Origin of the sequence: Ureibacillus thermophilus (assembly GCF_004331915.1) — a bacterium.
GTDB lineage: Bacteria > Bacillota > Bacilli > Bacillales_A > Planococcaceae > Ureibacillus > Ureibacillus thermophilus.
On record NZ_CP036528.1, the window covers coordinates 131,839 to 189,509 of the forward strand.

At 38.6% G+C, this 57,671-nt stretch carries 45 protein-coding genes, 7 tRNA genes, 1 rRNA gene, 2 pseudogenes, 2 riboswitches and 1 other annotated feature (2 of these 58 only partly in view); of the genes and pseudogenes, 10 read left to right on the top strand and 45 right to left on the bottom strand.

Annotated features, from left to right (window positions below; all coding sequences use genetic code 11):
* The 9 genes from DKZ56_RS00580 to DKZ56_RS00620 all read right to left on the bottom strand — a co-directional run.
* Positions 1-557 (bottom strand): 16S ribosomal RNA (locus DKZ56_RS00580) (it extends 1,671 nt beyond the left edge of the window).
* A 439-nt stretch (positions 558-996) separates the two neighbouring features.
* A complete protein-coding gene (locus tag DKZ56_RS00585) occupies positions 997-2,301 on the bottom strand; it encodes an NCS2 family permease (RefSeq protein ID WP_208650814.1) in 1,305 nt (434 codons plus the stop codon).
* Between the two features lie 133 nt (positions 2,302-2,434).
* Positions 2,435-2,536, bottom strand: a riboswitch (purine riboswitch).
* Between the two features lie 310 nt (positions 2,537-2,846).
* Positions 2,847-4,391, bottom strand: a complete 1,545-nt coding sequence (guaA, locus tag DKZ56_RS00590; RefSeq protein WP_208650815.1) for a glutamine-hydrolyzing GMP synthase — start codon at positions 4,389-4,391, stop codon at positions 2,847-2,849.
* A gap of 67 nt (positions 4,392-4,458) precedes the next feature.
* Positions 4,459-6,627, bottom strand: a complete 2,169-nt coding sequence (locus tag DKZ56_RS00595; protein WP_208650816.1) for a DUF4129 domain-containing transglutaminase family protein — start codon at positions 6,625-6,627, stop codon at positions 4,459-4,461.
* Positions 6,624-7,802 (bottom strand): DUF58 domain-containing protein, encoded by a 1,179-nt coding sequence (locus DKZ56_RS00600; RefSeq protein ID WP_208650817.1) that lies wholly within the window; start codon positions 7,800-7,802, stop codon positions 6,624-6,626. The genes DKZ56_RS00595 and DKZ56_RS00600 overlap by 4 nt, the downstream gene beginning before the upstream one ends.
* Entirely contained in the window at positions 7,799-8,743 is a 945-nt protein-coding gene (locus DKZ56_RS00605; protein ID WP_208650818.1) for an AAA family ATPase, read from the bottom strand. Before DKZ56_RS00605 ends, DKZ56_RS00600 begins: the two co-directional genes overlap by 4 nt.
* 230 nt (positions 8,744-8,973) lie before the next feature.
* Entirely contained in the window at positions 8,974-9,309 is a 336-nt protein-coding gene (locus tag DKZ56_RS00610; protein ID WP_208650819.1) for a hypothetical protein, read from the bottom strand.
* Positions 9,310-9,639: 330 nt separating this feature from the next.
* The gene (nadE, locus tag DKZ56_RS00615; protein WP_208650820.1) at positions 9,640-10,467 is read right to left on the bottom strand and encodes an NAD(+) synthase; all 828 of its coding nucleotides are present in this window, start codon (positions 10,465-10,467) and stop codon (positions 9,640-9,642) included.
* Positions 10,468-10,485: 18 nt separating this feature from the next.
* Positions 10,486-11,946: a nicotinate phosphoribosyltransferase gene (locus DKZ56_RS00620; RefSeq protein ID WP_208650821.1), complete on the bottom strand. Its 1,461-nt coding sequence runs from the start codon at positions 11,944-11,946 to the stop codon at positions 10,486-10,488.
* 383 nt (positions 11,947-12,329) lie between these two features.
* Between DKZ56_RS00620 and DKZ56_RS00625 the strand changes: the two genes are divergently transcribed.
* Positions 12,330-13,307: a proline dehydrogenase family protein gene (locus DKZ56_RS00625; protein WP_208650822.1), complete on the top strand. Its 978-nt coding sequence runs from the start codon at positions 12,330-12,332 to the stop codon at positions 13,305-13,307.
* Positions 13,308-13,487: 180 nt separating this feature from the next.
* Here DKZ56_RS00625 and DKZ56_RS00630 read toward each other — a convergent pair whose 3' ends face one another.
* The 9 genes from DKZ56_RS00630 to DKZ56_RS00670 form a co-directional block, all read right to left on the bottom strand.
* Positions 13,488-14,096 (bottom strand): response regulator transcription factor, encoded by a 609-nt coding sequence (locus tag DKZ56_RS00630; protein ID WP_208650823.1) that lies wholly within the window; start codon positions 14,094-14,096, stop codon positions 13,488-13,490.
* Complete coding sequence (locus DKZ56_RS00635) at positions 14,093-15,223, bottom strand: sensor histidine kinase (protein WP_208650824.1); 1,131 nt, start codon at positions 15,221-15,223, stop codon at positions 14,093-14,095. The genes DKZ56_RS00630 and DKZ56_RS00635 overlap by 4 nt, the downstream gene beginning before the upstream one ends.
* Before the next feature lie 72 nt (positions 15,224-15,295).
* Positions 15,296-16,321: a Delta(5) desaturase DesA gene (desA, locus tag DKZ56_RS00640; protein ID WP_245989569.1), complete on the bottom strand. Its 1,026-nt coding sequence runs from the start codon at positions 16,319-16,321 to the stop codon at positions 15,296-15,298.
* Between the two features lie 100 nt (positions 16,322-16,421).
* The gene (locus tag DKZ56_RS00645; RefSeq protein WP_208650825.1) at positions 16,422-16,910 is read right to left on the bottom strand and encodes a GNAT family N-acetyltransferase; all 489 of its coding nucleotides are present in this window, start codon (positions 16,908-16,910) and stop codon (positions 16,422-16,424) included.
* Between the two features lie 237 nt (positions 16,911-17,147).
* Positions 17,148-20,579: a methionine synthase gene (metH, locus tag DKZ56_RS00650; protein WP_208650826.1), complete on the bottom strand. Its 3,432-nt coding sequence runs from the start codon at positions 20,577-20,579 to the stop codon at positions 17,148-17,150.
* A complete protein-coding gene (locus tag DKZ56_RS00655; RefSeq protein ID WP_208650827.1) occupies positions 20,572-22,419 on the bottom strand; it encodes a bifunctional homocysteine S-methyltransferase/methylenetetrahydrofolate reductase in 1,848 nt (615 codons plus the stop codon). Before DKZ56_RS00655 ends, metH begins: the two co-directional genes overlap by 8 nt.
* A gap of 98 nt (positions 22,420-22,517) precedes the next feature.
* Positions 22,518-22,622: riboswitch (SAM riboswitch) on the bottom strand.
* A gap of 79 nt (positions 22,623-22,701) precedes the next feature.
* Positions 22,702-24,093, bottom strand: a complete 1,392-nt coding sequence (gene hemG, locus DKZ56_RS00660) for a protoporphyrinogen oxidase (protein WP_208650828.1) — start codon at positions 24,091-24,093, stop codon at positions 22,702-22,704.
* Between the two features lie 135 nt (positions 24,094-24,228).
* Entirely contained in the window at positions 24,229-25,107 is an 879-nt protein-coding gene (locus DKZ56_RS00665; RefSeq protein WP_208650829.1) for a tetratricopeptide repeat protein, read from the bottom strand.
* A 16-nt stretch (positions 25,108-25,123) separates the two neighbouring features.
* Entirely contained in the window at positions 25,124-26,011 is an 888-nt protein-coding gene (locus DKZ56_RS00670) for a LysR family transcriptional regulator (RefSeq protein WP_208650830.1), read from the bottom strand.
* A gap of 223 nt (positions 26,012-26,234) precedes the next feature.
* Between DKZ56_RS00670 and DKZ56_RS00675 the strand changes: the two genes are divergently transcribed.
* Positions 26,235-26,981 carry an alpha/beta hydrolase gene (locus DKZ56_RS00675; RefSeq protein WP_208650831.1) on the top strand — a complete coding sequence of 249 codons (747 nt, stop codon included), beginning with the start codon at positions 26,235-26,237 and terminating at the stop codon, positions 26,979-26,981.
* Between the two features lie 176 nt (positions 26,982-27,157).
* Here the strand turns inward: DKZ56_RS00675 and DKZ56_RS00680 are convergent, their stop codons facing one another.
* The gene (locus DKZ56_RS00680) at positions 27,158-28,318 is read right to left on the bottom strand and encodes an endonuclease Q family protein (RefSeq protein ID WP_208650832.1); all 1,161 of its coding nucleotides are present in this window, start codon (positions 28,316-28,318) and stop codon (positions 27,158-27,160) included.
* Positions 28,319-28,588: 270 nt separating this feature from the next.
* On the opposite strand from DKZ56_RS00680, the gene DKZ56_RS00685 reads away from it, so the two are divergent.
* Complete coding sequence (locus DKZ56_RS00685; RefSeq protein ID WP_208650833.1) at positions 28,589-30,034, top strand: tryptophanase; 1,446 nt, start codon at positions 28,589-28,591, stop codon at positions 30,032-30,034.
* 61 nt (positions 30,035-30,095) lie between these two features.
* Here the strand turns inward: DKZ56_RS00685 and ku are convergent, their stop codons facing one another.
* Positions 30,096-30,920: a non-homologous end joining protein Ku gene (gene ku, locus DKZ56_RS00690; RefSeq protein WP_208650834.1), complete on the bottom strand. Its 825-nt coding sequence runs from the start codon at positions 30,918-30,920 to the stop codon at positions 30,096-30,098.
* A gap of 98 nt (positions 30,921-31,018) precedes the next feature.
* Here ku and DKZ56_RS00695 point away from each other — a divergent pair, with 98 nt between their 5' ends.
* Positions 31,019-32,857: a DNA ligase D gene (locus DKZ56_RS00695; RefSeq protein ID WP_208650835.1), complete on the top strand. Its 1,839-nt coding sequence runs from the start codon at positions 31,019-31,021 to the stop codon at positions 32,855-32,857.
* Between the two features lie 28 nt (positions 32,858-32,885).
* On the opposite strand, the gene DKZ56_RS00700 is transcribed toward DKZ56_RS00695, so the two are convergent.
* From DKZ56_RS00700 to groES, 7 genes are all read right to left on the bottom strand, one after another.
* Positions 32,886-33,839 carry a cation diffusion facilitator family transporter gene (locus DKZ56_RS00700; RefSeq protein WP_208650836.1) on the bottom strand — a complete coding sequence of 318 codons (954 nt, stop codon included), beginning with the start codon at positions 33,837-33,839 and terminating at the stop codon, positions 32,886-32,888.
* A gap of 51 nt (positions 33,840-33,890) precedes the next feature.
* The gene (locus DKZ56_RS00705; protein WP_208652108.1) at positions 33,891-34,214 is read right to left on the bottom strand and encodes an ArsR/SmtB family transcription factor; all 324 of its coding nucleotides are present in this window, start codon (positions 34,212-34,214) and stop codon (positions 33,891-33,893) included.
* A 274-nt stretch (positions 34,215-34,488) separates the two neighbouring features.
* The gene (locus tag DKZ56_RS00710) at positions 34,489-36,717 is read right to left on the bottom strand and encodes an S-layer homology domain-containing protein (protein WP_208650837.1); all 2,229 of its coding nucleotides are present in this window, start codon (positions 36,715-36,717) and stop codon (positions 34,489-34,491) included.
* Between the two features lie 185 nt (positions 36,718-36,902).
* Positions 36,903-38,192 (bottom strand): glycoside hydrolase family 18 protein, encoded by a 1,290-nt coding sequence (locus tag DKZ56_RS00715; RefSeq protein WP_208652109.1) that lies wholly within the window; start codon positions 38,190-38,192, stop codon positions 36,903-36,905.
* Between the two features lie 145 nt (positions 38,193-38,337).
* Entirely contained in the window at positions 38,338-39,543 is a 1,206-nt protein-coding gene (locus DKZ56_RS00720; RefSeq protein ID WP_208650838.1) for an EAL domain-containing protein, read from the bottom strand.
* Positions 39,544-40,614: 1,071 nt separating this feature from the next.
* Positions 40,615-42,234 carry a chaperonin GroEL gene (groL, locus tag DKZ56_RS00725; protein WP_208650839.1) on the bottom strand — a complete coding sequence of 540 codons (1,620 nt, stop codon included), beginning with the start codon at positions 42,232-42,234 and terminating at the stop codon, positions 40,615-40,617.
* Between the two features lie 99 nt (positions 42,235-42,333).
* Complete coding sequence (gene groES / locus DKZ56_RS00730; protein WP_208650840.1) at positions 42,334-42,615, bottom strand: co-chaperone GroES; 282 nt, start codon at positions 42,613-42,615, stop codon at positions 42,334-42,336.
* 233 nt (positions 42,616-42,848) lie between these two features.
* Here groES and DKZ56_RS00735 point away from each other — a divergent pair, with 233 nt between their 5' ends.
* Positions 42,849-43,577: a CPBP family intramembrane glutamic endopeptidase gene (locus tag DKZ56_RS00735; RefSeq protein WP_208650841.1), complete on the top strand. Its 729-nt coding sequence runs from the start codon at positions 42,849-42,851 to the stop codon at positions 43,575-43,577.
* Between the two features lie 41 nt (positions 43,578-43,618).
* On the opposite strand, the gene tatC is transcribed toward DKZ56_RS00735, so the two are convergent.
* The 3 genes from tatC to DKZ56_RS00750 all read right to left on the bottom strand — a co-directional run bounded on the left by tatC (position 43,619) and on the right by DKZ56_RS00750 (position 45,501).
* Positions 43,619-44,485, bottom strand: coding sequence for a twin-arginine translocase subunit TatC (gene tatC, locus DKZ56_RS00740; protein WP_208650842.1), 867 nt, complete (start codon positions 44,483-44,485; stop codon positions 43,619-43,621).
* Between the two features lie 23 nt (positions 44,486-44,508).
* Positions 44,509-44,778: a twin-arginine translocase TatA/TatE family subunit gene (locus DKZ56_RS00745; protein WP_208650843.1), complete on the bottom strand. Its 270-nt coding sequence runs from the start codon at positions 44,776-44,778 to the stop codon at positions 44,509-44,511.
* A gap of 90 nt (positions 44,779-44,868) precedes the next feature.
* Positions 44,869-45,501, bottom strand: coding sequence for a redox-sensing transcriptional repressor Rex (locus tag DKZ56_RS00750; protein ID WP_208652110.1), 633 nt, complete (start codon positions 45,499-45,501; stop codon positions 44,869-44,871).
* Positions 45,502-45,635: 134 nt separating this feature from the next.
* On the opposite strand from DKZ56_RS00750, the gene DKZ56_RS00755 reads away from it, so the two are divergent.
* On the top strand, positions 45,636-47,573 hold the full coding sequence (locus DKZ56_RS00755) for an ABC transporter ATP-binding protein (RefSeq protein WP_208650844.1): 1,938 nt from the start codon (positions 45,636-45,638) through the stop codon (positions 47,571-47,573).
* 588 nt (positions 47,574-48,161) lie between these two features.
* Here DKZ56_RS00755 and tsaD read toward each other — a convergent pair.
* The 5 genes and pseudogenes from tsaD to DKZ56_RS15430 all read right to left on the bottom strand — a co-directional run.
* On the bottom strand, positions 48,162-49,172 hold the full coding sequence (gene tsaD, locus DKZ56_RS00760; RefSeq protein ID WP_208650845.1) for a tRNA (adenosine(37)-N6)-threonylcarbamoyltransferase complex transferase subunit TsaD: 1,011 nt from the start codon (positions 49,170-49,172) through the stop codon (positions 48,162-48,164).
* The gene (gene rimI / locus DKZ56_RS00765) at positions 49,172-49,615 is read right to left on the bottom strand and encodes a ribosomal protein S18-alanine N-acetyltransferase (protein ID WP_208652111.1); all 444 of its coding nucleotides are present in this window, start codon (positions 49,613-49,615) and stop codon (positions 49,172-49,174) included. Before rimI ends, tsaD begins: the two co-directional genes overlap by 1 nt.
* A gap of 2 nt (positions 49,616-49,617) precedes the next feature.
* Positions 49,618-50,319, bottom strand: coding sequence for a tRNA (adenosine(37)-N6)-threonylcarbamoyltransferase complex dimerization subunit type 1 TsaB (tsaB, locus tag DKZ56_RS00770; RefSeq protein ID WP_208650846.1), 702 nt, complete (start codon positions 50,317-50,319; stop codon positions 49,618-49,620).
* Complete coding sequence (tsaE, locus tag DKZ56_RS00775) at positions 50,316-50,771, bottom strand: tRNA (adenosine(37)-N6)-threonylcarbamoyltransferase complex ATPase subunit type 1 TsaE (protein ID WP_425471031.1); 456 nt, start codon at positions 50,769-50,771, stop codon at positions 50,316-50,318. Before tsaE ends, tsaB begins: the two co-directional genes overlap by 4 nt.
* A gap of 638 nt (positions 50,772-51,409) precedes the next feature.
* Positions 51,410-51,577, bottom strand: a pseudogene (locus DKZ56_RS15430) (GNAT family N-acetyltransferase); the annotation flags it as partial.
* Positions 51,578-51,716: 139 nt separating this feature from the next.
* Between DKZ56_RS15430 and DKZ56_RS00780 the strand changes: the two are divergent.
* From DKZ56_RS00780 to DKZ56_RS00795, 4 genes and pseudogenes are all read left to right on the top strand, one after another.
* Positions 51,717-51,914 (top strand): hypothetical protein, encoded by a 198-nt coding sequence (locus DKZ56_RS00780; protein ID WP_208650847.1) that lies wholly within the window; start codon positions 51,717-51,719, stop codon positions 51,912-51,914.
* Positions 51,904-52,257 carry an IS66 family insertion sequence element accessory protein TnpB gene (gene tnpB, locus DKZ56_RS00785; RefSeq protein WP_281275669.1) on the top strand — a complete coding sequence of 118 codons (354 nt, stop codon included), beginning with the start codon at positions 51,904-51,906 and terminating at the stop codon, positions 52,255-52,257. Before DKZ56_RS00780 ends, tnpB begins: the two co-directional genes overlap by 11 nt.
* A 60-nt stretch (positions 52,258-52,317) precedes the next feature.
* Positions 52,318-52,977, top strand: coding sequence for a transposase family protein (locus DKZ56_RS15295; protein ID WP_222837128.1), 660 nt, complete (start codon positions 52,318-52,320; stop codon positions 52,975-52,977).
* A 255-nt stretch (positions 52,978-53,232) separates the two neighbouring features.
* Positions 53,233-53,364: pseudogene (locus DKZ56_RS00795) on the top strand (transposase); the annotation flags it as partial.
* 100 nt (positions 53,365-53,464) lie between these two features.
* Here DKZ56_RS00795 and DKZ56_RS00800 read toward each other — a convergent pair.
* The 10 genes from DKZ56_RS00800 to DKZ56_RS00845 all read right to left on the bottom strand — a co-directional run.
* Positions 53,465-53,809, bottom strand: a complete 345-nt coding sequence (locus tag DKZ56_RS00800) for a hypothetical protein (protein ID WP_208652113.1) — start codon at positions 53,807-53,809, stop codon at positions 53,465-53,467.
* 620 nt (positions 53,810-54,429) lie between these two features.
* Positions 54,430-54,735, bottom strand: a sequence feature (16S ribosomal RNA rRNA prediction is too short).
* 174 nt (positions 54,736-54,909) lie between these two features.
* A tRNA-Gly gene (locus DKZ56_RS00805) sits at positions 54,910-54,983 on the bottom strand.
* Between the two features lie 31 nt (positions 54,984-55,014).
* Positions 55,015-55,100, bottom strand: a tRNA-Leu gene (locus tag DKZ56_RS00810).
* 66 nt (positions 55,101-55,166) lie between these two features.
* Positions 55,167-55,238, bottom strand: a tRNA-Lys gene (locus DKZ56_RS00815).
* An 8-nt stretch (positions 55,239-55,246) separates the two neighbouring features.
* Positions 55,247-55,321, bottom strand: a tRNA-Gln gene (locus tag DKZ56_RS00820).
* Between the two features lie 7 nt (positions 55,322-55,328).
* Positions 55,329-55,404: transfer RNA gene (locus DKZ56_RS00825), tRNA-Asp, on the bottom strand.
* A gap of 10 nt (positions 55,405-55,414) precedes the next feature.
* Positions 55,415-55,486: transfer RNA gene (locus DKZ56_RS00830), tRNA-Glu, on the bottom strand.
* A gap of 1 nt (position 55,487) precedes the next feature.
* Positions 55,488-55,562: transfer RNA gene (locus tag DKZ56_RS00835), tRNA-Asn, on the bottom strand.
* Between the two features lie 165 nt (positions 55,563-55,727).
* On the bottom strand, positions 55,728-56,195 hold the full coding sequence (locus DKZ56_RS00840) for a SprT family protein (RefSeq protein WP_208650849.1): 468 nt from the start codon (positions 56,193-56,195) through the stop codon (positions 55,728-55,730).
* A 238-nt stretch (positions 56,196-56,433) separates the two neighbouring features.
* Positions 56,434-57,671: the 3' portion of a Tex family protein gene (locus DKZ56_RS00845; protein WP_208650850.1), read on the bottom strand. It continues 952 nt past the right edge of the window; the window shows 1,238 of its 2,190 coding nt (coding positions 953-2,190); its start codon lies beyond the right edge, outside the window; its stop codon occupies positions 56,434-56,436.

The window sequence follows — 57,671 nt, forward strand, 5'->3', positions numbered from 1 at the left end:
CTTGCCACCTACGTATTACCGCGGCTGCTGGCACGTAGTTAGCCGTGGCTTTCTAGTAAGGTACCGTCAGGGCGCAGCCAGTTACTGCTGCGCTTGTTCTTCCCTTACAACAGAGCTTTACGATCCGAAGACCTTCTTCGCTCACGCGGCGTTGCTCCATCAGGCTTTCGCCCATTGTGGAAGATTCCCTACTGCTGCCTCCCGTAGGAGTCTGGGCCGTGTCTCAGTCCCAGTGTGGCCGATCACCCTCTCAGGTCGGCTACGCATCGTCGCCTTGGTAGGCCGTTACCCCACCAACTAGCTAATGCGCCGCGGGCCCATCCTATAGTGATAGCAGAACCATCTTTCAACATCGAAGCATGCGCTTCGATGTGTTATCCGGTATTAGCTCGCGTTTCCGCGAGTTATCCCAGTCTATAGGGCAGGTTACCCACGTGTTACTCACCCGTCCGCCGCTAACCAATCAAAAAGCAAGCTTCTTAATTGGTCCGCTCGACTTGCATGTATTAGGCACGCCGCCAGCGTTCGTCCTGAGCCAGGATCAAACTCTCCATAAAAGAAAAGTTGATTAGCTCAAACTTTTGTCCGTATCCAATCCGTCGACGAGGGTCAACGAATTGGAAAATTTATAACATTAACGTTTCGGTGTTCAGTTTTCAAGGTTCATTTTCTTAATCGCTTCAACAGAGACGTTCAATATAATAACACGTTCCAAAAAGCGTGTCAAGAACTTTTTTGCTGTTTATTTATTATCAGCAGCAACGTTTATTAATATAACACCGTTGATTTAGTTTTTCAAGCATAAATTAATAAAAAATCAATTCCTATTTTTCGCTCTATTCTAAAATTGACTTCATAGAATATGTACCCTCTATTAAATAAGATAAACTTTAACAGAAAAAAACAGCCAAATGAAAAAGGAGAATTTGAGCAAACTCAAATTCTCCTTTTACTTAGGTTGGGGATTTCTGAATAATCGGTTTAAATTTGATTATATCAATGACCTGTTGTCGCCAAGAAAAGTAGGAAAATTACTGCAAAGACATACATGATCCAGTGTACTTCTTTTGCTCTTCCTTTAAGAAGCATTGTAATTGGATAGAATAAGAAACCTACAGCAATACCTGTTGCAATGGATCCGGTAAATGGCATCATTACCATTGTTAAGAAGGAAGGTACTGCAATTTCAAATTTGTTCCATTCAATTTCTCCTAAAGAACCTACCATTAAAACGCCTACGACAATTAATGCAGGAGCTGTAACAGCACTTGTTACAATATTCAATACTGGCGAGAAGAATAAAGCTAGCAAGAATAAAATACCTGTAACAAGTGAAGCAAAACCTGTTCTTGCACCAGCTGCTACACCTGAAGAAGATTCAATATAAGATGTAACAGTGGATGTACCAAAAATAGAACCAATAACAGAAGCAATTGAGTCAGAAATCAATGCTCTTCCTGCGCGAGGCAATTTATTGTCTTTAACAAAACCTGCTTGGTTCGCTACGGCCATTAATGTACCGGCGTTGTCGAAGAAGTCAACGAATAAGAAAGTTAAAATTGAAGTCAACATTGGAATTGTATAGAATTCTGGGTCGCTAAATGCTGAGAATAATTTACCGAATGTTGGTTCAACGCTTGGCGGTGTTGATAAAATTCCATCTGGTGTTTGAATTAGACCGAAAATCATCCCAACAATCGCTGTCAACACCATTCCAATAAATACTGCACCTTTTACATTTAAAACCATTAAAACAACAATTGTAAAAATACCAAAAATCGCTAATAACACTTGAGGATCTGTTAAATCCCCAATACTTAATAAACTATCTGGATCATCCACTACAATTCCGGATAATTTAAAACCGATAAACGCAATAAACAAACCGATTCCGGCACCTACAGCTAATTTTAATTCCATAGGTATTGCATTAATCAATTTTTCACGCAATCCAGTTAACGTTAAGATAAAGAAGAAAAGCGAAGAAATGAATACAGCTGCTAGCGCATATTCCCATGGGAAACCATGTCCTAAAACAACTTCAAAAGTAAAGAATGCATTTAAACCAAGTCCTGGAGCTAATGCAAGTGGGTATTTAGCAAATAACCCCATGATAAAACATCCAATAGCTGAAGAAACAGCTGTCGCAACAAATACTGCACCTTGATCCATTCCGCTTTGCGATAAAATAGCCGGGTTAACAGCTAGAATATACGCCATTGCTAGAAATGTTGTAATACCACCAATCGTCTCTTGGCGATATGAAGTTCCAAGTTCATTAAATTGGAAATAATTTTTCATAATTTCCTCCGTCTTCTCGTCGCTTCTGTCTCTCTAGCTCCAGTATGTCCTACCAATACTTAAAAATTCGGAAAAAAATAAAAAGTCATGTAATTTATACATGACCACAACTCTACAATAGAGTCCAAAAAGGTACTCTAATTCATAAAGTCGTAGTCAAGCTATTTACGGTAGCTTGGTAGAGACTATCGAGCCATATTCTCGACATTATACGACGTTTTTTTATTTAGTTTTTACTCTAGTAATATAGCATCTATTTTTTTGGATTTCAATACTATTCACGAACATTTTTCGGTTTTTTTATTATAAAGTTCGTAAATAGTGTTGGGGTATATCAAAAACATCTAAGAGAAAATTCATTTCGTTCAGTTTGTTGCAAATAAAATACTTTTCTCTAGGGAACGTAACAACTTCCCATTATGCATTACCATAAAAAAGACCTTCCATTTTCATGAATGACATGAATAATGGAAAGTCCTATTTTGAAAGGCAATGGTTGCAGGTGAACAAACAAATGCTCACTCAACACCTAGCATTGTACGAAATTACTCCCACTCAATCGTAGCAGGCGGCTTAGATGTAATATCAAGCAGCACGCGGTTGACATGCGGTACTTCGTTGACGATGCGAGTGGAGATTTTTTCAAGTACATCATAAGGAATGCGCGCCCAGTCGCAAGTCATTCCATCAATGGATGTAACTGCACGAATGCCGATTGCGTAATCATATGTGCGTTGGTCTCCCATGACACCAACAGATTTGATTTCAGGAAGCACAGTGAAGTATTGCCAAATTTCGCGGTCAAGACCTGCTTTTTTAATTTCCTCGCGTAAAATGGCATCAGATTCACGAACAATTTCCAATTTTTCTTCTGTTACTTCACCAAGAACGCGAATGGCAAGACCTGGTCCTGGGAATGGTTGACGCCAAACAATTTCATCTGGCAATCCTAATTGAGTACCTAATGCACGAACTTCATCTTTAAACAATGTTTTTAAAGGCTCGATTAATTCGAATTTCATATCTTCTGGCAAGCCGCCCACATTGTGGTGGGATTTGATTGTTTGAGCTGTCGCTGTACCAGACTCGATGATATCGGTATAAAGCGTACCTTGCGCTAAAAAATCCATATCTTTCAATTTGCTTGCTTCATCAGAGAAAACATAAATGAACTCGTTTCCGATAATTTTGCGTTTTTGTTCAGGATCTGAAACGCCTTTTAGTTTCTTCATGAAGCGCTCGCGGGCATCGATTTTAATCACTTTCATGCCGAATTTGCCTTCGAATGTTTCCATAACGCTTTCCGCTTCGCCTTTGCGGAGTAAGTTATGGTCTACAAACATACAAGTTAACTGATCGCCAATCGCTTTATGGATTAAAACCGCCACTACGGATGAATCGACTCCACCTGAAAGGGCGCAAAGAACTTTTTTGTCCCCTACTTGCTCGCGGATTTTTTGGATCTGCATTTCAATGAAGTTTTCCATTGTCCAGTCGCCTTTTGCACCGCAAATATCGAATACAAAGCGGCGCAAAATATCATTTCCATAAACAGAGTGGCGCACTTCTGGATGGAATTGAACGCCATAGTAATTGCGCTCTGTATTTTGCATAGCTGTAATTGGACAGCTTGGGCTTGTTGCAATTGTTTCAAAACCTTCTGGAAGTTTTGTTACTAAGTCGCCATGGCTCATCCAGACCACTTGCTGCTTTGGAAGGTCGCCAAACAATGGATTATCGTTGGTGATTTCAATTTCTGCTTTACCGTATTCACGAGTATCCGCACTTTCCACTTTTCCGCCGAGAGTATGAGCGATTAATTGCATACCATAGCAAATACCTAAAATCGGTAGTCCTAAATTAAAAATTTCTTCATCTACTTTAAAAGCATTTTCGTCATATACAGAGTTTGGACCGCCAGAGAAAATAATTCCTACAGCGTTCATTTCTTTAATTTCTTTTGCAGAAATGGTATGGGGTAGCAATTCGGAAAATACGCCAAATTCACGAATGCGGCGAGTGATTAATTGGTTATATTGGCTTCCGAAGTCAAGAACAACAATTTTTTCTTGCTCTTTTAATTGAGTCACGTTTTACACCTCTTCTAAATTTTCTGCATTATAATTTTTTAAATTTTACTCTTACTACCATCTAAAATCAACCATTAGCACGATTGATTAAATTTTCCCAACATTCTTTCATTTTTTCAAAATCGACTTCCGTTTTATTCCCATAAATATATTTTTCATACGCTTCTGTAATTTGCGACATATATGGAGAATCTAAAAGGTTGTCCACTTCTTTTGCAAAATTCTGCAGTGTTTGGCCATCCTTCCGTTTCAACCCTTTTAATTCTAACATTTTTAGCAGTCTCAAATAAATCTTTTCAAAATTTGTTTTATCAATCTGTTGATTTTTTAACCATCGGCTGTACCATTTTGGCAGCCATCTTTTGCGTGAAAGGAACAAAATAATTCCCGCAATAACTAAAGCAATCAATCCATATTTGAAGAAATGGAGCAAAGAATTGATGAAATTCATGAAACTTGCGAATTCGCCATTGTTTTTATTTGCGACTTCTTCTTGGTCATCTTTTTGTTGCTCTGGTTTTGTATCTTCATCCACTGTCAACATTTCATCTTGGTAGGCATCGGTTTCAAAATCATATTGAATATTGCGGTTTGTTGTAAATCCTATCGTTGGCTCAAAAGGAACCCAGCCGACTTTCGGTATATATGCTTCCACCCAAGAATGGGCATCATTATTTGTAATTTCATAAGTTTTTAACTCGCCATCGCTCGAAACGACTTCTCCCCCAGCGAATCCTTTCACCCACCGCGCAGGTATTCCCACCGCGCGCAGCATCACCACCATTGCCGTTGAAAAGTTATCGCAGTAGCCATATTTCGTTTCAAATAAAAACTGATCAACATAATCTTGTCCTTCTTCCGGAACAGGCACCCCTTCCGTTTCATAACGGAAACCATTTGTTGCAAAATAGCTTTCGATTGCCCGCGCTTTTGCATAATCATTTTCTTTGCCTTCCACAATTTCCTTTGCTAAATCGATTACTCTTCGGGGAAGAGCATCCGGCAGCTGCAAATATTTTTCTTTAATGCTTTCATCAATCGGCCGCTGAATTGTCGATGTTAAATCGCTGTACAAATACTCTGGGGTGCTGTATTCAAAATGATACATATAGTTCCCTGTATAATCAGTCGAAATTTTCTCCGTCTGCAAATTCATCGTCATATTGACTTGATTCGCGACTTTATCGCTGACTTGAACGGAAATCAATCCATATGGTTGAATAATGAAATCGTATGGATACTTCTGTTCAATGTGGGCAAATTGTTTTTTCTCCTCTGGTCCCACCGGCAATGAATGATGAATCGTCTCGCCATAAGAAATTTGCTGCTCTAAAACATAATCCTCCGATGTTTCCCATCCCTTTGATGTATACACATCTTTTGTTTCCACCCGCCAATATTGTTTTGATGTGGCATGGGCCAAAAAAACGACGGTATCATCGCCGATAAAAGATCCTCCGAGAGTCGAATCATCTTCGTCATATCCAACTTTTTTCGCCGTTTTTTCAAAAAGGCTTCCCTGTTTCGCAACGGATTTAATATACGGCACCGGATCCGGCCATTGAGGAGCGGCTTTCGGCAGCACAGTAGCTACAATACCGACGAGCCCAATCACTACAAGAATGGGCAGTACAAGTTGGAAATATTTGTGCCAATAAAAAGGGACGCCTGATTGCAACATCAGTTTTTTAACGACTAAAAACACAAGCATCAATAATCCAAGCAGCACCACTTTTACAATGGGCACTGTTCCGTCGTATTCTGTAAAGGTATCTAAAATTCCAATGAAAACAACCGTCATCACAAGGAAGTAAAAGATGTTCAGCCGAATCGTCAACCAATAATGGACGATGTAGATGAGCATCCACATGAGAAGGAAAAATAATACCGATTGAAAAACATTGGTAATATAAAAGAAGTTCCCTTGAATGATTAAATCAAGATTATAGAACATCTCATTCAACAGAAATTGGATGGCTTCTTTCGAAAAAAAAGAATAACCGCTGTATACATAAATAACAAACCATGAAATATAGGCAATTTTTACAAACCACGAAATATAAAAAGGAATGCGGAACAAACTAATCAAGAGACATAGCACAATAAATAAGAGGATTAAATCCACATACCCCATTCCGGTCAACATCATGATGGGCAAAAGCCATTCCCGCAATATGAAAAAAATAAGAATATAATAGAATGCAAGCTCTAGTTTATTGAATACTTCATATTTCACGGTCTTAACACCTCCGTGAAGACATCAGGGAACATTGCTTTAGTAATGGGAACTATTTTTACGTTGTAATAGTTTTCTTTAATCCGCTCCTTCATTTCCTGTTCAGATGAAAGAACAAAACAAACGATGCCTTTTGATTTTTTTCCATGATTTTTAAAAAAGTTTCTTAAAGAGTCGCTGAGTTCGCCTGTAAATAAAAGAATGGAAGAATCTAACGTCTTTCCTTCTTTCGTTAGCAAGAGTTCAATATTATTTGAATCATATGCTTGTACAATCGATAATTGCTGCATCACTTTTTCAAATTGCCCGCGTTTAATTTGAGGATAAAATGCCCGTTCCTTTCCTGCTATATAAAATGACACATCCCCGTTGTTTTCAACAATGGTCTGCAACACAGAAGCCGCCAAATCCACCGCATCTTCAAAATGCCTATTCACTGTAGCGTCTAATACTAACAATACTTCCTGGCTGTGCCGCACTTCAAAATCTTTTGTCCTTAATGTTTCATCCTTAGCAAAAGACTTCCAGTGAATCCAAGAAAAACGGTCCCCTGCTTGATAATCTCTGACACTTGTAACGAGGGAAGTATCTTTTACAAAATGAAAAGGAGAAAGCATGCCTCCTTGATCGAATTGACGTTCAACTTTTCCATATTTGATCTTTGTGATTTTTGGATAAACGATGACCGTTTGTTTTAAAGGAATGAATTTATGGCGCACTGTCCAACCAAAAAAATCGGTAACGGTAAACTGAAGGGCGGAAAATTCAATTATCCCCCGTTCCAATTCAGGAATTTCATAACTCCAAGAAAAGTTTCTTTTAAAACCTACAAAAAATATATTTGTACTTTTTCCAACAATATGATCGTTCAGTCCAATTTCCCCAACTGTAAGAAAAGCCAAAGGAAACCATGTTTTATTTTTAAAACGAATCATGACAGACGCTTTATCGCCTCTAGCCAGTTTAGCTGGTTGAACTTCCCTGGAAACTTCTTCGATATGAAGGGGAACAAAGTTTAGGAGGATGGAATAAAGCAAAAATGGTATTAATGAATAAAATAGAAACCAGCTGACAAAGCCCCCTTGAAACATGGCATAACTAAAGGTGGCAGCAATTAATATAAGATTGACGATAACGCGGCCGAACTTATTCAGCATTCCTTTCCACATGTTCATCTCTCTATAAACCTTTTGATTGGAACAACAGAATCGACAATGATATTGTTGATGATTACTTCCACTGTTACCCCTTCATATCGCGCTTCTGGTTTTAAAATCATGCGATGGCCAAAAACAAAAGGTGCTAAATATTGAACATCATCTGGTTTGACAAAATCTCGATCATGCATTTTGGCATAAGCTTGGGAAGCCCGCATTAATGCTACCGTTCCACGAGGGCTGACTCCCAAATATACATTTGCATTCGTTCTAGTTGCACGAGCTAATTGAACGATATATTCTTTGACTGCATCATCCACATAAACATTTCTTGCTTCTTCTTGCAAATTCAATAATTCCTCAATCGTAATAACTGATTCCAAAGTCTGAATTGGAGAAGTTTTTTCAACCCGTCTTAAAATTTCAATTTCCTCTGATACGGTCGGATACCCCATACGGATTTTCATTAAAAAGCGATCCCATTGAGCTTCCGGCAATGGAAATGTACCTTCATATTCGACTGGGTTTTGCGTTGCCATCACAAAAAATGGCTTTGGCAGCTGAATAACTTCTCCATCGACGCTTACAGATGATTCTTCCATACATTCAAGTAAAGCCGATTGAGTTTTTGGGGATGTTCGGTTAATTTCATCGGCTAAAATAATATTTCCGACAATCGGACCCGGTCTGAACTCAAACTGCAATGTTTTTGGATTATATATAGAAACGCCCAGTACATCTGAAGGCAATAAGTCTGGCGTAAATTGGATTCTTTTAAACTCCGCGCTCACGGATTTGGCAAGGGCGCGCACCATCATTGTTTTTCCGACCCCTGGCACGTCTTCAAGCAATACATGCCCACCGGCAAGCAGGGCAACAAGGCTCAGTTCAGCCACTTCCCGTTTCCCGATCATTACTTTTTCTATGTTTTGAATGATCTTTTCGATTGTTTTATGCATAAATTATCCTCCTGAAACCCGAGAAAAAGTCAGAATTTACGTGAAATTATTTATTTAAAGCATAAACGATAATTTGGATAAAAAACAACTATATTACCTTTACAGCCATTCATTTGTTATTTTACACTAACATATTTTCCACCTTTTTCCGAAAATATAAACAAAAAAGCGAAGTTCATTCACTTCGCCCTCCGAAAATATTTAAACCTATATTCCTTTCTCTATAAATCTTAAATAGAAGTGCGGTAAGTGCGAATGAGAACTTCCTTATTTCTCGCCCTCTGAATCTTCACTTGATGTTCCAATATCCTTCTTCTCATTTGTTCCATTGATTTGCCATCAAGGGGCTGCCCAATCAGCCACATTCTCTTTGGATTGCGGTTTAAAACAGCCGGCATATGGTTTTGTGCAGTTTTTTTCTTTTGATTTTTTTGCTGCTGGCGAGGGTTTCTCGAAAAAGAGTGGCCGCCTCCATCATTTATAATAAATGGCTGATCATGCTTGGATTGCAAAAAACGCCTTGCATAAGTGCCGTTTACAACCGATTGAATACGTGAAGTTCTCACTGACACTCACCTCCCCTTCCTTTTATCCTATAATTTTATTTTATTATCGGATAATTTTTTCTGAATTTTAAGGTTTTCTATGCAAATCGTACTATCCCTTTTCTTTGCTCTATTGCGTATTTCTGATAAAAAAGGGAGTATATCAAAGTCATTTTGAAACGCCCCCTTTGCGGCTTTCGCTAGAGTTTTTGCCGCAGATAAATTGCGACGAGGAGGCGCGTTTTGTGACCACCGCAGGGAAAGTTTTTAAGAGAATATTACTATTAAGAAGTAAGGCTGTTCAGAAAGTGTTTGGCTTTCTGGACAGCCCCTTTTGAGAACGCGATTTCTTTATTTCCAAAAATCATCAAAGATCGTAATTGGCATATGGCGTTTATGCTGCGAGCGCAAGTAATGCCCTTCAATGATTTTTCTTGCTTCCTCCGGTACAGGTTTTCCTTCCAAATAATCATCAATCATTTCATAAGATACCCCTAAAGCCGCTTCATCTGGCAGTTGTGGCCTATCATCTTCCAGGTCAGCAGTCGGCGTTTTTTTGTATAAATGTTCAGGGCAGCCTAAATATTGAAGAAGCTGCTTCCCTTGACGCTTATTTAATCGGAAAATCGGCACTAAATCGACGCCGCCATCTCCATATTTCGTGTAAAATCCCGTCACCGCTTCCGCCGCATGATCCGTTCCGACAACGACAGAGTTGGTCATCATGGCGATGGAATATTGCACTTTCATCCGTTCACGGGCTTTTTCATTGCCTTTTGCAAAATCACTCAACACGATTCCAGCTTCCCGCAGCGCCTCTACGCTGGCATCCACCGCTTTTTTAATATTGACTGTAATGACTTTTGTCGGCTGAATAAATTGAATGGCATCTTGCGCATCTTGTTCGTCCTTTTGCTCCCCGTAAGGAAGGCGAACTGCATAACAAGAATATTTTTGTTCACCTGCTTCTTCATTTAATTCATCGACGGCCATTTGCGTCAACTTCCCAACCAATGTGGAATCTTGTCCTCCACTGATGGCAATGACAAATCCTCTTATAAAGGAATGCTTCTTCGCATATTCTTTTAAAAACTCAACGGACTTCCGCACTTCTTCAGCAGGATTGATTTTCGGAAGAACGTGCAGCTCTTTAATGATTTGTTGTTGTAAGCTCTCCACTTGGCATTCCCCCTAAACCTATTCCATATTTTCGATGGCTTCCCAGATTTCTTGTATTTTTCTCATTTTGTTATCCCAGCATTTTTGGCTAAGGTCCACCGGATACTCTTCAGGATTCAATGAACGTTTATACTCATCCCACAATAATTCCAAACTTTCCTTCGCGTATTGCTGCATTTCCAATACAGAAGGGCTTTCGTACACGATTTTTCCTTCATCAATGATTTTTTTGTGCAATTCTTTTGCTTCAAAATTCGTCACAAATTTAGAGATGAAGGTATGCACAGGGTGGAACATTTTCAACCGTTTTTCTTCTTGCGGATTTTCATTCTCCAACGTAATGTAATCCCCTTCTGCTTTTCCGTTTTCCTTATTGATGATGCGGAACACTCTTTTTAGTCCAGGTGTTGTGACTTTTTCTGCATTGGATGTAATTTTTAATGTATCTTCCATTTCGCCGTTTTCATTTTCAAAAGCCACCATTTTATAAACAGCGCCTAATGCAGGCTGGTCATATGCCGTGATGAGTTTCGTTCCAACTCCCCAAGAATCCACTTTCGCCCCTTGCGCTTTCAAGTTTAAAATGGTGTATTCATCTAAATTATTAGAAGCGATAATTTTGGCTTGGGTAAAACCGGCTTCATCCAGCATGCGTCTTGCTTCTTTTGATAAAAAGGCGATATCTCCGCTGTCTAAGCGGATCCCGATAAAATTGATTTTGTCTCCCAATTCTTTTGCCACTCGGATGGCATTGGGCACGCCGGATTTTAATGTGTTATAAGTGTCCACTAAAAAAACGCAATCTTTGTGTCTTCTTGCATAGGCTTTAAAAGCTTCATACTCGTCTTTGTAGGCTTGTACAAAGGCGTGGGCATGCGTTCCGGATACAGGAATATTAAAGATTTTCCCCGCGCGGACGTTGGATGTTGAATCAAAACCTCCAATAATCGCTGCCCGTGCTCCCCAAATGGCTGCATCCATTTCTTGTGCACGGCGGGAACCGAATTCTGCAGAGGTTTCATCTTTGATAATTTGTTTGATGCGGCTTGCTTTTGTAGCAATTAAAGTTTGAAAATTGACAATATTCAATAGAGCTGTTTCGATTAATTGGGCTTCTGCCAGCGGAGCTTCAATGCGAAGAAGCGGTTCGTTAGCAAATACAACTTCCCCTTCAACAACAGAATACAAGGAACCGGTAAAACGCAATGATTTTAAGTATTCAAGAAATCCATCATCATAACCTAACTCTTTTAAATAAGCTAAATCCGTTTCGCTAAAACGGAAATTTTTTAAGTACTCAATAATCCGTTCCAGTCCCGCAAAAATGGCATATCCATTGCCAAAAGGAAGTTTTCTGAAAAATATTTCAAAAACTGCTTTTCGATTATGCATGCCATCAGCCCAATAACATTCCACCATATTAATTTGATATAAGTCCGTGTGTAATGTTAGTGAATCATCTTGATACATTTCTCTCATTTAGGATCCCTTCTTCCATTATTCGTTAATTTCTAGTATACACTATTCCTTTTTTGATTCGAACGCTTCAATAAATTATTATACAAATCTCGTAACACTATATGTTAAAATGTATCTTCCAAAGGCTATTCTAACCATTATAATGTTAGTAAATCCATTTCTCTGTAATGCTCATTATATTTTTTAAGATAAGAGAATGAAGACAAACACAATCACTGTTTCCATCAGGTTATTTTGAAAAAAAGGCAAAGCGCACTCTACATTGGGAAACGTATAACTTTGTCACAAAAAAACAATAATAAAGATGGTGATTTCTGAAGTTTAAAAATTTTCTATGCTATAATGTTTTTGTATATATCTTAACAGGAAAAGAGGAGATCGCTATGCCAATATTACGTGACTTTTTCATCGCATTATCGGAAAATCAATTGCTCAATAAAGCTGCTCAAAAATATGGTTTAAAACTTGGTGCCCAAAGCGTAGTTGCTGGTACAAATATTCCTGAAGTTGTCGAAAGCATTAAAGAGCTGAATAAACATGGCATTTCATGTACTGTTGACGTGCTAGGAGAGTTTGTAAACGAACGTTCAGAAGCAATTAAAGCAAAAGATTACATTATCGAAACAATTGAAGCGATCCATGAAAATGGTTTAGATGCCCATATCTCCATCAAACCTTCCCAACTTGGTTTAAAAATCGACTTTGATTTCTGTTACGATAATGTGATGGAAATTGTGGGAGCTGCCCATAAATACAATATGCACGTAAATTTCGACCAAGAGACATACGATTTGCTCCAACCAACTTTTGATTTAATGGAAAAAATTTCAGAAACATACGATAATGTCGGTACGGTTATTCAAGCCTATTTCTTTAAAGCAAAAGAATATGCGGAAAAATATAAAGACTATCGCCTCCGCATTGTAAAAGGAGCCTACAAAGAATCTCCAAGCGTTGCTTATCAAGATAAAAGCGACATCGATTTGCACTTTATCGAAATTATTGAATACAGCTTATTAAACGGGAAATTTACTTCCATTGCAACACACGACCATAATGTGATCAAACACGTAAAACAATTTGTAAAAGATCACAATATTCCAAAGGATAAATTTGAGTTCCAAATGCTTTACGGATTCCGAAAAGATATGCAGTTGGAGCTTGCAAAAGAAGGCTATAACTTCTGCGTTTACGTTCCTTTCGGCAACGACTGGTATGGTTACTTCATGAGAAGGCTTGCAGAACGCCCTCAAAACATTAACCTTGTTACAAAACAAATCTTTAATAAAAAGACAAACACAGTGATTGGTCTAATGGCCGCTGCCTTTGCATTGGGACGCCTCACAAAAAAGAATAAATAATATCAAAGGGGGCATTTTAAGACACCCCTTTGCGGCTGTCGCTAGAGTTTTTGCTGCAGATAAATTGCGACGAGGAGGCGCGTTTTGTAACCACCGCAGGGAAAGTTTTTAAGAGAATATTACTATTAAGAAGTAAGGCTGTTCAGAAAGTGTTCGACTTTCTGGACAGCCTCCTTTCTATTATTTATTCCATCCTTTTTCTTTAAATCGAGAAATGGCTTCGATGCGATTTCCGACGCCCAATTTATCCAAAATCGTGGAGATGTAGTTTCTTACCGTTCCTGTGGATAAATATAGTTCTGCTGCAATTTCTTTGGTTGTTTTCCCTTCTGCTACAAGTTCCAGCACTTGGCTTTCCCGTTCCGTCAACGGGTTTTCGCTTTCCTCGTCATAAACGATGTCCAAAAGCTCCGGTGCATAAATACGTCTTCCGTCCATAATCCTCCGAATGGCGTTCACCAGCTCTTCAATTGGGCTGTCTTTCAACAAATAGCCTCGCACCCCAGCTTTTCTTGCCCGGTCAAAATATCCCGGTCTTGCAAAAGTCGTTAAGATAATGATTTTGCAATCGATTTTGCCATTTAATTCTTCCGCCGCATCAAGCCCTGTCTTGACTGGCATTTCGATATCCATGATGCAAATATCCGGCTTCAATTCATGAACAAGCTTTACTGCTTCTTCGCCATTTTTGGCAAGCCCAACGACTTCCATATCCTCTTCCATGTTTAACAACGAACTTAATGCCCCTAACAGCATCCCTTGATCTTCAGCAATGACAATGCGTATCATATAACATTTCCTCCCTGGTGGGTAATGGTCAGCGGAATCGTAATCGTTAATTTCACTCCAGGATTTTTTTCAATCGTTAATGTTCCGTTAATGAATTCCAATCGTTCCCGCATTCCTTTTAATCCATTTCCTTCAATCCCCGAATTTTCATTGATTCCTTTTCCGTCATCTTGTATCATCAGCATCACTTCATTTTGATTTTGCTGAATTTCAATGATGCAATGTTTCGCGCCGCTATGTTTTACGATATTTGTAACGGCTTCCTTCAGACACATACTCAACACATTTTCCACTAATACAGGAATTTTTAACTGATGAATGTTCCCAATCAATTGATAGGAGATGCCAGCTGCTTTTAGTAGTTGCTCCACCCGTATGCATTCTTCGCTCAATTTCACCGCTTTCATATTTGAAACAAGTTCCCGCACTTCTTTTAAGGCGATTCGAGCTGTATGACGAATTTCTTGTATTTCCTGTATCGCTGCTTTCGGATTTTTTTCTACAAGACGGCTTGCCAAATCGCTTTTCAACCCAATCATAGAGAGCTTCTGCCCAAGGGTATCATGCAAATCTCTGGCAATCCGCTGGCGTTCTTCGTGGATGATGAGTTCTGCAATGCGTTCTTTTGCGCTTTCCAATTCGCCTTCCAAATTTTCCTGCTTATTTCGGCTGTAGATGGCAATAGGCAAAATCACGACTCCTACAACTGTAATGATAATAAATGGCGTCTGGTTCAAAAAGGACTCTAATTCGATGAAATACCCAACCGCAATAGAGACAATGGTAAAGCCAATATGCAAGCCGTACATGATGTAAAAGCCGACCGTGTTTTTTATATTTCCAATGAAAAAAGATGTAAAAATCGATAAATACACATACCCATAAAACAATGTCATCAAGATGTTCAATGCCATTCCAAAACTGACCCACATATAGACAAGCCCGTTTTTGGAATGGTAAGAAAAATAATAAGATAAAAAATAAAGCAAAATGAGAACAACCCCGACAAATATTTGAATGGGCGATAATGTCCGCACCAAAAAGTAAAAGGGAAGAATACAAAAGATAACCCATATATAAATGCTGATCCATTTACTTTTCGGAAAAATCATGTACCAGCTCTTCATCGTTTTCCACGCAACCTTTTTCTTTTCATTATACATTGTAAAATAAGAAAGTCCCAAAAGCAGGCTATACTTTCAGGACTCCACTACTTTTCCAACATAAAATTTTTCTACTTCTTTAAATGTGACAAACTTTTTCTTCTCCGGATCGTACAATTTGTAACGCACCGACTCAAGACTTGTTTTAATCGTAATCGTAGTTGCTTTTTGAAGCGGCGGCACAGAATTGTGAGCAGCTTCCAAATAATAGTTAGGAACTCTCGGCGCTAAATGATGCACATGATGGTATCCAATATTCCCTGTAATCCATTGCAACATCTTTGGCAGCTTGTAAAAAGAGCTTCCTTCCACCGCTGCTTTTACATAATCCCATTCCGGGTCATATTCGAAATAAGAATCTTCATACGTATGTTGGATATAAAACAACCAAATACCAAGGGCTCCTGCAATAAACATCGTCACCCCATGAACAAGGAGTACCGCTTTCCAGCCAAAAGCAATGATTAAAGCAGTAATAATTAAAGCAACCACTATATTTGTAAAATACGTGTTGAAACGTTCTTTTTTCTTCGCATCTTTTCGGTTAAAACGATTTAAAACGAGAACTAAATACAACGGCCCCAACCCGAACATTACGAAAGGATTGCGGTATAAACGATAGAAAAATCTTTTTGTTTTAGAAAGGGCTAAGTATTCATCCGTTGTTAACATATCGATGTCACCGATGCCGCGTTTATCCAAATTCCCGCTTGTGGCATGGTGAATTAAATGTTCCCTTCTCCATTTTGCATAAGGGAAGGATGTCAGAATCCCTGTAAGATTTCCTACCCAGTCGTTTGCCTTTTTGCTTTTGAAGAAGGATCCGTGGGTACAATCATGAAAAATAATAAATGTGCGCACGACAAAACCGGAAGCAATCACCGCGCAAAACACGCTGATCCATGGATTCGTACTTGCGAAAGTATATCCCATTCCCCAAAAAATAAGAAGCGGGATTATGGTGTTAATCATTTGAATCACACTTTTTTTCGTTTCCGATTTAGCAAAAGGTGCAACATCTTTTCGCAGCTTTTTCGTCTTTTCAGCATTTGTCATTGACATAGGCTTCACCTGTTCCTATAAAATGTTATTCTCATCGTACAACGGCAAGCCTTGCATCAGTAGAAGCAAATATCATGTTTTCCATATGACAAATGTCATCTCAATAAAAATGGAGCTGATAATATACAATGTCCAGCCATTTGCCAAATTTATAACCGACATTTTTTAAACGGCCAGCAAATTGAAAACCAAACTGTTCATGCAGCTTGATGCTCGCTGTATTCTCCGAATCAATGACTGCAATGAGCGTTCGCACTTCCCGCTTTTTTGCTTCTTCTATTAATGTTTGCAATAATTTTTTGCCAATGCCTTTTCCTTGATGTTTGGGCGCAACGTAGACCGAATGCTCCATGGAATATTTGTAGCCTTCATTCGGATAAAATCTATTAAAAGAGGCAAATCCCGCTACTTCTCCATCCTCTTCATAAACGAACATTGGCTCATTGTTTTTCTTGTGTTCGTGAAACCAATTCTCTCTTTCTTCCAAAGTTTGCGGATGGGTACGATAGAGAGCTGTGGTATGCAAAATGGCATCATTATAGATTTCCATAACACTTTGGAGATCTTCCAACATCATTGGGCGAATCATTAAATCTTCCTCCTTAGTATTGAAAAACAAGGGTTATTGTTACAAATCTTGGTGATAAAAAAATAAATCTGGCGTTATGTTCACGAAATCAGGCGATATTGTCACAAATTTAGGTGTTATGGACACAAAATTTGTCGATAAAATTTGGAATAAGCTTTATGGTCACAAAAACAAGGAATATTGTCACACAAAACCTATCAATAAAAAGCACCCCCTATAACCGGGGGATGCTTACAATTAAACATTAAAATATCTTGCGCTTGGGTGGGCAAATACGATGGCGGATACGCTTGCTTCCGGCTCCATCATATAGCCTTCTGTCAAATAAACGCCGATTTGCTCCGGCTTCAATAATTTAAACAGTTTTTCTTGGTCCTCCAAGTTTGGACAAGCCGGATAGCCAAAGGAGAAACGTTGGCCTTGATATTTTGCGGCAAAGCGTTCTTTCATCGTAAAGTCGGTTGGATCTGGGAATCCCCAATCATCTCGGATTTCCTGATGCAAACGTTCTGCAAATCCTTCCGCAAGCTCTAAAGCTGTTGATAGAAGAGCATGGCTTTCTAAAAATTTTCCTTCTTCTTTTAATTGATCAGCCTTTTCTTTTGCACCATGTCCAGCAGTGACCACCATCAGCGCCACATAATCCATCTTTCCGCTATCCACAGGTTTTAAGAAATCCGCAAGACATAGATACGGTTCATCTTGCTGGCGTGGGAAATGGAATCGTTCAATTTCTGTTTTATTATCCTCTGGACAATAGATTACCACATCGTCCCCATCGCTTTGAGCAGGGAAGAATTGATATATTCCTGAAGGTTTTAGCACGCCAGAATTCAATATTTCTAACACTAAATTGTATAATTCCATCGCTCGCTCGTCTTTCTCCGCTAGCAATTTCTCTACATTGCCTTTCAAACCTAAATGGTGGCCGAGCAATGTGCGCATATTGATGTAAGGCTGCAAATGTTGAACGGAATAATTTTTCTTTATGTGTACTTTTAAATCTTTCGGTATGAATACTGGCGCATCTTCCACTGTGCGGGCTTGTTTTTTCGGCACCTCTTTTTTCGGCTGATTTGCCCGTTTTGCATCTGCTTCCAAGCGTTTTTCGCGAGATTCCCGAATTTCTTGCAAGAAGGCTTCCCGTTCATTCGGATCCATTAAACGATTGGCGTGTTCTAACCCTTGCATTGCATCTTTTGCATAAATGACCGGTCCATCGTATTCAGCCGCAATTTTTGTTTCAGTAAAGCGTTTCGTCAGAGCGGCTCCCCCAACAAGAATCGGTACATCAATGCCTGCTGCTTTAAAGTCTTGCGCCGTCAATACCATTTGCTGCGCCGACTTCACCAATAGTCCAGATAAGCCGACAATGTCCGGTTTTTCTTTGCGGATGGCTTCAATCAATTCCGCCGGGGTTACTTTTATTCCTAAGTCAATCACTTGATAGCCGTTGTTGCTTAAAATAATATCCACTAAGTTTTTACCAATATCGTGAACGTCGCCTTTTACCGTTGCCAAAATGACTTTTCCTTTTCCAGCACTGTCCTCTACTTTTTCCATATATTGTTCTAGGTGGGCAACAGCCGCTTTCATCACGCCGGCGCTTTGCAACACTTCCGCCACAATTAACTGATTATCGTTGAATAAGCGCCCTACTTCCGCCATGCCGTCCATCAATGGACCATTAATGATATCTAGAGGCGTATCAAATATTTTTCTTGCTTCTTCCAAATCTTCAATTAAGCCTTCTTTTGTTCCTTCCACGATGTAGTATTTCAGGCGCTCTTCCACCGTCGCAGGAAGCTCAATCTTTTTCTCTTCTTTCTTTTTATCGCGGTAAAAGGCTGTAAATTTCGCCAATGTTTCATCGTTTGTATTGAAAATCAAATCATTCGCCAGCTGAATTTCTTCTTCTGGCAAGGATGCATAACGCTCTAATTTTTCCGTATTTACGATGGCATAATCTAGGCCCGCTTGCGTGCAGTGATATAAAAATACTGCATTCAATACTTCCCGTCCCACAGGTGGGAGACCAAAGGAAACATTGCTGATGCCAAGCACCGTTAAGGCTCTTGGGAATTTCTCCTTAATTAAACGGATTCCTTCAATTGTTTCCTCCGCCGCACCAATGTATTGCTCATCTCCCGTGCCTACAGGGAATACAAGCGGGTCAAAGATGATATCTTCCGGCGCAAGTCCCCATTTCTCAGTCAAGATTTTGTAAGAGCGTTCAGCAATGGCCAATTTTCTTTCGCGCGTAACGGCCATTCCTTCTTCGTCAATTGTGCCGACCACGACGGAAGCCCCGTATTTTTTTACAATCGGCAATACTTTATCGAACCGTTCTTCTCCATCTTCCAAGTTGATGGAGTTAATGATGGCCTTTCCTTGGGAATATTTCAACGCTTCTTCAATGACCCGTTCATCCGTTGAGTCAATGACTAAAGGAACTTTGACTTTCTTTACAACTTCTTTCATAAACTTGCGCATATCCTCAAGCTCGTCGCGGTCAGGATTAGCTAAACATATATCAATGACATGAGCGCCATTTTTCACTTGCGCCCGTGCAATTTCAGCAGCTTCCTCATATTTTCCTTCAATAATGAGCTGCTTAAATTTGCGGGAACCAATAACGTTTGTTCTTTCCCCGATAAATAATGGACGCATGGAGTCATCGTAAATAAGCGGTTCTATGCCGGACACAGCATGACCATGGGATTTTTCTTTTTTCGGACGCGGTTTGTAATCTTTTACCGCCTCCCGAATGGCCTTAATGTGGGCAGGAGTTGTTCCGCAGCATCCTCCCACAATATTTAACCAGCCTTTTTCAGCAAATCCTCGCAATTTCGTTGACAAGGATTCCGGCGTTTCATGATAGTGGCCTTCTTCATCCGGCAAACCGGCATTCGGATAACAGCTAATGTAGCTAGTAGCCAATTCTGACAGCGATCGGATATGGTCCGTCATAAATTCTGGGCCGGTTGCACAGTTTAACCCAATGGAAATCGGATGAATATGTTCAATAGAAATGTAGAAAGCTTCAATGGATTGGCCAGCCAGTGTTGTTCCCATCGGCTCGATTGTTGCAGAAACCATGACAGGAAGCTCTTTTCCTGTTTCTTCAAAAGCCCGTTTTATGCCAAGAGTTGCCGCTTTTACATTTAACATATCTTGGCTTGTTTCAAGCAACAGCAAATCGGCGCCTCCGTTAATTAAGGCTTTTGCTTGAATATAAAAGTTTTCTACAAGCTCATCAAATGTCACACCGCCTGTAACAGACAATGTTTTTGTTGTCGGCCCCATCGAACCTGCCACAAATCGAGGCCAATCGCTCGTTGAATATTTATCCGCTTCCGCCTTTGCCAGTTCTACAGCTTTTTTGTTGATTTCATAAGCTTTATGGCCCAATCCATATTCATCTAATACAAGGGGAGTTCCACCAAAGGTATCGGTCGAAATAATATCCGCGCCCGCTTCCAAATAGGCTCTGTGAATTTTGGAAATCACATCCGGTCTTGTTAAAACAAGATGTTCATTGCATCCCTCATATTCTTCCCCACCAAAATCTTCAGCTGTTAAATTTTCCTGCTGGAGCATTGTTCCCATTGCCCCGTCGATAATTAAAATTCGTTTTTGCAACTGTTCTTCGATTGGATGGTTAGCCATTTGCTTTAACTCCTTTGTTTTGCTCATCAAGTTGTTGGATATATTGCAATAGTTGTATTGTCAGTTCATATCGCATAAACGGTGTAATCAAGTAAATGCCGTTAAAGTATTGGGTTGCTGTATCTAACAACTCTTTTGCAATTTCAAGACCTACTTTTGTTTCTTCTTCTTTATTGCCGCTCACCTGTTTCATTCTCTCTAACACATCATCGGAGAGTTTAATTCCCGGTACTTCATGGTGCAAAAACTCCGCATTTTTAAAACTTGTGAGCGGCATAATGCCAATATAAATCGGCGTTTCTAAATGCTTTGTCACCTCATAGACTTCCACAATTTTTTCTTTCGAATAAATTGGCTGTGAAATGAAATAATCCGCACCATGTTCAATTTTTTTCTCCAGGCGGCTTACCGCGCGATCGATAACGCGTACATTCGGATTAAAAGCAGCCGCCACGGAGAAATTCGCTTTCTTTTTAAGAGATTTTCCGGAGAAAGAAATCCCTTCGTTTAATTGTTTAATGAGAGAGATTAATTCCATTGAAGAAACATCATAGACGCTCGTCGCCCCAGGAAAATCCCCCACTTTTGTAGGGTCGCCGGTAACCGCTAGAACATCATGTAATCCGAGGGCATTTAACCCCATCAAATGAGATTGAAGCCCAATCAAATTCCGGTCACGGCAAGTTATGTGAGGCATTGTGCGAATGCCGTATTGCAGTTTTAAAATGGCACCCATAGCCAAGTTGCTGACTCTTGGGGAGGCTAAAGAATTGTCCGCCATCATGATAAGGTCCGCCCCAGCTTCATACAAAGCCTTAGCACCTTCCACAAATTGCTCAATTTCTAAATGTTTTGGCGTATCTAATTCCACAATCACCGAGCGTTCTCTTTTAGCTTTTTCATGAAGAGGCTCGAAGCTATGCGGTTCCGCCTCTTGAATAATTGCTTCCCTTACAGGTTTTGCCACTTTCTTTTCAATCGGCCGGAAATGAGCTAATTTCTTTTTCACAGCTTCAATATGTTTTGGCGTTGTGCCGCAGCATCCTCCAATAAGTCTTACTCCCTCATTGCAAAGTTCCACTGCAGCACGGGCAAAATAATCCACTTCTGATTCGTAAACAACGCGGCCATCTTCAATATCCAATAACGAAGCGTTCGGATAGGCGGATAAATAAGCTTTCTCAGGAATTTCCACCTCTTCAAAGGCTTGAATCGTATGGTAAGGACCAAGGCGACAGTTCACACCGACTATATTTGCACCTAATTGTTCAAGCTGTTTTAACGCTTCATTTAATTTCAGGCCATTAAGCAAAACGCCCGGCTCTTGCATGGAAACTTGGGCAATAATCGGCATATCGGTCATTGCTCTTACCATTTTCAACGTTTCCGTAAGCTCTTCAAAATCATAGTAAGTTTCGAGCAATAACCCATCTAACCGGCCTGCAATCAACACTTCTGCCTGTTCCCTTACAGCTTCCAAAATTTCATCCAAAGTGTAATCCACTTTACGAACCCCGCGAATTCCGCCAATGGAGCCTAAAATAAAGACGTCTTTTCCTGCTGCTGCACGTCTTGCCACTTCAATGGCCCCTTTATTGATTTCCACCACTTTGGACTCTAGTCCGTATCGGGTAAGCTTAATTTTATTTGCGCCATATGTGTTCGTTTGGATGACATCTGCGCCGGCTTGTATGTATTCGCTATGAATTTTTTCGATAATTTCTGGCCTTTCTATATTCATTTCTTCATGGCAAGATTCCAGACCATACGAATATAAAAGCGTCCCCATTGCTCCATCCGCAACTAACACGCTATTTTTTAAAGCCTCTAATAGTCCCATTAAATTCCCTCACTTTTCTATACTGCATAAATTTTCAGTTAATTCATCTAATAGAAAAAGCCTTCTTGCGAAAGAAGGCTTGTCATTTCCTTATAGTCACCTTATCTTTCGGCAATTGCCGCTGGATTTAGCACCTTACTAAATAGATTAGTTGGTTGCTGAAGCTTCTTCGGGCCAGTTCCCTCCACTTCTCTTGATAAGTGTTATTCAATTTTAAAATATCAATATAATAGCTCTCATCATAAACGGTAATCTTCATTTTGTCAAGTTAACAAATCGGAATTACTGCGAAATAAGCTCAAAAATATTCTCTGCTGTTTCTTTTCCGTTGTCAATACAAGCACCAATGCCTACTCCAAAATAAGAGCAGCCGGCAATGAGCAAATTCGGATAACGTTCTTTTAATTTTGAGAGCACTTCCTGCAAGGCTTCGTGATGGGCTAAATCGTATTTTGGCATCGCATCGATCCATTTTGTAATTTTTACCATGTTCGGCTGTTCTTCAATATTTAAGCTGAGTTTAATATCGTTTAGGGCTACCTTTGTCAGTTCTTCATCGCTCATGACTTTTAATTCATGATAGCGGGGATTGTTTTCTTTATAAAACAAGCGTACTAATAAATTTCCATCTTTGGATGTATGTTTCCATTTGCGGCTTGTCCAAGTGGAGGCATTGCACACTAAATCGCTGTTATGGGAAACAATAAATCCCGTACCATCTTGCGGCAAAATGGAATCCGGCAAATCGAAGCCTAAATACATCGTAATAGCAGAAGCATTTTTAAATTGGTTGAAATAAGGGTCTAATTCTTCATCCTTTAATAAGTTCTTTACGACTTGGTTTGGTAATGCCAACACCACAACATCCGCTTCAAGCTTTTCGCCATTTGCTAATGTGATTTCATAAAGATCATTTTTCTTCTCAACCCGAATTGTTTCAGTATTTTTGCGAATTTCCACTGTATCAAGCAGTTCTTCCAAACGGTCAATCAACTGGGATAACCCGTTTTTAAAAGAAAGGAATTTTTTGTTGGCTTCCCGTTCAAACTTCTCGCGATTCGCTTGTAAACCTTTCATCAAGCTGCCGTATTCATTTTTATAATCCACTAAATATGGAAGAGTGGAGGCAATGGATAATTTGTAAATATCGCCGGAATACACGCCGGCAAGCACTGGGGCAATTTGTTTTTCCACGATTTCTTTCCCTAAAAAGTACTCTAAAAATTCCCCGATGGAGCTTTCTTTCGTAAATTTCGTATTTGGAATTTCTCCATCTTTCAACACTCGCTGCTTTCCTTCTTCAGAAATGAGGGTGCTTGCTTTTAACGATTCCACCGTCATAGGAATGCCAAAGACTGATTCTTTCGGGATGGCATGCAGTTCATGATTTGTATGAATATAAGAAATTCCCGTTTCGTTATAAACGACTTCCGATTCAAAATCAAGCTCTTGAATTAATTTTTGGACGCTTGGATAACGGGCGACAATGGAATCTGCCCCCGTTTCCATGATAAATCCATTTTCCCGCACAGTATGCATTTTTCCGCCAAGGTAAGGATTTTTTTCAAGCAGTACTAAATGGGCAGAAAGATTGCGCTCTTTCAGCTGTTTTTGCAAGTAAAACATCGTGCAAAGTCCTGTAATTCCTCCACCAATTACTGTTACCGTTTTCATTCGATACAACTCCCATACATTCATTTTCGCTATTTTAAGTATAATCGCTATTCTTTCTTCTTTTTGTGTCGGCTTTAGCAAAATTTTCTCTGAAGATTTGATGAACATGCTCTTTACTTTTCAAATGGTGGGGAACTATCGGTCATAATCATTTTCCATTTGTTGTCTTGCTAATTCTCTCCAGCGGGCTGCAGCTTTTTTATCGGCCTCAACATCAATGCCCTTTTCATAAATGTTGGCGATATTTAATTTTGCCTGATAATCTCCAAGCAATGAGGCTCTCTTGTAATAATAAAGAGCTTTTTTTCCATTTCTCTTGACGCCGATGCCATGTTCATATAAAAATCCTAAATTATAAATGGCATCGATATGGTGAAATTGTGCTGCTTTTTCAAACCATTCAATAGCGCGAGAGGTGTTTTTCTCCACTCCCAACAGCCCCTCTAAATAAATGGAGCCCATCCTATACTGGGCGTCAGGATAACCGCCTTCTGCCGACTGCAAATAATATTGGAGGGCCTTTTTTTCATCTTTTTTGATTTCGATGCCTTGTTCATGCATGATTCCCAGTGTAAACATCGCTTCAACAACATTTTGTTTTGCCGCTTCTTTAAACCACTTCAATGCTTCTTTATAATTAACAGAGGTTCCTTCGCCATTTAAATACATATCGGCTAAGTTGTTTTGAGCATCGGCATGGCCCTTTTTCGCTGCTTTCTTATATAATTGTAAAGCCGTTTTCACATCTTCTTCTACTCCAAGCCCTTCATAATAACAATTAGCAAGCTGGTAAAGAGCCTCGCTGTTCCCAGATTTACTTGCTTTTTGCAGCCAATAAACAGCCATGGAATATTCCTCCATGAACTTATACAGTGAAGCTAATTCAACCATCGCTTCCACATTCTTTTCATGGGCAAGACGGTAAATATTCCTTGCTTCCATGATTTGCTCAATTGAAAGTAAATGTTGAAATTGCAGTATTAATCTTTCGAATTTTTCTTGCTTATCTGCCACGCCATCTACACCTTTTCTATTTTCCTTTGAAATACTCCACTAAATAATTTATAAATTGGTTTGCTGCTGGGGACATATATCTTCCTTGAACCCAAGATACTCCTATTTTTCGTTCACAAACCGGTTCTTTTACAGATATCTTTTTGACATTATACTCGGATAATCCTTTAATTCCTGGAATAATTGATACCCCATGGCCTGCACTGACAAATCCCGCCACCGTATGCGGATCTTCCCCTTCAAAGGTAATGTTTGTTTTAGCAATCCCCACTTCTTTTAATAATTTATCAACCATATGGCGCAAAGCATTCCCTTTTTTAATCGAAACAAAAGGTTCATCTTTAATTTCACGCAATGCGATAAAATCTTTTTCTGCCAAAGGATGATTTTTAGGAACAATGACAAACAAATCTTCTTTCCATAATTCAACCCATTCGATACTTACCACTTTTGAGTCAATTTTTTGAGATAAACATAAATCAATATCGCCTTTTTCTAACAGTTCCAGCAAATTCAACGAGGAAGCCTGCGTCAAGTTAAATTTTATATTTGGATATTTTTCATGGACATGAGCCATCAATTCCGGCACAACTTCCATTCCCAATGTATGAATAAAGCCAAAGGACACTTCTCCAAATCCGGGCATGACAAGTCCGTTAATTTCCTGTTTCGCCCTGTTGAATTCTTCTAAAATTTTATTGACGCTTTCTAAAAAAAGTTTTCCGTAGCGATTCAATATAATTGAACGTCCTTGCCTGTCAAAAAGGGGCACGCCAATCTCCTGCTCGATATTAGAAATAGATTTGCTCAGGGCAGGCTGCGAAATGTTTAACATTTCCGCCGCATGGGTCATATGTTCAGTTTCAGCCACAACTTTAAAATACTCTAATTGTTGAATTTCCATAATTTATTCCCTTCTTAAAAATGATAACGTTTTCGAATCAATTTGATAGAAATAATAAATTGTATTTATTTAAGCCTATAACTATAATAAAGTTGAACGTTGAGTTTGAGTACCAAAAATACTTAAAAAAAACAAGTATTTATAAAAAAATTTCAAAGAATTTTCAAAATCTATTTTAAATATTCTGACACATTTATTACGGTTAAAGGAGTAGTTCTTCACAATGAAAATCATTTCGCCAAAACCATTTACGATTGAGGCGGGAAAACGTGCTGTCTTATTATTGCATGGCTTTACGGGCAACACAAATGATGTGAAGCGTTTAGGTCGCTATTTGGCAGATCGCAACTATACGGTTCACGCTCCTTTGTATAAAGGTCATGGTGGTGACCCTTTAACCCTCATCCAAACAGATCCAATTGAATGGTGGAACAGTGCTGTTGAGGGTTATGATGAACTTCGAAGACTTGGCTATAATGAAATTGCTGTTGCTGGTGTTTCACTTGGAGGCATCTTCTCATTGCGCCTCGGTGAAGAGCGGCCAATTAAAGCAATTGTGACTATGTCCGCACCAGCGTTAGAGAAAAGTGTTGATAGCTTGCAACAACGCATCATTAGCTATACAATTAATTACAAAAAGCTAACTGGCACATATAATGAAGAAGAAGATAAGCCAGAAATTATTGCAAAACGCTACCAAATGCCAACACTTCAATATTTGCAAAACATTATTAATGATACGAGCGCAAAATTAAATAAAATCGACAAACCTGTCCATATTTTGCGCGGTCTAAACGATGATGATTACTACTGCAAAAGCGCAGATTATATATATAATTCTGTTAATTCTCGCATTAAATCCATAAAAAGCTTCATTAATTCAGGTCACATTCTTACTATTGATAAAGAACGTGAACTTGTATATGAAGAAGTTTATCGATTCTTCGAAAGTTTAAAATGGGAAGAATAAAAATCTTTTCTTCTTTCCATAATAATAATGTATCCCCTAGCAAATTCCCCAATTTGCTATGATATATATATGTCCTTGAGACATACATCCCTTTAGCAAGCTACGAAAGCGATCCCCGTCAAATTTCGTAGCTTGTTTTTTTATGCCCATTTGTAGGAGAAAAAGGAGCGGCATTTTCATTCTATGATTTTTCCATACACGCCGCCCCCACCCATTTCAATGGTTAATTGCCCCTTTCTCGCCAAATCAATGGTTTTGGCAATTTTCGCAGAAACCACTTCTTCCAGTTGTTCCAATGATACTTCATGCAAAATCGCCATTTCCGTTCCAAAGGCTTCAATCAGCCGCTGAATCGTCTTTTTTCCGACACCTGGTATAAAATCTAATGGCACTTGATGAATATATGGCGGTCTTTTTCGCATAGGTTCCTTAAGATCCGTCAATTCCTGAATTCTTACAGAAACTCCTTTGACTACATGACGGCTGCCACATTTCGGGCATGTCCCTCCCGTCTTCACCCGTTCTCCGCAATCTTGACATACAGTCGAATAATATTTTCCTAAGAGGGGATTTAACCCATAGTTTGTTAAAATTTTTCGTTCCTCTTTTTCTTGAAGAGCTAATGCAAGTTCATGAAAAGTGGGTTGTTGCAGCTCTACTTTTTGATATTCCCGCGCCAATTTGCCAAGAGAGTGAGCATCCGAATTGGTAACGAACGTATATTTTTCAAGCTCGCTTATACCTTGTACCATATAGGTGTCAGAACTCAATCCCAATTCTATGGCATCAATTTTTTCCGGATCCAAAACTTCTGTTAAACTTTTTTCGACCCCTTTTCCATATAAGCTTTTAAAAGGGGTAAATACATGGGCAGGTATAAATAACCCTCCCAATTCTTTGACTTTTCCCTGCAATTGTCTTCCACTGCAGTAAATTCGTTGGGAACTTAAGTGAATATTTTTTATAACTGAACGCATCCATCCGGAAAATTCTTTCATCAATTCTAAAGTGGGGAAAAAAGCAAGCACATGGACGGGGCCTTTGCAAGATTCATCGTAAATTTCAATTTCCGATCCTGGAATAAGAGTCGTCTTTTCAAACCTCAATCCTCCTTCTGGCAGAAGTTCCATTCTTCCTTCATTCATCAGCTCCTCTATTTCCTCTATGACTTCCGGCGAGTGGCAATCAATAATGCCGATGATATCAAGACCTTTTTGGCTAGAAGCGGTATGTAAAATATTTTTCAGCGTTAAATTTCTGCTGCCCGTAATTTTAACTGCTCGTCCGCTTTCCGTCCTACCGATATGTATATGTAAATCGGCATAATAATTTTGCACCGTCATCACGTCCTTTCTTTTATTTTATCATGCCTTCTCCTGTTGTTTTCTATGTAGGGAAGCAAAATGCTTTTCCAAAAATAACTTGTATAACTAATTTTTCTACTAAACATAAAATTTTAAGTCCAAAGTAAATATTTCTTCTAATTATATTAATAGCATTTTAAATTTTTTCTGAAATCATGTATGATTAAAATAACAATGTTTCATTGAGTTGAAGCGTTGAAGTGTTAAAGTAATAAAGGGATGAAGAGGCAGGAGGAAGTTCAAATGACAGTTAAGTTTTATTCAGGAGAAAAAATACCTTTGGAAATGCATAAAGTCCGCATCATTCAAAAACTTAATTTACTGCCGGTGGAAGAACGTTTAAAGGCTATGAAAGAAGCAGGTTTTAATACGTTCCTTCTACAAAATAAAGATGTGTTTTTAGATATGTTGACAGACAGCGGCGTTAACGCCATGAGCGACCGACAACAAGCAGCCATGTTAGAGGCGGATGATAGTTATGCGGGAAGCGCTTCTTTCACAAGACTAGAAAAAACAATTCAGGAGATTTTCAGAAAAAAATATTTCCTTCCAGCTCACCAAGGCCGTGCTTGTGAAAATATTTTAAGCACTACATTTGTAAGACCAGGCACATATGTCCCAATGAACTATCACTTTACAACAACCCATGCGCATATAACAAAAAACGGCGGAAAAGTGGTTGAAGTTTTTACGGATGAAGCCTTGAAATTAAACAGCGACCATCCTTTCAAAGGAAACATCGATATCAAAAAACTTATTAACCTCATTCAAGAAGTAGGGGCTGAAAATATCCCATTTGTCCGCATGGAAGCCGGTACAAACTTGATTGGTGGACAACCATTCTCTTTAGAAAATTTGCGGGAAGTGCGCAAAGTTTGTGATGAATATGGAATAAAACTAGTGCTTGATGCAAGTTTGTTGCAAGACAACTTATACTTTATCAAACAAAGAGAAGACGAATGCCAAAATATGACGATTAGGGAAATTACATGGCAAATTTCCGACTTGTGCGATATTATTTACTTCTCTGCCCGTAAACTCGGATTTGCCCGCGGTGGAGGCATCATCACAGATAGTGAAGAAGATATGCGTGCAATGCGGGAGTATGTAACATTATATGAAGGATTCTTAACATATGGCGGAATGAGTGTCCGTGAAATTGAAGCCATTGCCATTGGTTTGGAAGAAACAATGGATGAAGAAATGATTAACCAAGGACCGCTCTTCATCGAATACATGACAAATGAATTGCTTAAAAAAGGTGTGCCAGTTGTTACACCTCCTGGAGGTCTCGGCTGCCATATCAATGCAATGGAATTCTTGCCTCATGTACCGCAACATGAGTATCCTGCGGGAGCATTGGCAGCAGCCATTTATATCGCAAGCGGAGTGCGGGGCATGGAGAGGGGAACAATGTCAGAAGCCCGGGATGAAAATGGCGTAGAAAACCTTGCCAATATGGAGTTGGTGCGCCTTGCCGTTCCTCGTCGAGTTTTCACATTGTCCCAAATTCAATATGTAATTGACCGGGTTAGTTGGCTATATGAAAATCGTCACATCATCGAAGGCTTAAAATATGTGGACGAGCCAAAAGTATTAAGATTCTTCGTTGGAAAATTGGATGCACTATCCGATTGGCCAGAACGCCTTGTAGAAAAATTCAGAGCAGATTTCGGCGACAGTTTATAATCCAAAAAATAAAGGACATTTCAAAGTTCTCTCCTTTGGAATGTCCTTTTTTAATAAAGCACTACGCTTCCTTTTTCTCTTTTGCCTTTTTCTTTTTGGCTGCAGGTTTCTTTTTCACTTTATTTAATGAAGCTTCGAGAGCGCTCATTAAATCTGTCATATCCGGAGGGATGGCTGGATTTTTCTCTGCGGCAGTCACCGTTTCTCCCGCTTTCTTCTTCTCAATTAATTCAAGAAGAGCTGTGCGGTATTCGTCATGATATTTCTCCGGTTCGAATTTTACCGTTAATTGATCTATTAACATTAATGCCGTTTCCAATTCCTTTTGCACTACTTTTTCTGAGCTAGGAATATTCGGAACATCACTGGATTTTCTCACTTCATCCGGAAAATAAATGGTTTCCATTACCAAAGTGTCTTCATATACTCTCACAACCGCCAACTGCTCTTTTGAACGAATCGTAATTTTCGCCACGCCTATTTTTCCTGATTCTATCAAAGCTTGCCGGAGCAATGCATAAGCTTTCATTCCCCCTGTATCCGGCGATAAAAAGTAGCTTTTTTGAAAATAAATGGGGTCAATTTCTTCCAATTTGACAAACTCCAGAATCTCAACCGCTTTTTCCTCATTTTCTTTTCTTAATACTTCCAAATCTTCTTCATCCAACACAACAAATTTATTCTTTGCATATTCCAAAGCTTTTACAATCTCCTCATTTTTCACTTCCCTTTCGCAAACAGGGCACACCTTTTTATAATTAATCGGCGTATGGCATTCTTTATGAAGCTGCCTTAATTTCACATCTTTATCTTCCGTTGCAGCATGAAGTTTGACTGGAATATTGACTAATCCAAAACTGATGCTGCCTTTCCACATCGTGTGCATAGCGTCACCTACTTTTTTCTTATTATGCTTAGACAGAAAAGAACTATGTATAGCCTCTGCATTCTGTTTAACAATAATGAAAAAAGAGGTTTTCAAACATGCAACCGATGCTTTTGACATCTGCGGACGAATGGCCAAGGGGAAACGAGTGGATTTATGAGGTGAAATATGACGGCTATCGCGCCATACTGCATTGGGAAAATGACTTACCCACCATTATAAGCCGAAATCAGCGGGATATCACATTCCTCTTTCCAGAAATAATTGATTTTTGTAAACGCACTTATCCATTGCTTGCTCCTTTTCTTCCGTTAACAATGGATGGAGAAATGGTCTTTTTAGAAAACAACTTTCGAAGCAATTTTTCCATCGTTCAATCCCGTGGAAAAACAAAATCCAAACAAAAAGTGGAGGAAGCAAGCAAAAAGTTTCCTTGCCAATTTATCGCTTTCGATTTGCTGAAAATACAGGGAACAGATTTGGTAACGCTGCCCCTTATTGAACGAAAAAAACATTTGTCCCAACTCTTCAAAGAGACACCACTTCCAAATAAAATCAAATTTTTCCAACGCGGACAAATTCAATGCATTGAAAGCTATGAAGATGGCGATAGTCTTTGGAAAATGATTAAAACACACAACGGCGAAGGAATGATTGCTAAAAGGAAAACAAGTCTTTATACAGCTGGAAAAAGGATAGATGACTGGCTGAAAATCAAAAATTGGCGAATGGTAACCGTCATCGTTCATACCTTCAATAAAGAAAACGATTATTTTACCGGCGCCGTTTATAAAGACAATCAGTTAACGGAAGTTACCGCTTTTAAACACGGCCTCACCGATGAACAGTTTCAAACGCTAGCCGCCTTTTTCCGAACAAAGGGAGAAAAACTTTCCAGCTCTGTTTGGATGTTACCTCCTTCCATTTGCGCCGATATTGCTTGCATTGATTTTGATGGAAAAAAGTTAAGGGAGCCAAGATTTCATTCTTTCCGTTTTGATTTATCGCCGGAAGAGTGCTATTGGAAAAACTTTCAAAAACAGCTGCATCCAATGCCAGAAGAGGTGCCAGTTACTCATCCTGAAAAACCGATTTGGCCGAAATTGAATTTATTGAAAGAGGATTATCTTCTATATTTAGAATATATTGCTCCTTATATGCTTCCTTTTTTGCAAAATCGCGCCCTTACGACTATTCGTTATCCCCATGGTGTTCCGGGAGAACATTTTTATCAAAAAAATGTTCCCGATTATGCTCCGAATTATGTGCAAACAAAACAAATAGAAGGCATCCATTATATTGTTTGCAATAATTTGTCTACGTTATTTTGGCTTGGCAATCAATTGGCTTTAGAATTTCATATCCCATTTCAAACAATTGATACTGCACATCCAACTGAAATTGTCTTTGATTTGGACCCGCCATCCCAAAAAGAATTTCCACTGGCCATAGAAGCGGCATTAAAAATGAAGGCCATTTTTGACCAATTGCAGCTGCAGTCCTTCGTTAAAACTTCTGGCAACAAAGGTTTGCAAGTATATATTCCATTACCGAAAAATCAGTTCACCTATGATGAAACCCGCATTTTTACTGAATTTATATGTCAATTTTTAGTCAACCAAGTTTCTCATAAATTTACGTTAGAGCGATTGAAAAAGAATCGGGGAAATAAATTGTATTTAGACTATGTGCAGCATGCGGAGGGAAAAACGATTATTGCTCCATACTCGCCAAGGGGAAATGAATGGGGAAGCATTGCAACACCCCTTTATTGGGAAGAAGTAAAGGAAGGTTTAAATCCGAATCACTTTACCCTTCCAACCATTATTGAACGAATCAAAACAATTGGAGATCCTTTTAATCATTTTTTTGAAGCGGGCGAAAATCAGCCATTAAAAGCGGTCTTGAAGGAGTTAAAAAACTTATTAAAAAAATAATAGCCTCCATCTTCCGGAGGCTATTATTTTAATGATGGTGTTCATGATGCTGATGGCCGTTAATTTTGCACAACACGGAATCTTCATGAACATGATCTCGATCTTCTACTTGGACGGTCATATGGGCTATTCCTAGATGAAGCAGTTCATGCTCAATATTCTTTAATATTTTTTGTATATCTTTTAATGAAAGATTGTCTTCCACTACTGCATGGCAAGACAGCGCATTTTGCCCGCTCGTAATGCTCCATACATGTAAATCATGGATTCCGATAATGCCCGGTGTATTATGAAATAATCGGATTACTTTATCTATGTTTACGTTTGTTGGCGTCCCTTCCATCAATACATGAATGGCATCTTTCGTCACATGATAGCCGCCTTTAATAATGATAAATGCCACAATAATACTCGCCAAAGGGTCCATCCAACTCCAATCAAAGACCATAATGAATACGGCGGCAAGAATTGCTGCAGCAGAACCTAACATATCTCCTATCACATGAAGGAAGGCTGCCCGCATATTTAAATTATCATGGGTATCGCCACCGCGCATTAAAATCCATGCAACAAGTATATTCACTGCCAATCCGAGAATCGCAATCCCTAACATGCCATGGGATGAAATCTCCGAGGGGCGCACAAACCGCTCAATGGCTTCAATAAAAATAAAAATGGAAACAATCATTAATGTAACACCGTTAAAAACGGCGGCTAATATTTCAAAACGCCGGTATCCGTATGTTCTGCTATAATCCGCTACCTTCTCGCCAAATTTGAAGGCAAGAACGCCGACTCCCAAGGAAATCGCATCACTCAGCATATGGCCAGCATCCGAAAGCAGCGCAAGACTATTTGTCAATACACCGCCGATTGCTTCCACAAACATAAAAACAGCGATGATAAAAAATGCAATTGTTAATGTCTTTTTGTTGGCACCATGAGTATGGTGGTGATGTGCATGATGATGTTCATGCCCCATCATCACACCTCCTTAAATTAATATTAGTATATGTTCATATATGATTTATACTCAATTATGTTGAGAATGCTCGATTGTTTGGTACAACATATGCACAATATGGTCATCATCAATGGAATAATATAAAGTCGTACCTTCACGGCGATATTTGACAAGCCTCAAGTTTTTCAAAAAACGTAATTGGTGGGAAACATTCGGCTGACTTAGATTTAATTTTTTGGCTATTTCGTTTACCGAATACTCCTTTTGCGAAAGCAAATACAATATTCGAATTCTAGTTGGATCGCTCAACGCTTTAAAGGTTTGGGATACTAAAAACAACGTCTCTTCATCTAATTCAAATAATTCCGCATCGTTATTATTTCCTTTATCCATTTCCACTTTACGAACCACCCATTCGTATATAAATATCTATTCATATATGAATATTATATCCGATAGTTTAATTTTTCGGAAGTCGATAAAGAGAAAAAAGGGCGTCTGAAAAGTCATTTCAAGACGCTCCCTTTGCTGCTTTCGCACACGCATAGCCACAGATAACAAGTTTAATGTGACCACCGCAGGAGCAAAGATTTTTCAAAGAATTTCCCTATTAGAAACGGGACTGTCCGGAAAGTTTTACACTTTCTGGACAGTCCCTTTACACTACTTAAAATTCTACATTCATTTCTTTTGCTTTATGGGCAAGTTTCACAGCGGATTTGACAAATTCAGCATATGTGACTGAGCGAGTTGGATCAAACAATTCATTTTCTGCTGTCACAAGTCCAAGCGTATTTGCTAATGTCACATATCCTAAATAATTTTTATTGACTGCCTCTGCATCTTTCAAATTCAATTTATAAATATCCGCGTGTTTTGCAGCTTCATTTAAACCTAACGCTCTTACATACCATACAGCCAATTCTTCTCTTGTCACATTTCCGTTTAAATTCAGCGTTTTTTGGCTTCCATCAAGAATGCCTAAAGAAACTGCTTTTTCTACAACATTATAATACGGATGATCCGGACCGATATTGTCGAATGTTTGCTCGCTTACTTCTTCATCCCCATAAGCGTAGCCGTCATAGAAATATGTTAAAGATTTGACTAGCGCATTGATTGCTTCGCCTTTTTTAATTGGAGCATCAGCATTAAAGCTATTAATATCAGCAATTTCTAAATAACCGTTCTCAATGAAGAAATTCAATTCTTTTTCTGCTGTTGGATGAGAAACATGAGGCACTTCTTCCAATTCAGGATCTTTTATATAGCTAGGCGTTTTCCATTTGCCGCTAATAGCATCTAAATAGCTCAATGTATTGCCGTTGTAAATCGGCGTATATACTAATGAGTAATGTTTATCTTCCCCTGTTCTTACATAGTTTAGATTCACATTTAAGCTGTTTGCGATGATATTTTTTGCCTCATCCGCTGAAATAGCTTTGTCTACTTTCGGCCAATTCGCATTTTCGAAGTAGTTGATAAATAGACGAGTCAATTCTCCTGTTTCACTTACAGAAATATAGATTTCATCGCCTGATACAGGAATGCCGTTAACGATTCTCGGGAACGTAAAATGATACTCGCCATAATAATTGTCTGCACCTTTGATTGGTTTAGAATATTGATGCAATTTTGATGGCGCATATTGTTTTAAATATTCAACGGCTTTTTCAAGAGCTTGTTGCTCCGTAATTTTTTCCTTACTTTCTTGTTTTTCGCCATTTTCTCTTAATACTTCATGTTTAATGCCGAAGTAATCAACTAAGTCCCCTGTTTTTTTATCAAAGGATAGGCTTGTCCCATATCCGCCTCGGTCATATTCATACCCATAGGAAACGTTGATGACTTCTTTTCCTAGATAATCTTGATATTCTTCTATGCCGTTAATCACTAGCTTCACTTTATCGGAATCAACTTTTAATAAATCTTCAGCGTTTTTTCTTGCTTGTTCAACAGTCATCCCTTGATACTTCGGTGCCAACGCTTGGCTTGTAATGAATTCCGGCTTTTTGTTTGTTGGCAAATTCGATTGGAACTTATCCCCGGATAACCATTGTCCTGTAAGCGCATGAACACCATCTAAAATATTTGGCACGTAAGCTAAATCTACACTTCTCTCTCCTGTGAGATAGTCATATTCAACTCTGTATTGCAATTGTACCGATAAGTTATTTTTGATTTGGTTTAAAATCTCTTCTTTGCTTTTAGCATTTTTTACATCATCATAAGTTGCGGATAAAAATTCGCCGCGATATAAATTATTAATTTCTCCATTTCCTAAAACCGTTACATAAATATTTTGCTCCGGAATCGGAATGCCGTTTTCCGTACGCACAAAATTAAAAGAATATCTGACAGGTTCTGTTAATAGCTGTATATCTCCTGGATAATAATAAGGGTCATCCGATTCAGATAGTTCATAATTTTTTCCAGATGTGAACTGTTGAATGAATTTTAAAGCGATATTTTTGGCCTCTTCTTTTGATATTTTAGCAGGGAACAAGGCATCTTCCGTATTCAATGGTTCTATATCTAAATATTCAACTTCCAAGTTTTCCCCTGCAAAAACGATATTCCCATAAATATATCGATTGCCGCTTAATCTTTTATTGAAACTTAAATGATAACGAATTTTGTCATCTTCTGAATAAAATCCACTGTATAAATCAAAATCTGATTCCTTTAAGAAGTCGTATTTATTCGGAAAAATCGCTTTAAATTTTTTGATGAGTTCACTTTTGGATACTTTCGTTTCAGTAGATGCTACGATGATGTCTAATTGCTGCGGAGTTTCTTGAAAGTTCACAGGTGTTTGGGCAAAAGCCGGAGTTGCGAGCAGTCCAACCGACAATGTGGCAGCTGTTGCAATCGTTCCAATTTTCTTTATTTTCACTACAAAAATCCTCCTAGTATAAAAATATTTATTACTTCTATTTTAAAATATATATTTAATGGATTAAATAGGTATTTATACCTGTATTATGAAATGCAGATAATATTTGTTTGTATTTGCAATGTAATGTTCATTATAAAAGCCCGGCTCAATTTTTCGAGACTCGGGCTTCCATGTAATGCTTTTCACCTTTTTACCACATTAAAATTATCTTGTATCAATAACCAATTTTGAGGAAATGAAAAGCTCAACTTCCAATAGCTAATTCCTCGCAAATTCAAGCGTTTCATCAAATCGAACTTCGCCTGAATCGATCTGGCATCTTCAAACCACACTTCATGACGGTTTCCTTCATCATCTACATAATAAAAATAAGGAGCTTGGGCAATGTAATCATATTGTATTTCCGCCTGATGATCTCTTGCAATGGCGATGGCTTGCTGAGGACTGATGGCTCTTGCATATTTTCCTCCTTCCACATACGGAAGGGTCCAGTCGTAGCCATATAAATTTTGTCCCATCATAATCTTTTCTTTCGGAATTTCCGTCAATGCATAATTCAATACTTTCTCAACTTCTGTAATGGGTGAAACAGGCATTGGTGGTCCTCCAGAATAGCCCCATTCATATGTCATTAACACAACAAAATCCACAATTTCTCCATGGGCCCGATAATCATGGGCTTCATACCATTGTCCTGCTTGTTCTCGGGAAAGCTTCGGCGCCAGTGCACTGGATATTAGCAATCCTTCTGCATGGAGACGTTCCGCCGCTTTTCTCAAAAAATTATTATAGGCTTCTCTTTGATCCGGCGGCAAAAATTCAAAGTCAAAATGAATATCCGATACTCCACCAATGCGTTTGGCTTCATCAATGATGTTATCAAGAAGCACCTCTTGTACAGCTGAGCTTTGCAATATATCTCTCCCTAGCTCACCGCTAAACTGTCCATTTTCCAAATTCGTTACAACTAGCATCAAGGAAGCGCCGCTAGTTTGAGCCACTTCCGGTATTCCTTGAATTGGCATTGGCACAAGGCTGCCGTCTCTGCGTGCTTGATAACTAAAAGTAGCTAAATAAGTAAGATGTCTTCCCACTTCCCGAGCGCTGTCTAACAGTTGTTGGCTGACGGTATCTCCCGTTGGTTCAATGTAAATATTTACTTCGGTATTTGTCTTCTGTCTTGGAGGAATATATAACCTGAATCCTGGCAGCAATGGTTGGTTTGGGTTAATTCCGTTGATTTGTGCAAGGACCACATAATTTAATCCGAAGCGCTGTGCGATGGTGAAGAGAGTGTCTCCTGGCTGAACCCAATAAAAACTGCCTACAATCGGAATAACAACGGCCTGCCCTACCACTAATTCATTAGGCGTTTCAATTTGATTGGTTTGAATAATGGTTTGAGCATTTACGTTGTAGGCTTGCGCGATGCCCCAAATCGTATCTCCTGGACGAACAACATGGATTTGAATCTTACATCCTCCTTTTCGCGCTTATAGCAATCAATAGATTTTATGATGCCTGTTCAAAGAAAATAACAATTTCATCACTCTTGAAAAAAATGAAAACTATCTAGAAAGCCTCCCCACTCTCTAGATAGCCTGATTAGTAATCTGTCTATATTAATAAATTATGTTCATATAAATAATCATGGGAAATATCAATAAATAAATATTCATCCTCATCTAATTTCATGGAGAATGTGCGGGTTAATTCCCCTGTTTTAATGTCGCTGTAAATATTGGATAATTCAGCTTTTGCATCGTCTTTTAATTTAATAATATTCAGCAAGAAATATGGACGCCAACTCCAGTTTTTCCCGAGCGCCTCTTGTTCTACTTCCCACTCACCATCTTTAAAGACAATGTTTGGTGAAATTTGAAAACCCTCTTCATTGCAAATATAAAATCGAAAAGCATACGGGGTTAATTTATTTGCTAATGCCAAGAGTGACTCCACTTCATCACTTTGTATTTTGGATTGCTCCACAATCGTCAAAATGTTTCTTTTTAATTTTTTCATTTCTTCGTATTTTAACTCTAACTGTTTTCTTTCCGTTGCAATAAATTGTTTACAATCGTTGCGGAATCGCTCTTTAGACGCATCTATCGGCGTTAATTGTGTAGAAGGTTTCTGTAAATATTCTCCTTTAAAATAGCGGGCTCCATGTTTCCAAGCATGATGTAATTGATAATCTGTTTTAATGTCTGTAAACATTAAAGCAGCACCCATTTTGATGGCCAAATTTTGAATCGTTAAAAACACCGGATTTTGTGATCCCCACGCATCATAATTCAATTGGCTGATATTAATCATTAATACAGCGGGCTCCATCATTAAAATTTGGTCCAAATTGCTGTCCTTTCCAATCTCGTCTAAAGCAATTTTGACCCCATAAGTTTTCATGTAGCGAATTGGATGATGTAAATCCTCAGAATCTCCTTCATATTTATGGGCTGGAATGATTAAATAGATTTTTGATAACAGCGATTCGTCAATATTTTGTTTAATCGTTTGAAAATATGCTTCACCCACATCCGTCATAAATAAGTTTGGATTGCATGGAAGATAGAAATAAAAGTCTTTTAGAGAATCTTTAATTTCTTTTATCGCCTTATCAATTAAATAAAGTTCAGCTTCTTTCCGCAAGTCTTCTGGCATCGCTTTATCGTATGTAAACTCAACAATATCAATTGTATTGCCATCTATTGTAAGCTTCCCAAAGACTTCATAGGCAACGATTGAATGCGAATCCGCACTAAAAACCGGTTCATAATACACGGTCATTTCATTTAAACTATCTAGAATATCTAACACTTCCATAAGAAACCTCCACACACAATGATGTTTCATTACAAAAAACTAGCTATTTTTATTATACATGAAAAGAAAAGTATCAAAAAGTAAGATATATGAAACTTTGGTATCCAATGATATCATAATTTTTAGAAAAGTGAAATAACTTTTCTATGATGCTTTTCAAAGATTCCAAAAATACAGTAAAGGCCCATTTAACATGATCATGAAAAATTGGTCCTCTATAAGATTACAATAATCAATCACGTATTATTCATTATTATAAAATAATTTATCGCCTTTTAAAACATACTAATTATATAAAATTTATTATAAATATATAAAAAATTATAATTTTACAAAGCAATCAATACAATCGAGTAGGAGGGAGCGATGAATTCCCATCCTCTCACACCACCGTACGTACGGTTTCGTATACGGCGGTTCAATTAAGTTGATTGACGCAAGTTTTTATAACTTCCGTGAATAGCTGTTCCCTTTATGCCAGTGGTCACTCCACCCACAAGAGGTCTCCCACGTGATTCACCGCTTCCTTCCTCAAGTGAGGTACTACGTTTTCTGTGTTCATCATGACCCACTGAATGCCAAGGGCTATTCTCTCTTCATTGTTCGGTCCTTCTTAGTAGTTCTAAACCAACTAATACGATGACCTCTGCTGACTTCTGACGGTTCAGCTACTTATCACTAAGTAGGTTATGAAGCATACTTCACCTATCCTCCAGACCTCCCCTGGTAAGTACATGCACTTTCACACCATCTATCCGCCTCATTTACTCGATATGACCTTCGGCAGAAAGAACTTTGTTTTGTTTTGCAAACTCACTCAATCATCCCTAGCCTTATATGAGGTTCGTGTTCCTCGGACCGGAAGTTTGCCTCCAGCTACCTTCAGATTCCGCGTCACCACGGACACCCTTGCGTTGAGCTAACCTCTACTTCTGTCTTCGGGGTTCGGGACTTACACCCTATCGTTCATGTACATGCCGGGCGCACATAAAAAAGGGCTCTTTCCATGAATTTGGAAAGAACCCTTTTTTTATTATTTCGTTCCCAAAAGATGGTGTTATATATGTTTTATTACATCATGCCCATATCTGGCATTCCTGAATTTTGTGCTGGTGGCTCTGGAATATCTGCTACTACTGCTTCAGTTGTTAAGAATAATGCAGCGACAGATGCAGCATTTTGTAATGCAGAGCGAGTTACTTTTGCTGGGTCAACAATACCAGCTTCAATCATGTTCACCCATTCACCTGTAGCAGCATTGAAGCCGATGCCTACTTCTTCGCGTTTTAAGCGGTCTACGATGATTGAACCTTCTAAGCCAGCATTTTCTGCGATTTGACGAACTGGTTCTTCAAGAGCGCGAAGCACGATTTTTACACCAGTTGCTACATCACCATCAACTTCATCTAATACTTTTTCTACTGCCTTATAAACATTTACTAATGCAGTACCACCACCTGCAACGATACCTTCTTCAACCGCTGCACGAGTAGCGTTCAATGCGTCTTCAATGCGAAGTTTGCGTTCTTTTAGTTCTGTTTCAGTAGCAGCACCAACTTTGATTACTGCAACACCGCCAGCAAGTTTTGCCAAGCGTTCTTGTAATTTTTCTTTATCAAATTCTGAAGTTGTTTCTTCAATTTGCGCACGGATTTGATTTACGCGTGATTCGATTGCAGCTTGGTCGCCAGCTCCTTCTACGATTGTTGTGTTGTCTTTGTTTACAACAACTTTGCCAGCGCGGCCTAAGTGTGATAAGTTCGCTGTTTTTAAGTCTAAGCCAAGATCTGAAGTGATAACTTGTCCGCCAGTTAAGATAGCGATATCTTCAAGCATTGCTTTGCGGCGGTCGCCAAAGCCAGGAGCTTTTACAGCCACTACTTGGAATGTTCCGCGCAATTTGTTCAATACTAATGTTGCAAGAGCTTCGCCTTCAACATCTTCAGCAATGATTAATAATGGTTTGCTTTGTTGTACTACTTGTTCTAATAATGGAAGGATGTCTTGAATGTTGGAGATTTTTTTATCTGTAATTAAGATGTAAGGATTTTCAAGAACTGCTTCCATTTTGTCTGCATCAGTTACCATGTAGTGAGATACGTAACCGCGGTCAAATTGCATACCTTCTACTACATCTAATTCAGTAGCGAAACCTTTTGACTCTTCGATTGTAATTACACCGTCAGTACCAACGCGGTCCATCGCTTCAGAGATGAATTTACCAACTTCTTCATCAGCAGCTGAGATGGAAGCAACTTGTGCAATTTCTTCTTTATTTTGAACTGGACGAGAAATCTTTTTCAATTCTTCAATAGCAGCTGCCACTGCTTTATCGATACCTTTGCGAATACCTACAGGGTTAGCGCCGCTTGTTACATTTTTCAAACCTTCGCGAATCATTGCTTGCGCTAAAACTGTAGCAGTTGTTGTACCGTCACCAGCTACTTCGTTTGTTTTAGAAGCAACTTCTGCTACTAATTTAGCTCCCATGTTTTCATATGGGTTTTCAAGTTCAATTTCTTTTGCGATTGTTACACCGTCATTTGTAATTAAAGGAGAACCGAATTTTTTTTCAAGCACAACATTGCGGCCTTTTGGACCTAATGTAACTTTTACAGCGTTTGCTAATTTATCAACACCTTTTAACATTAACGCGCGAGCTTCTTCTGAAAACTTAATATCCTTTGCCATTTTGCCTTACCTCCGTATTTTTTTCTATGGTAATCAAAATTGGGATAAAGATGCCTGTCTACTCATAAATTGAAATCGGCACAATTTTGATTCAATCTATTATAAAACAGCTAAAATGTCGCTTTCTCTTAAAATTAAATATTCTTTGCCTTCGTATTTCACTTCTGTACCCGCATATTTAGAGAAGATGATAACGTCTCCTTCTTTCACTTCAGGCTCAACGCGAGTTCCATTATCTAATACACGACCAGGACCTACAGCTACTACTTTACCTTCTTGTGGTTTTTCTTTTGCTGAATCTGGTAGCACTAGTCCAGAAGCAGTTTTTTCTTCTACCTCAATTAACTCGATAATCACGCGATCTCCTAATGGTCTTAGCAAGTGAAACAACCTCCTAATTTTATATTTTAACTACCTTTATTAGCACTCAACCATACTGAGTGCTAACACATTTATAATAATAATGAATTACTCTTCTTTTTGCAAGTAAGAAGCATTAAAAAATTTCTTTTCTTTCTAACTTCCTCTACAATAGAATAAGATTGTAAAAAGAAGGTCCGTTTATTCCTAACATTATCATTTTAAACATTTTTTAGAAAGAGGGAAAAATACGATTGGCTCATTCAAAAAATTTTCAATCCCAAAAAACAGCATTGTATGTATTACTCACTTATATTGGCTTTCAACTTTCTTCCTTTTTGCTCTGGATACCGCCGCTGAAAAATTTCCTTTTAAGTTTGATTGACTTGGAAGGACGTGAAGCGCAAATTGCACTGATTGGCTGGTGGTCATCTGTAACTGCGGGCATTGCATTCATCATTTCCTTCATATTCATTTCAAAAAACAAAAACTTTTGGAATTGCTTAAAAGGAGAAAAGATGCCTCTTCTTTTTTCCATAGTATGGGGCGTAATCGGCTTTTTTATGATTTATTTAGGCCAAATTATCGGGGTGCAAATTGAATCTGCATTAGGGATTAGCCCTGGTTCCGAAAATACGGAAGCAATTATAAACGTGACTAAGATTGCACCGATTATGATTTTTGCAACAGTGGTATTTGGGCCGGTATTGGAAGAACTGGTATTCCGCCGCGTCATTTTCGGTTCTATTATGCAAGCGCAAAATAATTTTTGGGTGGCTGCTTTAGTCAGTGCCATTTTCTTTGCCATCATCCATTTAGATTTTAGCCATATCATTCTCTATACCATCACGGGTTTTATTTTATCTTTCTTATATTATAAAACGAAGCGTTTAATTACTCCGATTATTGCTCATATGATGTTAAATGGCTTTGTCACTTTCTTGCAATTGAATATTGATAAAATTCAACAATACATCAATTAAACAAAAAACCTATTTTCAATGAATGCTCATTGAAAATAGGTTTAATTTTGTCCATTAATTTGTTCCATTTGACGCCGTTGTTCCGCTAGTGCTGCTTCCACTTGTTGTCTTTGTTCTTCTTCTTTTTCTGCTTTTAGCCGCTGTTCTTCAGATTTTTCATATTTCCTATAGCCGATTTTTGCAATCACAATGCTGATTTCATATAAAACGAACAGCGGTATCGACATAAGGATATATGATATTAAATCAGGCGGCGAAATCAATACAGCGATGACAAATAAAACAAAATACGAATACTTTCTAAATTTCACCATCCATATTGGATTCAACACGCCAAGTCGCGATAAAAAGAGAGTTATCACCGGGAGTTGGAACAATAGCCCAAAAGGAATGACCAATTTGAATAAAAAGCCAAAGTATTCGTTAATGCCAATCGTTGGTTGAATACCTAGACGTTCATTTAAACTCATCATAAAATCCATGACGTTCGGAAAAAGGATAAAATAACCAAATAATATCCCCGCTATAAATAGGATAAAGGCGTAAGGAATATATTTTAAAGTTGCCTTTCTTTCCTTTTCATACAATCCCGGTGCAATAAATGCCCACAGTTGATACAAAATCACAGGCGACGTTAAAATCAACGCGACAAAAAATGTCACTTCCAAATAAACGGTAAGTGGATCCGTCACTTTAAATGCATTTAAAGTGACTCCTTCATTTGATTGCTCATAATCCGGCTGAAAGTATTCGATAAATGGCTCTGCATCATATTGAATGTATTTGATAATTGGCTCTGCAAAATAGAATCCTGCAAATAGCGCAATCATGAAAAAAATAGCACATATAATTAAGCGCTTTCTTAATTCCTCTATATGTTCAATAACCGGAAGTTCTTTTGGATCCATTTGCGCGACATCCTCAAAATGACTTATTGTTTTTCTTTCTCTTTCGTTTCAACCGTTTCAGTGGTGTTTTTTTGTTGATCAATTTGAAGAGTAGTTTGTTCAATTACATTTTTTTTAGATTCTGCAACATCGGTCTCATCAATTAACCCTTGAGTGCCTTTTTTGAACTCGCGCAAAGTCGTTCCCATAGCTCGTCCAAATTCAGGCAATTTTTTCGGTCCAAAAATAATTAACGCAACGACGCAAATAATTACTACGGCTGTTGGTGAAATTGCACTTAAGTGCACAACCATTGCTGCCACCTCCTCATAATATGTAACTATTTTACCCCAATTCGACACATTTTGCATTATCTATCCCTGGTTGATTGTGAAAACTTTTTATCAATCACTATTGCGAATTAAATAGATTAAAGCTTCCAACTCTACAGCCAAATCGATATTCATGACTTTCATCGTATCCGGCACATTGAGACGGACCGGTGTAAAATTCAATATTCCTTTTGCATTGATGGCAGCTAGGCGATTTGCAATCATTTGCGCTGAACGTGAAGATACCGTTAATATTGCCAATTCTACATTATATTTTTGATACATTTCTTCTAACCGGTCGGGATGATAAACAGGAATGCCGTTGATTTCATGCCCTTCCATCGGTGCCTTCGTATCGAACGCAACGACAATCCGCGTATTATGATTTTTTTGAAAATTATATTTTAAAAGAGCATTTCCTAAATTCCCCACGCCAATTAAAGCAACGTTTGCTCCCTCGTCTTGATCAAGGATTTGTCTAAAAAAATCCAGCAAATAATTTACATCGTATCCATATCCTTTTTTCCCTAGAGCACCAAAATAAGAAAAGTCCCTACGAATCGTAGCGGAATCAATCTTCATGGCCTCGCTTAATTCTTGAGATGATACTCTTTGTTTTCCAGCATTTGCGAAATTTTGCAAAAAGCGATAATAAAGAGGAAGTCTTTTCGTCGTCGCTTGTGGAATTTTTATATCTTTCTTCACCACGATAATCCCCCTGTTACTTTCAAATCGAAATTGATTTTATATTACTAAACATACCACAAGAAGTAAAGCATCCACATTGCTTGAATTCCCTACTTCTATTACACTAAAGAAGAGTGAATTGAGGTGTAAACATGATCATACTTCAAGTGAATCAGTTATCAAAATCCTTCTTATCTGATGAAATATTAAGCGATGTAAAACTGGAAATTCAACATCGGGACCGTGTGGCATTAGTCGGCCGTAATGGCGCTGGAAAATCCACCCTACTCAAAATCATTGCTGGCCAAATGTCTTACGATTCCGGGGAAATCATCATTCCTAAAGATATAACAATTGGCTACTTAGAGCAACACACAGGACTTGATTCAAATCTTACCATCTGGGAAGAAATGATGACGGTATTTGAGCCGTTAAAAAAGCAGGAAATTCGGCTTCGAGAATTGGAACAGCAAATGGCGGATCCTTCCGTCTATGAAAATCCGACCGTTTACGCTCGAATAGTGGCTGAATATGACCACTTGCAGCATGCGTTTAAAGAAGCAGGCGGCTATCAATACGAAGCGGATGCCCGCTCTGTTCTTCATGGCATGAAATTTTATCCGGAAACTTACGACCAGCGTGTTTCAGCTTTATCCGGCGGCCAGCGCACCCGGTTAGCCCTTGCCAAATTGTTGTTGAGCAAGCCGGATTTATTAATTTTAGACGAGCCTACAAACCATTTAGATATCGAGACTTTAAGCTGGCTTGAAAGTTATTTAAAATCTTATTCCGGCGCCATTTTAATGGTGTCCCATGACCGCTATTTCTTGGATCAGATTGTCAATATCGTGTATGAAGTCTCCAGAGGCAAAGTTACAAGATTTGTAGGAAATTATAGCGATTATTTGGACGAAAAGGCAAAACAATATGAACGGGATTTAAAAATGTATGAACAACAGCAAGACGAAAAAGCAAAGCTGGAAGCCTTTATTCAAAAAAACATCGCCCGCGCCTCTACATCAAAACTTGCGAAAAGCCGAAGAAAAATGCTGGAGCGCATTCAATGGATGGATGCTCCCTCAGGCGATGAAAAAACCGCTAAATTTGGATTTGATATTGAACGCCAAAGCGGAAATGATGTTCTATCTATTGATCATTTATCCATTGGGTATAGCAAAAATCATATCATCTCTCAAAACATCAACTTGCGCATATTTCGGCAAGACCGTGTCGCCATCGTTGGCCCAAATGGTGTGGGAAAATCCACTTTTTTAAAAACCATCGTCAAAGACTTGCCGGCTCTTGCTGGAGAACTCCGCTATGGGACAAACGTCAAAATTGGATACTATGATCAAGATCAAGCAAAACTCCACAGCAATAAAACGGTATTAAATGAATTGTGGGATGAATGGCCATTATTGCCAGAAAAAGAAATACGCACTGTTTTGGGGCAATTTTTATTCAGCGGCGATGATGTATTAAAACCAGTCAACGCACTCTCGGGTGGAGAAAAAGCCCGCCTTGCCCTTGCAAAGCTGATGATGCAAAAAGCCAATTTCCTTGTCTTGGACGAACCAACCAACCATCTTGATTTGGATAGCAAGGAAGTTTTGGAAAATGCGCTGATGGACTATCCTGGAACCATCCTGTTTGTTTCCCATGACCGTTATTTTATTAATAAAATTGCTACAAAGGTTGTCGAGCTGTCTGAAACGGGTGTTTTTGAGTACTTAGGAGATTATGATTATTATGTGGAGAAAAAACAAGAATTGATCGAATTGGCAGAAATGAGTGCTTCCAAACAGGAAGAAAAACAAGAAGCCAAAAAAGAACGGCCATCCACCATCAATAAAGAAATCAAGAAAAGAGAAAGACAGATTGTACGGAAGTTGGAAGAGTTGGAAAAAAACTTAGCCCAATACGAAGAGGAAATAAAACAAATTGAACTGAAACTATGCGAACCAGAGATTTTCAGCGATTACGAAAAAGCATTGGATTTGCAAAATCAACTGGACGCATTAAAACAATCCCATGGTGAACTGGAACTCGAGTGGCTGGAACTGCAGGAAGAATTGGAAAATCTGAAATAATACGAGCTGCCTGATGATTCAGGTGGCTTTTTGTTTGTGAAAATACCATTTTCATATACATATATCTTGGTCAATAGACAATTTTCGATAAATTTTTCCCACAATTTTATTCACAGGAAAAACTCAAGCATATCAACATATCAACAAACTTTTCCACATTATTCACATCAAAAATTTTAATTATTCACATTCAACATTGAACAAATACACACAATATATTGATTTCCCACAACTTTATCACATCTTATCCACAAGTTATCCACAAAATGTGCATAAGTACGAACGTTCCTCTTGACAAATGTCGAAAGTTATTAACATACTTGTGGATAAGTTTTCAGAAAAGTATTAACTATGCATAACTTAAACTATTTCTAAAATAAAAAAAGGCCTGTCCTGAAAGTCGAACACTTTCTGAACAGCCTTACTTCTTAATAGTAATATGCTCTTAAAAACTTTCCCTGCGGTGTCACAACAAACACGCCTCCTCATCGCAATTTATCTGCGGCAAAAACTCCAGCTACAGCCGCAAAGGGGGCGTCTTGAAATGACTTTTCAGACGCACCCTTTAATATTGCCAGAGGGTACCTCTTATACCCAACTTTTTAGTTCCTTTCCAGGCATCCCGTTCATTGCTAAATCTCCTCTGACCCCGGCTTCATACATATAAGCTGCACATGCGCCAATCATCGCTGCATTATCAGTGCATAAATGTAATGGAGGAGCCGTAAATGGAATCCCCTCTTGAGCGAGTGCTTTTGATAAACTTTCTCTTAATCCGCGGTTAGCAGAAACCCCGCCGGCCACAATCACCTGTTTAACACCGTATTCTTTAGCTGCTTTCACAGTTTTCGTCGTTAATACTTCAACTACGCTGTCCTGGAAGCCTTTTGCAATTTCTTCCGGAAAAATTTCTTGTCCTCGCTGTTCCATATTATGTTTGTAGTTAATCACAGCCGATTTTAAACCGCTGAAGCTAAAATCGTAGGAATCCTCTAACCAAGCCCGCGGAAAATCAACGCCTTTTTCCGCTTCATGAGCCATTCTGTCAATATGGGGACCTCCCGGATAAGGCAAGTTTAATACCCTTGCTACTTTGTCATACGCTTCCCCTGCTGCATCATCGCGAGTTTCTCCAATAACTTCAAAAGAGCCATGTTCTTTCATATAAACTAATTCCGTATGCCCTCCAGACACGACAAGGGCAAGAAGCGGAAATTGCATTGGTTCCACAAGCGCACTTGCATAAATATGTCCAGCAATATGATGTACGCCGATGATTGGCAATCCATGGGCAAAGGCAAAAGCTTTTGCAGCGTTTATGCCAATAAGCAATGCGCCAACAAGCCCAGGTCCTTCCGTTACGGCAACCGCATCTAATTCAGATGGCGCAATATTTGCTTTTTCCAAGGCTTCCTCAATCACTATTGTAATTTGTTCCACATGATGGCGGGATGCAATTTCCGGCACGACACCGCCAAATCTTTTTTGACTTTCTATTTGTGAAGCGACTACATTGGAGAGAATTTCATTACCGTTTCGTATAACGCTTGCAGCGGTTTCATCACAGCTTGTTTCTATTGCTAAAATCAAGTTTTCCATTATAATTTCACCCACATTACTAAAGCATCTTCATGGTTATCTGTATAATATCCTTTTCGAATTCCACCTTCTTGGAACCCAAGTTTTCGATACAAATTTTGTGCTACTGTATTGGAAACACGCACTTCCAAACTCATCATTTCCGCTTTCTGTTCTTTTGCAACGCGCATCGCTTCTCTCATTAGCCCTTCGCCAATGCCTTGCCCTCTTGCCTTTTTTGTCACTGCCACATTGGTGATTTGAGCCGAATCAATCACGATCCACATGCCGCAATAGCCAACGATAGCGCCGGTTTCATCTTCTGCCACAATGTAGTTGGCATAAGGATTTACTCTCATTTCATAATGAAAGGAATCCAGCGACCAAGGGGTTGGAAAAGATTCCACTTCTATAGCATGCACTGCCTCCACATCTTCTACAGTCATTTTCCGATAGCGAATCATCATCATTGCTCCTTTTGATGTTCCTCTAACCATTTTGCTTCCGCTTCAGCTAAACGGTGATACTTCGGAACAAAGAAATGAATAGTTTCTATTGCTGGCAAAGGTTCTTTTTCCGCAAGTTCAATTAACTTTGAAGCCCTCGGCAAACGGAGGGAAGGCGGTGCAAATTTCGCTTGTTCTCTTAAAGCCTGTTGAATTTCTTCCTTAAATTTTTCAACATCCACACCGACAAATAGAATCGGTTCATTGTATTGTTTCAGCTGCAGCAATAGTTCTTCTAAAGAACTATGTTGCTCCGGAATGAGTGTCTTTAACTCATGACCGTTGTAAGCTGCTGCATATACATTGTTTCTTCTTGCATCAAACAGCGGACAAACGATACCATTAAACAAGTAGGCATTGCCAGCAAGCACTTTCAAACTGGAAACGCCCACTAAAGGTTTTTTTAATGTCCATGCCAGCGTTTTAGCAATTGTCACGCCGATTCGTAGACCTGTATAAGAACCAGGTCCTTCTGAAACCGCAATAGCATCAATATCAGCTGGCTTTAAATTCGTTTTGCGAAAAACTTCTTCAATTGCTGGCATGCAAGTAATAGAATGCGTTAAATTTACATTTTGCACAATTTCCGCTAATATTTGTCCATCTCTTACAATAGCGATGGAAAGGGGTTTATTTGCAGTTTCTATTCCTAACCAAATCATTGAAATAACTCCTCACATAACCGTTCATACCGTTTTCCAATCGGTCTAAAAATAAATTTCCGATCATTTTCACCTATTCGGTGAATTTCAATTTCCAACCGTTCATCAGGCAAACTGTCTTCAATCAAATGTGCCCATTCAATTACCGTTACTGCATCGCCATAAAAAATTTCTTCCCATCCTAAATCTTCATCACAATTTTCCAATCGATAAACATCCAGATGATTGAGCGGCAACCGTCCTTCATACTGTTTCATAATTGTAAAAGTTGGACTGTTCACCGTTTTGGAAATGCCGAGTCCTTTTGCTAAAGCTTGAATAAAAGTTGTTTTTCCTGCTCCCAAATCTCCCTCAAAAGTAATATTATCTCCAGGCTCAAGTAATTGAGCTAAACGAATCGCAAGCTGATTCGTCTCTTCTAAAGAGTGCACTTCCTTTTCATACATTCCCATCACATATCCTCTCACTTGACATCAACAATAGTTTATCTAAAAGACCCTATAATCTTCAATGAAAAGCAAAATAAAACATCTCTCTATATAGTAACTCATTCATTACTTTTCTAGAAATAAATTGTTCTGTCTTTATAGAGAGATGCATAGATATCCAATTATAGGAAATAATGAACAAAAAAATGAATGATGCTGGCGATCACAATAAACATAATGACAATCATATTTCTTCTTAACCGCTTCATCTATTCACCCCAAAAAAGGTTCTCATTCTATATCTATTCTTCTGCTTCTTTTATGTACATAGCACAATTATCACTAAAGAATAGCCAATTTATGATTGCACTTTAGATGCAACAAAAATTACCGTTTCGAATTTGATGAACATATACTACCGGTAAGGATGACAAAAACCATTCACGCCTATGAAAATATTGTTTATCTATCCAAGCAGGTAAAGGTTGATTATCATTACAATAATAGAAATGCAATTTGATTAGAACCACAAAATGGCAATAGAGGCAGAACAATAAAAACTAAAAGCTTCCCGAGATTTTACAATAGAATCGGAAAGCTTTTTATAGGTAAAACCATAAATAATGGACAACACCGTAAATGATGATAAAAAATGATTCATTCTACTTTCTATAACGATTTAGCTTTTTCCATTCATCCTCTAGGATTCCCATTTCTATTAGATTCCAATACTTGTCGCCATATTTTCTAGCGTCTCTTAGCAAGCCTTCTTTTTTGAAGCCTACTTTTTCATAACATTTAATAGCTGGAGTATTGAAATCAAATACACCACAATGAAAAAAGCTTAGAGGATTCGAAGTTCCTCTAAGCTGTACGGTTGCATAGTAAACCCGAATTCAAACGACGCATTTCAACCAATCGCACCTCCCTGTAAGATAGAGTTATCGATTACAGAGGAGGTGTTTTTGTTTGGCAATTGAAAAACTAAATATCGTACCTGTCAAATTGGAATCTGATTCCGATTCAACTTCAACCTTAACGAGTCGTGGTCCTCTCAGACCTGTATGTGTTATTCAAGCAACGGATTTGAAAATCTCCTTTTACCCCGGGGTAAAACCTCACATCATCCAAACGGTCATCAAGGAGTTGAATCGCAGTGATTCATGATTTTACTAAATGTAAAAATATCTATATTATCTGTGGACGAACGGATATGAGAAAAGGAATTGATGGTTTGGCAACGTTAATCCAAGATTCTTTCGAACTTGATCCATATAGTGACGCCATTTTCTTATTTTGTGGACGGAAGAAAGACCGGTATAAATGTTTATATTTTGATGGGGATGGCTTCGCCATGTTATACAAACGAATCGATAATGGCAAACTCCAATGGCCCAGAAACGAAAATGAGGTTCGAAATCTGACTCAACAGGAGCTTAGATGGTTACTGGAAGGGCTCTCGATTCAACAACCTAAAGCCATCCAAAAATCGAAAAAAGGTATCTTCTAACCACCCATTAATGATATAATCAATTCAATATGAAATTTGTACGGAAATGTGGTGAATCGTTTGGGCAACACTTCAATGCCGACTGAAAAAGTCACTCAACTTCTTGAAGAACAGTTAACATATATGAAGAAACAAAATGATCAGTTAACCAATCAAAACAAGGAGCTATCCAAACAAATTGAAGTGTTGACTGAACAAGTTCGCTATCTAACGAAACTTCTTTATGGTTCAAAATCAGAAAAATCAAAGTACCAAGCTCCAGATGGACAGTGTTCTTTGTTTGATGACGACCCTTTTTTTAATGAACCTGAGCACACAGGAGAACAAAGCACGGAAACTGTGACTTACACAGTTGTTCGTAAACGACATAACAAGAAAAAACGAAATGATTCTTTTATGGATGGTTTAGAAATTGAAGAAATTCATCATCATCCAGAAAACTTACACCTACTCAATATAAAAGATAAAAATATCACATTTGATGAAAATTTTTGTGCAGAAGAACTCATTAAAGGGGTCCAATCAAAAGTCTTTTATGGCCAATTCACTTACCAACCAAAAGCGTGCTATGCTTGTGGACATGTCTTTGATGATCAAATCATTAAACACGGTTTTAAAACGTCTCTCATTAAAATGCCTAGCATTTCAGGTTTTCATACCTATTTAAAATTGCGTAAACAGCGTTATTTCTGTAAACATTGTCATGCCACGTTTACTTGAAAAACGAGCGTCGTGGCGAAAAACTGTTGCATTTCCAACAATACAAAAGTATCAATTGCTTGAAACGCCAAAGATCAAATCTCCGAAAAAGATATTGCCATCAAACACAATGTATCTCATACCACTGTCAGTCGAGTCATTGACAGCTTTTATAGCTACTATCAGCCGAATTATCACTATCACCAGTTTAAATCAGTGAAATCCGCAGCTGGAGCGATGGCCTTTATTTTCTGCGACTCTGGAACGGGTTATAACAACGGCATTTTAGAGGGGAGTAATAACAAAATCAAGGTGATGAAACGCATTTCTTTCGGTTATCGCACCTTCTACCACTTTAGAAACCGAATATTCATTACCCAAAACTTAGCGAAAATAAAAACCGCTTAGGGGAACCTCGAATTTCCCCTAAGCCATCCGATTACCTTTACCAAATAATGTCACTAACATTTATTCACCAACACCATTTGACAAAGAACCAAGCCCGTTATTAATCTAGAGTTATATTCGCCACATTCTTTCCATCACGAACAGCCTGTACGTTCACTTTCATATCCTTATACTCTTCTTTTAGCTCTTTTGCGTATTTTTCTGCTAGTTTCTTTGCATCCGCATCGCTAACTTTTTTATCTAACACCAGCGTTCCTACTGCCATTCCGTTTTGCATATACACTTGACCATTAAGTACGCCCTCTTCTTCTTTCACTTTCTTCGTTAGCTCTTTATTTTGCTTCGGCTCATTTTTTTGTTCTTCTTTTACCGTCGTTTCTTCCTTCTCTGGTTCATTTGCATTGTTTTCTTCGTTTGCTGAACAACCAACTGATAATAGCAACACATTTATCTTTGGTAAAGATACCTTTTGTAGTTTCAAAGATAAATTTATCGTATTGTGTTTTAGGAGTATCTAAAGTAATAATCACAGTTTTACCATCTTTTTGTAGAACTGCTTTATCAGCTGCAGTTAAAGCTGTACCATCAAGAATGTAGTTAGCTGGATTTTCAGCTGATGTTTCATCTACCTCTTTATTGAATACAACTTTAATTTGATTAAGGTTAATCGCACTTACACTTCATCAACGTTCCCATTATTTACATATATGATTTTATTGAGTCTATAACCCTTGATATAATGCAAAATTCAAGGATGTTATTAAATTTGCTATTCCCATAATTTTTTGGAATAGAAAGAAAGAACTAAGCAAGCAAATTAAAAAGCAACTTCCCGAAAATAGAAATGGGGGTTTTAAGAAAATAATTAGTTGGGGATTTTTATAATGTAAAAGTCTTTAGATTTATTTCATCTTATGTCAAGTTTTTTGAAGTTGACATCAAGTTTCCTTTATTTTTTGTCAAGCTCGAAATTATCTAATCCTCTAAATTAAAGACAATCCTTGAATTCCCTTGACAAGTTCTTTCTTCCCCGCGTCAAGTTCCCCAGATTTCACGTCAAGTTCATGTTATTTCTTATCAAGCTAAGATAGCATCTAAACCCTTCTATTCAAAACAATCCTTGAATTCCCTTGACAAGTTCTTTCTTCCCCGCGTCAAGTTCCCCAGATTTCACGTCAAGCGGGCCCATCCTATAGTGATAGCAGAACCATCTTTCAACATCGAAGCATGCGCTTCGATGTGTTATCCGGTATTAGCTCGCGTTTCCGCGAGTTATCCCGGTCTATAGGGCAGGTTACCCACGTGTTACTCACCCGTCCGCCGCTAACCAATCAAAAAGCAAGCTTCTTAATTGGTCCGCTCGACTTGCATGTATTAGGCACGCCGCCAGCGTTCGTCCTGAGCCAGGATCAAACTCTCCAAAAAAGAAAATTTGATTAAGCTCAAAATTTGTCCATCTCTAATCCGTCAACGAGGGTTAACGAATTAGATTATTTAAACATTAACGTTTTGGTGTTCAGTTTTCAAGGTTCATGATTATATCTGTGGAGCGGGTGATGGGAATCGAACCCACGACATCAGCTTGGAAGGCTGAGGTTTTACCATTAAACTACACCCGCATACTTTTAAAATAGAACGCGCATTCCAAATTGGTGCGGCCGAGAGGACTTGAACCTCCACGGGGTTGCCCCCACTAGGCCCTCAACCTAGCGCGTCTGCCATTCCGCCACGACCGCATTTATCGGTGGCTTTATTAATTATAAATGATAACGTGGTTTTGTCAACTTTTTTAGATAGACAAATGAGCCATGAAGGACTCGAACCTTCGACCCTCTGATTAAAAGTCAGATGCTCTACCACTGAGCTAATGGCTCATAAAAGTTGGCTGGGGTACCAGGATTCGAACCTGGGCATGACGGAATCAAAATCCGTTGCCTTACCGCTTGGCTATACCCCAACAACAATGGCGGTCCCGACCGGGATCGAACCGGCGATCTCCTGCGTGACAGGCAGGCATGTTAACCGCTACACCACGGGACCAAAATTAAAATGACCCCTACGGGATTCGAACCCGTGTTACCGCCGTGAAAGGGCGGTGTCTTAACCACTTGACCAAGGGGCCATGGCTCCGAAGGTAGGATTCGAACCTACGACCAATCGGTTAACAGCCGATTGCTCTACCACTGAGCTACTTCGGAATAATCATTATTCGTTTGTTACAGACCTTTATTATTTTAATCACAAATGAAATAAAAGTCAACATGTTTCTTAATAAAATTTTATTTGTTTTTCAATCTTCATTATTTAAACTGCATTTCGTAACGACGCTATTTAATATAGCACAAATCAAAACTAGTGTAAAGCTATTTTTTTCTACTTTCACTTACTTTTTTTAATAAACCATAGCATTTGCCACACCGATATTTTCTAACATCTAATTTTCTTTTTCGAATATATTGTTGCTGGCATTCTACACATTTATAAAGGTATACCGTTTTATATTCCTTATAATTTTCTTCAATTCTAGAACAATATCTTGGTGCGCCGACTTTGGCTAATAAGTTCCGAAAGTCTTGATCTCGATGTTTATAGCCTTTTCCCTGAAGATGAAGATGGTAATGGCAAAGTTCATGCAAAATAATACCACGCAATTCTTCTATGCCAAAGAGTTCATATGATTTTCGATTCAATTCAATGTTATGGCTTTTTAACAAGTATCGCCCGCCTGTTGTTCTAAGGCGGGAATTAAAATAAGCTTTATGTAAAAAACGTCGGCCGAAGTATTCCAAAGATAATTGCTCTACTAATTGTTGAAGCTGTTCATCTGTCATTTTCTTCACCAAGCTTCAAATATTATATAAATCTAACATACAAAAAAGAGATGGAGATGTCCAGAAAGTAGAAAACTTTCAGAACCACCTCACCTATAATAGTAAAATTTTTGATGCTCTCGAGGTAATCAAAACTAACGCGCCATCTGATCGCAATTTATCTGCGGTTAGCATGTGACAGTTGCAAAGAGGGCGTCTTACATTGTCTTTAAGACGCCCTCTTTCCCAAAAAATTCAATTACTTTGCTTCTTTCTTTTCAATCTTTTGTTCTTCTGGAGGTATCATGGTTAAAGCGATTCTGCCCTTTTCCAATTCTACTTTCTCAACCCATACGGTTACAATATCTCCTAAAGAAACCACATCAAGGGGATGCTTTACTCTTCCTTTTTTCAATTTTGATATATGGACAAGTCCGTCTTGTTTTACACCTATATCTACAAAAGCTCCAAAATCCACAACATTTCGAACCGTTCCTTGCAGCTCCATTCCCTCTTTTAAATCTTCCATTTTCAATACATCTGTTTTTAACAGTGGCTGCGGATACTCATCGCGAGGATCGCGCATTGGTTTCATCAATGTATCCACAATATCTTTAACGGTAATTTCTCCAACGCCTAATTGCTTGCTTAATTGAACAATATCTACTTCACTTAATGTCTTTTCGCATTTTTCTGTGCCGATATCATTTTTCGATAACCCGCATAGCTCAAGAATTTTTTCTGCTGTTTCATAGCTTTCTGGATGAATCCCAGTGGCATCGAATGGATTTTCTGCATCTGGTATACGCAAAAATCCAATGGCTTGTTCATATGTTTTTGCGCCAAGTCTTGGTACTTTCTTTAATTGAGTGCGGGATGTAAACTTTCCGTTTTCGCTTCGCATTTTTACAATATTTTCTGCGACGGTTTTGGAAAGACCTGAAACATATTGCAATAGAGAGCTTGATGCAGTATTAACATCCACTCCTACTTGGTTTACAGCTGTTTCAACAATAAACGTTAAGGACTCTGCTAATTTTTTTTGGGATACATCATGCTGATATTGGCCAACACCAACAGCTTTCGGATCTATTTTCACCAGTTCAGATAATGGGTCCTGTAAACGTCTTGCAATCGATACAGCACTTCTTTGTTCTACTTGCAAGTCTGGAAACTCTTCCCGGGCGATTTCCGATGCCGAATATACGGAAGCCCCTGCTTCACTGACAATCACATATGATACCTTTCGTTCCACATCTTTTAATACATCCGCAATAAATTGTTCCGTTTCTCTCGATGCTGTGCCGTTGCCAATCGCAATAATGTCAATTGGATATTTAGCTAGAAGGGATTTAACAGTCGCTTTTGCTTCTTCCACTTTTGATACAGGCGGGTGTGGATAAATCGCCGATATTTCAAGGAGTTTCCCCGTTTCATCTACAACGGCCAATTTGCATCCAGTCCGGTAGGCAGGGTCAACACCGAGAACAGTAATGC

Coding starts and splice junctions, on each gene's coding strand:
- DKZ56_RS00655 (WP_208650827.1), bottom strand. CDS start 22,419: ATGGGACTATTAGAGGCTTTAAAAAATAGCGTGTTAGTTGCGGATGGA.
- DKZ56_RS00620 (WP_208650821.1), bottom strand. CDS start 11,946: ATGAGAGAAATGTATCAAGATGATTCACTAACATTACACACGGACTTA.
- DKZ56_RS00755 (WP_208650844.1), top strand. CDS start 45,636: ATGATCATACTTCAAGTGAATCAGTTATCAAAATCCTTCTTATCTGAT.
- DKZ56_RS00705 (WP_208652108.1), bottom strand. CDS start 34,214: ATGGATAAAGGAAATAATAACGATGCGGAATTATTTGAATTAGATGAA.
- DKZ56_RS00600 (WP_208650817.1), bottom strand. CDS start 7,802: ATGAACATGTGGAAAGGAATGCTGAATAAGTTCGGCCGCGTTATCGTC.
- tsaD (WP_208650845.1), bottom strand. CDS start 49,172: ATGGAAAACTTGATTTTAGCAATAGAAACAAGCTGTGATGAAACCGCT.
- DKZ56_RS00585 (WP_208650814.1), bottom strand. CDS start 2,301: ATGAAAAATTATTTCCAATTTAATGAACTTGGAACTTCATATCGCCAA.
- DKZ56_RS00840 (WP_208650849.1), bottom strand. CDS start 56,195: ATGACAGATGAACAGCTTCAACAATTAGTAGAGCAATTATCTTTGGAA.
- DKZ56_RS00605 (WP_208650818.1), bottom strand. CDS start 8,743: ATGCATAAAACAATCGAAAAGATCATTCAAAACATAGAAAAAGTAATG.
- DKZ56_RS00745 (WP_208650843.1), bottom strand. CDS start 44,778: ATGGTTGTGCACTTAAGTGCAATTTCACCAACAGCCGTAGTAATTATT.
- DKZ56_RS00670 (WP_208650830.1), bottom strand. CDS start 26,011: ATGGAAATTCAACAATTAGAGTATTTTAAAGTTGTGGCTGAAACTGAA.
- DKZ56_RS00675 (WP_208650831.1), top strand. CDS start 26,235: ATGAAAATCATTTCGCCAAAACCATTTACGATTGAGGCGGGAAAACGT.
- DKZ56_RS00695 (WP_208650835.1), top strand. CDS start 31,019: ATGCAACCGATGCTTTTGACATCTGCGGACGAATGGCCAAGGGGAAAC.
- tsaE (WP_425471031.1), bottom strand. CDS start 50,771: ATGGGAATGTATGAAAAGGAAGTGCACTCTTTAGAAGAGACGAATCAG.
- tsaB (WP_208650846.1), bottom strand. CDS start 50,319: ATGATTTGGTTAGGAATAGAAACTGCAAATAAACCCCTTTCCATCGCT.
- groL (WP_208650839.1), bottom strand. CDS start 42,234: ATGGCAAAGGATATTAAGTTTTCAGAAGAAGCTCGCGCGTTAATGTTA.
- DKZ56_RS00645 (WP_208650825.1), bottom strand. CDS start 16,910: ATGATTCGCCCAATGATGTTGGAAGATCTCCAAAGTGTTATGGAAATC.
- rimI (WP_208652111.1), bottom strand. CDS start 49,615: ATGATTCGCTATCGGAAAATGACTGTAGAAGATGTGGAGGCAGTGCAT.
- DKZ56_RS00685 (WP_208650833.1), top strand. CDS start 28,589: ATGACAGTTAAGTTTTATTCAGGAGAAAAAATACCTTTGGAAATGCAT.
- DKZ56_RS00635 (WP_208650824.1), bottom strand. CDS start 15,223: ATGAAGAGCTGGTACATGATTTTTCCGAAAAGTAAATGGATCAGCATT.
- DKZ56_RS00720 (WP_208650838.1), bottom strand. CDS start 39,543: ATGGAAGTGTTAGATATTCTAGATAGTTTAAATGAAATGACCGTGTAT.
- ku (WP_208650834.1), bottom strand. CDS start 30,920: ATGCACACGATGTGGAAAGGCAGCATCAGTTTTGGATTAGTCAATATT.
- metH (WP_208650826.1), bottom strand. CDS start 20,579: ATGGCTAACCATCCAATCGAAGAACAGTTGCAAAAACGAATTTTAATT.
- tatC (WP_208650842.1), bottom strand. CDS start 44,485: ATGGATCCAAAAGAACTTCCGGTTATTGAACATATAGAGGAATTAAGA.
- desA (WP_245989569.1), bottom strand. CDS start 16,321: ATGTCAATGACAAATGCTGAAAAGACGAAAAAGCTGCGAAAAGATGTT.
- DKZ56_RS00700 (WP_208650836.1), bottom strand. CDS start 33,839: ATGGGGCATGAACATCATCATGCACATCACCACCATACTCATGGTGCC.
- hemG (WP_208650828.1), bottom strand. CDS start 24,093: ATGAAAACGGTAACAGTAATTGGTGGAGGAATTACAGGACTTTGCACG.
- DKZ56_RS00625 (WP_208650822.1), top strand. CDS start 12,330: ATGCCAATATTACGTGACTTTTTCATCGCATTATCGGAAAATCAATTG.
- DKZ56_RS00630 (WP_208650823.1), bottom strand. CDS start 14,096: ATGATACGCATTGTCATTGCTGAAGATCAAGGGATGCTGTTAGGGGCA.